Annotated in this window: 55 protein-coding genes, 2 tRNA genes, 1 other RNA gene and 1 pseudogene (1 of these 59 running past the window's edge); 37 read left to right on the top strand and 22 right to left on the bottom strand. The window is 55.1% G+C overall.

The window, feature by feature from the left end; genetic code table 11:
• Positions 1-48: 48 nt before the first annotated feature.
• From rlmE to HB664_RS00575, 6 genes are all read left to right on the top strand, one after another.
• On the top strand, positions 49-675 hold the full coding sequence (rlmE, locus tag HB664_RS00600) for a 23S rRNA (uridine(2552)-2'-O)-methyltransferase RlmE (RefSeq protein WP_003861812.1): 627 nt from the start codon (positions 49-51) through the stop codon (positions 673-675).
• 102 nt (positions 676-777) lie between these two features.
• Complete coding sequence (gene ftsH, locus HB664_RS00595) at positions 778-2,712, top strand: ATP-dependent zinc metalloprotease FtsH (protein ID WP_029739626.1); 1,935 nt, start codon at positions 778-780, stop codon at positions 2,710-2,712.
• 98 nt (positions 2,713-2,810) lie between these two features.
• On the top strand, positions 2,811-3,659 hold the full coding sequence (gene folP, locus HB664_RS00590; RefSeq protein ID WP_048981192.1) for a dihydropteroate synthase: 849 nt from the start codon (positions 2,811-2,813) through the stop codon (positions 3,657-3,659).
• The gene (gene glmM, locus HB664_RS00585) at positions 3,652-4,989 is read left to right on the top strand and encodes a phosphoglucosamine mutase (RefSeq protein ID WP_023309339.1); all 1,338 of its coding nucleotides are present in this window, start codon (positions 3,652-3,654) and stop codon (positions 4,987-4,989) included. The genes folP and glmM overlap by 8 nt, the downstream gene beginning before the upstream one ends.
• A gap of 223 nt (positions 4,990-5,212) precedes the next feature.
• Complete coding sequence (gene secG, locus HB664_RS00580; protein ID WP_023333590.1) at positions 5,213-5,545, top strand: preprotein translocase subunit SecG; 333 nt, start codon at positions 5,213-5,215, stop codon at positions 5,543-5,545.
• A gap of 9 nt (positions 5,546-5,554) precedes the next feature.
• A tRNA-Leu gene (locus tag HB664_RS00575) sits at positions 5,555-5,641 on the top strand.
• Positions 5,642-5,833: 192 nt separating this feature from the next.
• Here HB664_RS00575 and argG read toward each other — a convergent pair.
• Positions 5,834-7,180 carry an argininosuccinate synthase gene (argG, locus tag HB664_RS00570; protein ID WP_024906366.1) on the bottom strand — a complete coding sequence of 449 codons (1,347 nt, stop codon included), beginning with the start codon at positions 7,178-7,180 and terminating at the stop codon, positions 5,834-5,836.
• A 287-nt stretch (positions 7,181-7,467) separates the two neighbouring features.
• Between argG and HB664_RS00565 the strand changes: the two genes are divergently transcribed.
• The 12 genes from HB664_RS00565 to mtr all read left to right on the top strand — a co-directional run bounded on the left by HB664_RS00565 (position 7,468) and on the right by mtr (position 21,161).
• Positions 7,468-7,544: transfer RNA gene (locus HB664_RS00565), tRNA-Met, on the top strand.
• A gap of 207 nt (positions 7,545-7,751) precedes the next feature.
• The gene (gene rimP / locus HB664_RS00560) at positions 7,752-8,204 is read left to right on the top strand and encodes a ribosome maturation factor RimP (protein WP_014833432.1); all 453 of its coding nucleotides are present in this window, start codon (positions 7,752-7,754) and stop codon (positions 8,202-8,204) included.
• Positions 8,205-8,232: 28 nt separating this feature from the next.
• Positions 8,233-9,735: a transcription termination factor NusA gene (gene nusA / locus HB664_RS00555; RefSeq protein ID WP_029739628.1), complete on the top strand. Its 1,503-nt coding sequence runs from the start codon at positions 8,233-8,235 to the stop codon at positions 9,733-9,735.
• Positions 9,736-9,759: 24 nt separating this feature from the next.
• Positions 9,760-12,447: a translation initiation factor IF-2 gene (gene infB / locus HB664_RS00550; RefSeq protein ID WP_029739629.1), complete on the top strand. Its 2,688-nt coding sequence runs from the start codon at positions 9,760-9,762 to the stop codon at positions 12,445-12,447.
• Between the two features lie 89 nt (positions 12,448-12,536).
• Positions 12,537-12,941: a 30S ribosome-binding factor RbfA gene (gene rbfA / locus HB664_RS00545; RefSeq protein WP_003024988.1), complete on the top strand. Its 405-nt coding sequence runs from the start codon at positions 12,537-12,539 to the stop codon at positions 12,939-12,941.
• Positions 12,941-13,891: a tRNA pseudouridine(55) synthase TruB gene (truB, locus tag HB664_RS00540; protein WP_094934463.1), complete on the top strand. Its 951-nt coding sequence runs from the start codon at positions 12,941-12,943 to the stop codon at positions 13,889-13,891. The genes rbfA and truB overlap by 1 nt, the downstream gene beginning before the upstream one ends.
• A 154-nt stretch (positions 13,892-14,045) precedes the next feature.
• Positions 14,046-14,315, top strand: coding sequence for a 30S ribosomal protein S15 (gene rpsO / locus HB664_RS00535; RefSeq protein ID WP_003861789.1), 270 nt, complete (start codon positions 14,046-14,048; stop codon positions 14,313-14,315).
• A 242-nt stretch (positions 14,316-14,557) separates the two neighbouring features.
• Positions 14,558-16,696, top strand: coding sequence for a polyribonucleotide nucleotidyltransferase (pnp, locus tag HB664_RS00530; RefSeq protein WP_182931245.1), 2,139 nt, complete (start codon positions 14,558-14,560; stop codon positions 16,694-16,696).
• 108 nt (positions 16,697-16,804) lie between these two features.
• The gene (nlpI, locus tag HB664_RS00525; RefSeq protein WP_023309331.1) at positions 16,805-17,689 is read left to right on the top strand and encodes a lipoprotein NlpI; all 885 of its coding nucleotides are present in this window, start codon (positions 16,805-16,807) and stop codon (positions 17,687-17,689) included.
• Between the two features lie 107 nt (positions 17,690-17,796).
• Positions 17,797-17,877, top strand: coding sequence for a protein YrbN (yrbN, locus tag HB664_RS00520; protein WP_097397692.1), 81 nt, complete (start codon positions 17,797-17,799; stop codon positions 17,875-17,877).
• Positions 17,870-19,774 (top strand): DEAD/DEAH family ATP-dependent RNA helicase, encoded by a 1,905-nt coding sequence (locus HB664_RS00515; protein ID WP_069303343.1) that lies wholly within the window; start codon positions 17,870-17,872, stop codon positions 19,772-19,774. Before yrbN ends, HB664_RS00515 begins: the two co-directional genes overlap by 8 nt.
• 142 nt (positions 19,775-19,916) lie before the next feature.
• Complete coding sequence (gene mtr, locus HB664_RS00510) at positions 19,917-21,161, top strand: tryptophan permease (protein WP_045355428.1); 1,245 nt, start codon at positions 19,917-19,919, stop codon at positions 21,159-21,161.
• Positions 21,162-21,223: 62 nt separating this feature from the next.
• On the opposite strand, the gene HB664_RS00505 is transcribed toward mtr, so the two are convergent.
• From HB664_RS00505 to HB664_RS00495, 3 genes are all read right to left on the bottom strand, one after another.
• The gene (locus tag HB664_RS00505) at positions 21,224-22,231 is read right to left on the bottom strand and encodes a luciferase-like monooxygenase (protein ID WP_219940267.1); all 1,008 of its coding nucleotides are present in this window, start codon (positions 22,229-22,231) and stop codon (positions 21,224-21,226) included.
• A 78-nt stretch (positions 22,232-22,309) separates the two neighbouring features.
• A complete protein-coding gene (locus tag HB664_RS00500; protein ID WP_182931243.1) occupies positions 22,310-23,188 on the bottom strand; it encodes a U32 family peptidase in 879 nt (292 codons plus the stop codon).
• A 7-nt stretch (positions 23,189-23,195) separates the two neighbouring features.
• The gene (locus HB664_RS00495; protein ID WP_023309326.1) at positions 23,196-24,191 is read right to left on the bottom strand and encodes a peptidase U32 family protein; all 996 of its coding nucleotides are present in this window, start codon (positions 24,189-24,191) and stop codon (positions 23,196-23,198) included.
• A 211-nt stretch (positions 24,192-24,402) separates the two neighbouring features.
• On the opposite strand from HB664_RS00495, the gene HB664_RS00490 reads away from it, so the two are divergent.
• Together HB664_RS00490 and HB664_RS00485 are read left to right on the top strand one after the other, a co-directional pair.
• Positions 24,403-24,927 carry an SCP2 domain-containing protein gene (locus tag HB664_RS00490; RefSeq protein WP_029739636.1) on the top strand — a complete coding sequence of 175 codons (525 nt, stop codon included), beginning with the start codon at positions 24,403-24,405 and terminating at the stop codon, positions 24,925-24,927.
• Positions 24,921-25,424: a GNAT family N-acetyltransferase gene (locus HB664_RS00485; RefSeq protein WP_023309324.1), complete on the top strand. Its 504-nt coding sequence runs from the start codon at positions 24,921-24,923 to the stop codon at positions 25,422-25,424. The genes HB664_RS00490 and HB664_RS00485 overlap by 7 nt, the downstream gene beginning before the upstream one ends.
• Here the strand turns inward: HB664_RS00485 and HB664_RS00480 are convergent.
• The gene (locus tag HB664_RS00480) at positions 25,411-25,740 is read right to left on the bottom strand and encodes a GIY-YIG nuclease family protein (protein ID WP_023309323.1); all 330 of its coding nucleotides are present in this window, start codon (positions 25,738-25,740) and stop codon (positions 25,411-25,413) included. The genes HB664_RS00485 and HB664_RS00480 overlap by 14 nt on opposite strands.
• Before the next feature lie 14 nt (positions 25,741-25,754).
• Here HB664_RS00480 and HB664_RS00475 point away from each other — a divergent pair, with 14 nt between their 5' ends.
• Positions 25,755-26,189, top strand: coding sequence for a YhbP family protein (locus tag HB664_RS00475; RefSeq protein ID WP_064673362.1), 435 nt, complete (start codon positions 25,755-25,757; stop codon positions 26,187-26,189).
• Here HB664_RS00475 and HB664_RS00470 read toward each other — a convergent pair.
• Positions 26,169-26,687: a type 1 glutamine amidotransferase domain-containing protein gene (locus HB664_RS00470; RefSeq protein WP_219940266.1), complete on the bottom strand. Its 519-nt coding sequence runs from the start codon at positions 26,685-26,687 to the stop codon at positions 26,169-26,171. The two genes, HB664_RS00475 and HB664_RS00470, sit on opposite strands and share 21 nt — an antisense overlap.
• Positions 26,688-26,815: 128 nt before the next feature.
• Here HB664_RS00470 and HB664_RS00465 point away from each other — a divergent pair, with 128 nt between their 5' ends.
• Together HB664_RS00465 and HB664_RS00460 are read left to right on the top strand one after the other, a co-directional pair.
• Positions 26,816-27,460 (top strand): NAD(P)H-binding protein, encoded by a 645-nt coding sequence (locus tag HB664_RS00465; protein ID WP_033146736.1) that lies wholly within the window; start codon positions 26,816-26,818, stop codon positions 27,458-27,460.
• A gap of 40 nt (positions 27,461-27,500) precedes the next feature.
• Complete coding sequence (locus HB664_RS00460) at positions 27,501-28,538, top strand: permease (protein ID WP_219940265.1); 1,038 nt, start codon at positions 27,501-27,503, stop codon at positions 28,536-28,538.
• Between the two features lie 67 nt (positions 28,539-28,605).
• Here the strand turns inward: HB664_RS00460 and dolP are convergent, their stop codons facing one another.
• From dolP to HB664_RS00440, 4 genes are read right to left on the bottom strand one after another with little or no spacing between them, the layout of a single operon-like run.
• Positions 28,606-29,181, bottom strand: a complete 576-nt coding sequence (gene dolP, locus HB664_RS00455) for a division/outer membrane stress-associated lipid-binding lipoprotein (protein ID WP_029739641.1) — start codon at positions 29,179-29,181, stop codon at positions 28,606-28,608.
• 9 nt (positions 29,182-29,190) lie between these two features.
• Positions 29,191-29,781, bottom strand: a complete 591-nt coding sequence (diaA, locus tag HB664_RS00450) for a DnaA initiator-associating protein DiaA (RefSeq protein WP_003861754.1) — start codon at positions 29,779-29,781, stop codon at positions 29,191-29,193.
• Between the two features lie 21 nt (positions 29,782-29,802).
• Positions 29,803-30,198, bottom strand: a complete 396-nt coding sequence (locus HB664_RS00445; protein ID WP_025756731.1) for a YraN family protein — start codon at positions 30,196-30,198, stop codon at positions 29,803-29,805.
• Positions 30,156-32,333, bottom strand: a complete 2,178-nt coding sequence (locus HB664_RS00440) for a penicillin-binding protein activator (RefSeq protein WP_219940264.1) — start codon at positions 32,331-32,333, stop codon at positions 30,156-30,158. Before HB664_RS00440 ends, HB664_RS00445 begins: the two co-directional genes overlap by 43 nt.
• Before the next feature lie 62 nt (positions 32,334-32,395).
• On the opposite strand from HB664_RS00440, the gene rsmI reads away from it, so the two are divergent.
• Positions 32,396-33,259 (top strand): 16S rRNA (cytidine(1402)-2'-O)-methyltransferase, encoded by an 864-nt coding sequence (gene rsmI, locus HB664_RS00435; protein ID WP_023309315.1) that lies wholly within the window; start codon positions 32,396-32,398, stop codon positions 33,257-33,259.
• Positions 33,260-33,412: 153 nt separating this feature from the next.
• Here the strand turns inward: rsmI and garD are convergent, their stop codons facing one another.
• Complete coding sequence (garD, locus tag HB664_RS00430) at positions 33,413-34,984, bottom strand: galactarate dehydratase (protein WP_033146732.1); 1,572 nt, start codon at positions 34,982-34,984, stop codon at positions 33,413-33,415.
• 373 nt (positions 34,985-35,357) lie between these two features.
• Between garD and garL the strand changes: the two genes are divergently transcribed.
• From garL to rnpB, 3 genes are all read left to right on the top strand, one after another.
• Entirely contained in the window at positions 35,358-36,128 is a 771-nt protein-coding gene (garL, locus tag HB664_RS00425) for a 2-dehydro-3-deoxyglucarate aldolase (protein WP_219940263.1), read from the top strand.
• 21 nt (positions 36,129-36,149) lie between these two features.
• Complete coding sequence (gene garR, locus HB664_RS00420; RefSeq protein ID WP_033146730.1) at positions 36,150-37,040, top strand: 2-hydroxy-3-oxopropionate reductase; 891 nt, start codon at positions 36,150-36,152, stop codon at positions 37,038-37,040.
• A 59-nt stretch (positions 37,041-37,099) separates the two neighbouring features.
• An RNA gene (rnpB, locus tag HB664_RS00415) (RNase P RNA component class A) lies at positions 37,100-37,476 on the top strand.
• A 226-nt stretch (positions 37,477-37,702) separates the two neighbouring features.
• On the opposite strand, the pseudogene HB664_RS00410 reads toward rnpB, so the two are convergent.
• Positions 37,703-38,765: pseudogene (locus HB664_RS00410) on the bottom strand (IS3 family transposase).
• Positions 38,766-39,003: 238 nt separating this feature from the next.
• On the opposite strand from HB664_RS00410, the gene HB664_RS00405 reads away from it, so the two are divergent.
• The 9 genes from HB664_RS00405 to HB664_RS00365 all read left to right on the top strand — a co-directional run bounded on the left by HB664_RS00405 (position 39,004) and on the right by HB664_RS00365 (position 49,637).
• Complete coding sequence (locus HB664_RS00405) at positions 39,004-39,501, top strand: hypothetical protein (protein WP_069303338.1); 498 nt, start codon at positions 39,004-39,006, stop codon at positions 39,499-39,501.
• Complete coding sequence (locus HB664_RS00400) at positions 39,502-40,971, top strand: PAAR domain-containing protein (protein ID WP_213788064.1); 1,470 nt, start codon at positions 39,502-39,504, stop codon at positions 40,969-40,971.
• Complete coding sequence (locus HB664_RS00395) at positions 40,964-41,368, top strand: hypothetical protein (RefSeq protein WP_058841632.1); 405 nt, start codon at positions 40,964-40,966, stop codon at positions 41,366-41,368. The genes HB664_RS00400 and HB664_RS00395 overlap by 8 nt, the downstream gene beginning before the upstream one ends.
• Before the next feature lie 806 nt (positions 41,369-42,174).
• A complete protein-coding gene (gene tdcA / locus HB664_RS00390) occupies positions 42,175-43,095 on the top strand; it encodes a transcriptional regulator TdcA (protein WP_214538854.1) in 921 nt (306 codons plus the stop codon).
• 100 nt (positions 43,096-43,195) lie between these two features.
• The gene (tdcB, locus tag HB664_RS00385; protein WP_219940262.1) at positions 43,196-44,185 is read left to right on the top strand and encodes a bifunctional threonine ammonia-lyase/L-serine ammonia-lyase TdcB; all 990 of its coding nucleotides are present in this window, start codon (positions 43,196-43,198) and stop codon (positions 44,183-44,185) included.
• 9 nt (positions 44,186-44,194) lie between these two features.
• The gene (gene tdcC / locus HB664_RS00380; RefSeq protein ID WP_023309299.1) at positions 44,195-45,526 is read left to right on the top strand and encodes a threonine/serine transporter TdcC; all 1,332 of its coding nucleotides are present in this window, start codon (positions 44,195-44,197) and stop codon (positions 45,524-45,526) included.
• A gap of 30 nt (positions 45,527-45,556) precedes the next feature.
• Positions 45,557-46,765: a propionate kinase gene (tdcD, locus tag HB664_RS00375; protein ID WP_094934487.1), complete on the top strand. Its 1,209-nt coding sequence runs from the start codon at positions 45,557-45,559 to the stop codon at positions 46,763-46,765.
• A 15-nt stretch (positions 46,766-46,780) separates the two neighbouring features.
• Positions 46,781-49,075: a formate C-acetyltransferase gene (pflB, locus tag HB664_RS00370; RefSeq protein ID WP_219940261.1), complete on the top strand. Its 2,295-nt coding sequence runs from the start codon at positions 46,781-46,783 to the stop codon at positions 49,073-49,075.
• 151 nt (positions 49,076-49,226) lie between these two features.
• Positions 49,227-49,637, top strand: coding sequence for a Spy/CpxP family protein refolding chaperone (locus tag HB664_RS00365; RefSeq protein WP_094934457.1), 411 nt, complete (start codon positions 49,227-49,229; stop codon positions 49,635-49,637).
• Between the two features lie 81 nt (positions 49,638-49,718).
• Here HB664_RS00365 and HB664_RS00360 read toward each other — a convergent pair whose 3' ends face one another.
• Positions 49,719-50,420, bottom strand: coding sequence for a pirin family protein (locus HB664_RS00360; RefSeq protein WP_219940260.1), 702 nt, complete (start codon positions 50,418-50,420; stop codon positions 49,719-49,721).
• A 104-nt stretch (positions 50,421-50,524) separates the two neighbouring features.
• On the opposite strand from HB664_RS00360, the gene HB664_RS00355 reads away from it, so the two are divergent.
• A complete protein-coding gene (locus HB664_RS00355; RefSeq protein ID WP_029739659.1) occupies positions 50,525-51,427 on the top strand; it encodes a LysR family transcriptional regulator in 903 nt (300 codons plus the stop codon).
• Between the two features lie 46 nt (positions 51,428-51,473).
• Here HB664_RS00355 and HB664_RS00350 read toward each other — a convergent pair whose 3' ends face one another.
• The 9 genes from HB664_RS00350 to yqjA all read right to left on the bottom strand — a co-directional run.
• Complete coding sequence (locus HB664_RS00350; protein ID WP_029739660.1) at positions 51,474-51,839, bottom strand: DUF805 domain-containing protein; 366 nt, start codon at positions 51,837-51,839, stop codon at positions 51,474-51,476.
• A gap of 106 nt (positions 51,840-51,945) precedes the next feature.
• Positions 51,946-52,932, bottom strand: a complete 987-nt coding sequence (locus HB664_RS00345) for a glutathione S-transferase family protein (protein WP_033146724.1) — start codon at positions 52,930-52,932, stop codon at positions 51,946-51,948.
• Between the two features lie 71 nt (positions 52,933-53,003).
• Positions 53,004-53,396: a DoxX family protein gene (locus tag HB664_RS00340; RefSeq protein ID WP_023309292.1), complete on the bottom strand. Its 393-nt coding sequence runs from the start codon at positions 53,394-53,396 to the stop codon at positions 53,004-53,006.
• 253 nt (positions 53,397-53,649) lie between these two features.
• Positions 53,650-53,946, bottom strand: coding sequence for a YqjK-like family protein (locus HB664_RS00335; RefSeq protein ID WP_033146723.1), 297 nt, complete (start codon positions 53,944-53,946; stop codon positions 53,650-53,652).
• A 2-nt stretch (positions 53,947-53,948) separates the two neighbouring features.
• Positions 53,949-54,341: a phage holin family protein gene (locus HB664_RS00330; RefSeq protein ID WP_023333540.1), complete on the bottom strand. Its 393-nt coding sequence runs from the start codon at positions 54,339-54,341 to the stop codon at positions 53,949-53,951.
• A gap of 1 nt (position 54,342) precedes the next feature.
• A complete protein-coding gene (locus tag HB664_RS00325; RefSeq protein WP_008503141.1) occupies positions 54,343-54,648 on the bottom strand; it encodes a YqjD family protein in 306 nt (101 codons plus the stop codon).
• A 31-nt stretch (positions 54,649-54,679) separates the two neighbouring features.
• Positions 54,680-55,048, bottom strand: a complete 369-nt coding sequence (locus HB664_RS00320) for a DUF1090 domain-containing protein (RefSeq protein ID WP_023309291.1) — start codon at positions 55,046-55,048, stop codon at positions 54,680-54,682.
• Between the two features lie 142 nt (positions 55,049-55,190).
• Positions 55,191-55,574 (bottom strand): EnvZ/OmpR regulon moderator MzrA, encoded by a 384-nt coding sequence (gene mzrA, locus HB664_RS00315; RefSeq protein ID WP_039260467.1) that lies wholly within the window; start codon positions 55,572-55,574, stop codon positions 55,191-55,193.
• A gap of 2 nt (positions 55,575-55,576) precedes the next feature.
• Positions 55,577-56,188, bottom strand: the 3' portion of a protein-coding gene (gene yqjA / locus HB664_RS00310) for a DedA family general envelope maintenance protein YqjA (RefSeq protein ID WP_024906405.1). Its footprint extends 51 nt past the window's final position; only the last 612 of its 663 coding nucleotides appear in the window; the start codon falls outside the window, past its right edge; the stop codon is at positions 55,577-55,579.

Genomic DNA, 56,188 nt, shown 5'->3' with positions numbered 1-56,188 from the left:
AAATTTACGTCACAGGCAGGTAACGATGAACCAGGACGGAAATGTTAAATGACAGGTAAAAAGCGTTCTGCCAGCTCCAGCCGCTGGCTTCAGGAACACTTTAGCGATAAATATGTTCAACAGGCACAGAAAAAGGGGTTGCGTTCCCGTGCCTGGTTTAAACTTGATGAAATACAGCAAAGTGACAAACTTTTTAAGCCGGGGATGACGGTTGTTGACCTCGGTGCGGCACCTGGCGGATGGTCCCAGTATGCGGTAACGCAGATCGGCGGAACGGGCCGAATCATCGCGTGCGATCTTTTACCAATGGATCCCATCGTCGGTGTCGACTTCCTTCAGGGTGACTTTCGTGATGAATTAGTGCTGAAAGCGTTACTTGATCGTGTAGGTGACAGTAAGGTCCAGGTTGTCATGTCTGATATGGCACCAAATATGTGCGGAACACCGGCGGTGGATATCCCCCGCGCCATGTATCTGGTGGAGCTAGCGTTAGAAATGTGTCGTGATGTACTAGCGCCTGGTGGTAGTTTTGTTGTGAAGGTGTTTCAGGGCGAAGGTTTCGAGGAGTATCTTAAGGAAATTCGCTCCCTGTTTGCGAAGGTTAAAGTTCGTAAGCCGGACTCTTCCCGGGCCCGTTCCCGAGAAGTGTATATTGTAGCGACCGGGCGAAAATGATAACCGGTAGATTTCAGGCGAAAGTTTGAATGAAACTGGATATAGAGTATCCTGACGCTGTTTTTAACACAGTTGTAATATGAGGTTAATCCCTTGAGTGACATGGCGAAAAACCTAATACTCTGGCTGGTCATTGCCGTTGTGCTGATGTCAGTATTCCAGAGCTTTGGGCCCAGCGAGTCGAATGGCCGCAAGGTGGATTATTCTACCTTCCTGCAGGAGGTCAATCAGGACCAGGTTCGCGAAGCGCGTATCAACGGACGTGAGATCAACGTTACCAAGAAAGATAGTAACCGTTACACGACTTACATCCCGGTGAACGATCCTAAGCTGCTTGATAACCTTCTGACCAAAAACGTCAAGGTGGTAGGTGAGCCGCCAGAAGAACCAAGCCTGCTGGCTTCTATCTTCATTTCCTGGTTCCCGATGCTGCTTCTTATCGGCGTCTGGATCTTCTTTATGCGCCAGATGCAGGGCGGCGGTGGCAAAGGTGCCATGTCGTTCGGTAAGAGCAAGGCGCGTATGCTGACGGAAGACCAGATCAAGACCACCTTCGCTGACGTCGCCGGTTGTGACGAAGCGAAAGAAGAGGTGGGTGAACTGGTTGAATACCTGCGTGAACCGAGCCGTTTCCAGAAGCTGGGCGGTAAGATCCCGAAAGGCGTGCTGATGGTTGGCCCTCCGGGTACCGGTAAAACCCTGCTGGCGAAAGCCATCGCGGGTGAAGCGAAGGTGCCGTTCTTTACTATTTCAGGTTCTGACTTCGTTGAAATGTTCGTGGGTGTCGGCGCATCTCGTGTGCGTGACATGTTCGAGCAGGCCAAGAAGGCAGCACCGTGCATTATCTTCATCGATGAAATCGACGCCGTAGGCCGCCAGCGTGGCGCGGGCCTGGGCGGTGGTCATGATGAACGTGAACAGACGCTGAACCAGATGCTGGTTGAGATGGACGGCTTCGAAGGTAACGAAGGTATCATCGTTATCGCGGCGACTAACCGTCCGGACGTACTTGACCCCGCGCTGCTGCGTCCAGGCCGTTTCGACCGTCAGGTTGTTGTGGGTCTGCCGGACGTTCGCGGTCGTGAACAGATTCTGAAAGTTCACATGCGTCGCGTACCGCTTGCGCCAGATATCGACGCGGCAATCATTGCGCGCGGCACCCCGGGCTTCTCCGGTGCTGACCTGGCGAACCTGGTCAACGAAGCTGCTCTGTTTGCCGCTCGCGGTAACAAGCGCGTCGTGTCGATGGTGGAGTTTGAGAAAGCGAAAGACAAAATCATGATGGGTGCGGAACGTCGCTCCATGGTGATGACGGAAGCGCAGAAAGAGTCCACGGCATACCACGAAGCGGGTCACGCGATTATCGGTCGCCTCGTGCCGGAACACGATCCGGTGCATAAAGTGACGATTATTCCGCGCGGTCGTGCGCTGGGTGTGACTTTCTTCCTGCCTGAAGGCGACGCGATCAGCGCCAGCCGTCAGAAGCTGGAAAGCCAGATTTCGACCCTGTACGGCGGTCGACTGGCAGAAGAGATTATCTACGGTGTGGAACATGTTTCTACCGGTGCGTCCAACGACATTAAAGTTGCGACAAACCTGGCGCGTAACATGGTGACGCAGTGGGGCTTCTCCGACAAACTCGGTCCGCTGCTGTATGCAGAGGAAGAGGGTGAAGTATTCCTCGGCCGTTCTGTGGCTAAAGCGAAACATATGTCCGATGAGACGGCTCGTATCATCGACCAGGAAGTAAAATCTCTGGTAGAGCGTAACTACGCACGTGCACGCCAGATCCTGACCGACAATATGGACATCCTGCATTCGATGAAAGATGCGCTCATGAAATATGAGACCATCGATGCACCGCAGATTGACGACCTGATGGCGCGCCGTGAAGTGCGTCCGCCAGCGGGCTGGGAAGACCCAGGCGCTTCCAATAATTCTGACAACAATGGCACCCCGCGTGCGCCGCGTCCGGTTGATGAACCGCGTACGCCAAACCCGGGCAACACCATGTCAGAACAGTTGGGCGATAAGTAAGTCACTGCTGTTGAAGCGTTTGTCTGTACCTCAAACCCTGGAGCTTGCTCCGGGGTTTTTCATTTCTGTTTAACGATATAGATACCAGGGATTTCGCCATGAAATTATTCGCTCAGGACTCGCATCTCGATCTTTCACATCCCCATGTGATGGGGATCCTGAATGTTACCCCTGACTCCTTCTCTGACGGCGGCACGCATAACACGCTTATCGAGGCGGTTAAACACGCGAATCTAATGATTAATGCGGGTGCCACCATTATTGACGTGGGCGGCGAATCGACGCGTCCTGGTGCGGCTGACGTGTCTGTGGAAGAAGAGCTGGCGCGCGTGGTGCCGGTGGTTGAAGCTATCGCGCAGCGGTTTGAAGTATGGATCTCCGTTGATACCTCTAAACCCGAAGTGATTCGTGAAGTGGCTAGAGTGGGCGCTCACATTATCAATGATATTCGCTCGCTCACTGAGCCCGGCGCACTTGAAGCTGCGGCAGAGACCGGGTTACCGGTATGCCTGATGCACATGCAGGGCCAACCGAAAACCATGCAGGAAGCACCGAAGTATGATGATGTCTTTGCCGACGTGAATCGCTTCTTTATTGAACATATTGCGCGCTGCGAACGTGCAGGTATCCCAAAAGAGAAATTGTTGCTCGACCCGGGGTTCGGTTTCGGTAAAAATCTCTCCCACAATTATGCGTTGCTCGCGCGCTTATCGGAATTCCATCACTTTGACCTGCCGCTGCTGGTGGGAATGTCGAGAAAGTCGATGATTGGGCAGTTGCTGAACGTGGGGCCGAGCGAACGCCTGAGCGGCAGCCTGTCCTGCGCGGTGATTGCGGCGATGCAGGGCGCGCACATTATTCGTGTCCATGACGTCAAAGAAACAGTAGAAGCCATGCGTGTGGTGGAAGCCACACTGGCAGCGAAGGAAAACAAACGCTATGAGTAATCGTAAGTATTTTGGCACCGATGGTATCCGTGGGCGTGTAGGCGATGCTCCCATCACCCCTGATTTTGTCCTGAAGCTCGGCTGGGCTGCTGGCAAAGTGCTGGCGCGTCATGGTTCCCGTAAGATCATTATCGGTAAAGACACCCGTATTTCCGGCTATATGCTGGAGTCCGCGCTGGAGGCGGGTCTGGCGGCGGCTGGACTGTCCGCGTCCTTTACGGGCCCAATGCCAACGCCTGCTGTCGCGTATCTGACGCGCACTTTCCGTGCGGAAGCGGGGATTGTCATCTCAGCTTCTCACAACCCGTTCTACGACAACGGCATTAAATTCTTCTCCATTGACGGCACCAAGCTTCCGGATGACGTGGAAGAAGCCATTGAAGCCGAAATGGAAAAAGAGATCACCTGTGTAGATTCCGCAGAGCTGGGTAAAGCGAACCGTATCGTTGATGCGGCGGGCCGTTATATCGAATTCTGTAAAGGTACCTTCCCGAATGAGCTGAGCCTGGCTCACCTCAAAATTGTGGTGGACTGTGCTAATGGCGCGACCTATCACATCGCCCCGAATGTCTTCCGCGAACTGGGTGCGAAAGTCATCACCATTGGCTGCGAGCCGGATGGTCTGAACATTAACGAGCAGGTGGGGGCAACTGATGTTCGTGCCCTGCAGGCGCGTGTTCTGGCAGAGAAAGCCGACCTGGGCATTGCCCTGGACGGCGACGGTGACCGCGTGATCATGGTCGACCACGAAGGTAACAAGGTCGACGGCGATCAGATCCTCTACATCATTGCCCGTGAGGGCCTGCGTCAGGGCCAGCTGCGCGGCGGTGCGGTGGGCACGCTGATGAGTAACATGGGCCTGGAACTGGCGCTGAAACAGCTCGGTATTCCGTTTGTCCGCGCGAAAGTGGGTGACCGCTATGTGCTGGAAAAACTGCAGGAGAAGGGCTGGCGCATCGGCGCAGAAAACTCGGGTCACGTGATCCTGCTCGACAAAACTACTACCGGTGACGGTATCGTGGCCGCGCTGCAGGTGGTTGCCGCGATGGCGCGCAACCATATGAGCCTGCACGATCTGTGCAGCGGGATGAAAATGTTCCCACAGATCCTGGTTAACGTACGCTTTACTGCCGGTAAAGGCGATCCGCTGGAAAATGAGAACGTTAAAGCGGTGATGGCTGACGTTGAAGCGGCCCTGGGCAATCGTGGACGTGTGCTGTTGCGTAAGTCCGGTACTGAACCGCTGATCCGCGTGATGGTGGAAGGTGAAGACGAAGCGCAGGTAACCGAATTTGCACACCGTATTGCGGATGCTGTAAAAGCTGCATAATCGTGCACGCTAAATGTATAAAAAGGCGGCTTTTGTCGCCTTTGTTTTAAGCAATTAATGGCTTTTTGCTGTTTTTTTCCGCAGTTGATACAATGCGTCAAAAATGCCCTTGCGAAGGTCATTCGCTTTGGTTAGTATTCACACCCGCTTCAGTGGGAAACAAAAATCCTGCTAATTGGTCGAAGCATTGGTATGCGGCAAATCCGCAAGGAACAGGTTGATTATGTACGAAGCTCTTTTAGTTATTTTCCTTATTGTAGCCATCGCTCTCGTAGCGCTGATCATGCTGCAGCAAGGTAAAGGCGCTGATATGGGAGCCTCCTTCGGAGCAGGCGCTTCCGGTACGCTGTTCGGTTCAAGTGGTTCTGCGAACTTCATGACCCGCACAACGGCGATTCTGGCTACGCTGTTCTTCATCATCAGCCTTGTGCTTGGCAATATCAACAGCAACAAGACCAGCAAAGGAAGCGAGTGGGAAAATCTGAGCGCGCCAGCGAAAACTGAGCAAACTCAGCCAGCTGCACCGGCTAAGCCAACCAGCGATATCCCGCACTAAGTATTCTGTACCGAGGTGGTGGAATTGGTAGACACGCTACCTTGAGGTGGTAGTGCCCTAACGGGCTTGTGGGTTCGAGTCCCATCCTCGGTACCAATATTCCAGAAGAAAGACGTCGAAAGACGTCTTTTTTTTCGTCTGTAGACTGCGAGATCTCCGATCTTTTGTAGGGCGGGTAAGCGCATGCGCCACTCGCCATGTTGCCCGGTGGCGCTGCGCTTACCGGGCCTACGAAAATCAAAATAAAAAAGGCGCTCTGTGGGCGCCTTTTGCACGTTACGTCAGCGATTACTTCTTATCGCTGTGCTCCAGGTTTTCAACCTGCGGCAGACCGTTACCTGAACTGGCGGAGAGCAGGCCATTCTCAACATAGTTGAACAGCTTCTCGCGGGTATCGGTGATGTCCAGATTACGCATGGTCAGCTGACCAATACGATCGTCCGGTGAGAACACGGATTCACCTTTCTCCATGGTCAGACGCTCTGCTTTATAGGTCAGGTTGTCAGACACGGTGTTCAGGATGGAGTAGTCGTTACCGCGACGCAGCTCCAGCGTCACTTCACCGGTGATCGCGCTTGCCACCCAACGCTGCAGCGCATCACGCAGCATCAGCGCCTGTGGATCGAACCAGCGGCCCTGATACAGCAGTTTACCCAGCTGACGGCCATGAGAGTGATACTGCTCAATGGTGTCTTCGTTGTGAATGCCGGTCAGCAGACGCTCGTAAGCGATGTGCAGCAGCGCCATTCCCGGGGCTTCATAGATGCCACGGCTTTTCGCTTCGATGATGCGGTTTTCAATCTGATCGCTCATGCCCAGACCGTGACGACCACCAATACGGTTAGCTTCCAGCATTAGTTCAACATCATCAGAGAAGGTTTTACCGTTCAGCGCAACCGGATGGCCGCGTTCGAAACGCACGGTCACTTCTTCAGCCTGGATTTTGACGTTTTCGTCCCAGAACTTCACGCCCATGATCGGGTTAACGATCTTCACGCTGGAGTTCAGGAATTCCAGGTCTTTCGCTTCGTGCGTCGCACCCAGCATGTTGGAGTCGGTGGAGTAGGCCTTCTCGACTGACATCTTATAGTCGAAGCCGCAGGCGATCATAAACTCGGACATTTCATGACGGCCACCCAGTTCGTCGATGAAGTCGGTATCCAGCCACGGCTTGTAGATCTGCAGTTCGGCGTTGGTCAGCAGGCCATAACGATAGAAACGTTCAATATCGTTACCTTTATAGGTGCTACCGTCACCCCAGATGTTCACGCCGTCTTCTTTCATCGCTGCAACCAGCATGGTGCCGGTGACCGCACGGCCCAGCGGGGTAGTGTTGAAATAGGTCAGGCCGCCGGTGGTGTTATGGAACGCACCGCACTGAATAGCCGCGATACCTTCAGCGACCAGTTGCTTACGGCAGTCAATCAGGCGCGCGTTCTCTGCACCATACTCTTTAGCGCGACGAGGAATGGCATCGTAGTCGTCCTCATCCGGCTGACCCAGGTTCGCAGTATAGGCGTACGGAACCGCTCCCTTCTGGCGCATCCACAGCAGTGCAGCGCTGGTATCCAGGCCGCCTGAGAAAGCGATGCCAATACGTTGTCCTACCGGAAGATGCTTGAGAATCGTCGTCATAGAATAAAACCCTGCTTGATTGACTGATTAGAGACCGCTTTCGCTCTCTTGTGCATTTTTATGCAAAATAAGTGAGTATTCATTTAATCATCTTTTGGCGAAGACCGGAAGAGAGTCGTGCGTTTTTTGTAAAAATTTTGGTCTAATCGATCTGGCGGAAGTTGGGTTGACAGGTGGGGTCAACTATCAATATACTAAACGCCGATTTTACGTCCCGTCTTCGGTACCAAATCCCAGCATTATTTGCAAATTCTGTCCAAAACGCGTAGAATTTGCCACGTTTCAGGCGCGGGGTGGAGCAGCCTGGTAGCTCGTCGGGCTCATAACCCGAAGGTCGTCGGTTCAAATCCGGCCCCCGCAACCACTTTCCCATAAAGTTCTTTTTCAAATATACTGTGAAGACTTAGAGCCTTCGTAGCTGGATTTGAAAAAATTCTTTCGGAAAGTGCTCCAGGCCACCGTTGTGGCTATAGGGTTCAGTTATCTAAAGCCCCGATTTATCGGGGTTTTTTGTTATCTGACTACAGAATAACTGGGCTTTACGCCCTTTTTTTATGTCTTGGGGGTGGGCTTGTCCACATTAGAGCAAAAATTAACAGAGATGATTACTGCACCGGTCGAAGCACTGGGCTACGAACTGGTCGGCATCGAATTCGTTCGCGGCCGTACATCGACGCTGCGCATCTATATTGATAGTGAAGATGGCATTAATGTTGATGATTGTGCTGATGTCAGCCACCAGGTGAGTGCGGTTCTTGATGTTGAAGACCCGATTACCGTTGCGTACAACCTGGAAGTTTCCTCACCTGGCCTCGATCGCCCGATGTTCACGGCCGAGCACTATGTGCGCTTTACCGGTGAAGAAGTGGCTCTCGTTCTGCGTATGGCCGTACAGAACCGCCGTAAATGGCAGGGAATTATCAAAGCCGTTGATGGTGAAATGATCACGGTGACAGTCGAAGGCAAAGATGAAGTGTTCGCGCTGAGTAATATCCAGAAGGCGAACCTGGTTCCCCACTTTTAACAGTCTGGATTGAGGTGAAAAGCCCGCGATGAACAAAGAAATTTTGGCTGTTGTTGAAGCCGTCTCCAACGAGAAATCACTGCCGCGTGAGAAGATTTTCGAAGCGCTGGAAAGTGCACTGGCTACAGCAACCAAGAAAAAATACGAACAAGAGATCGATGTTCGCGTAGAAATCGATCGTAAAAGCGGTGACTTCGATACATTCCGTCGTTGGGTAATCGTTGAAGAAGTGACCCAGCCGACCAAAGAGATCACGCTGGAAGCCGCCCGTTTTGAAGACGAAAGTCTGAACGTGGGCGAGTACGTTGAAGATCAGATTGAATCTGTCACCTTTGACCGTATCACGACCCAGACCGCTAAACAGGTTATCGTGCAGAAAGTGCGCGAAGCCGAGCGCGCGCTGGTTGTCGATCAGTTCCGCGATCAGGAAGGCGAAATCATCACCGGCGTGGTGAAGAAAGTGAACCGCGACAACATCTCCCTGGAGATCAAATCCGAAGGGTTGCCGGGTAACGCTGAAGCCGTGATCCTGCGTGAAGATATGCTACCGCGTGAAAACTTCCGCCCAGGTGACCGTATTCGCGGTGTTCTGTACGCCGTTCGTCCTGAAGCGCGTGGTGCACAGCTGTTCGTGACCCGTTCTAAACCAGAAATGCTGGTAGAACTGTTCCGTATCGAAGTGCCGGAAATCGGTGAAGAAGTTATCGAGATTAAAGCGGCGGCTCGCGATCCGGGCTCCCGTGCGAAAATTGCGGTGAAAACCAATGACAAGCGTATCGACCCGGTCGGTGCTTGCGTCGGTATGCGCGGTGCGCGCGTTCAGGCAGTTTCGACTGAGCTGGGCGGCGAACGTATTGATATCGTTCTGTGGGATGACAACCCGGCGCAGTTCGTGATCAACGCAATGGCTCCAGCTGATGTGGCGTCTATCGTTGTTGACGAAGACAAACACACCATGGATATCGCTGTTGAAGCGGGCAACCTGGCGCAGGCAATCGGCCGTAACGGTCAGAACGTACGCCTGGCGTCACAGCTGAGCGGCTGGGAACTCAACGTAATGACCGTTGATGACCTGCAGGCTAAGCATCAGGCTGAAGCCCATGCGGCGATCGATACCTTCACTAAATACCTGGATATTGACGAAGACTTCGCCACTGTTCTGGTTGAAGAAGGTTTCTCTACGCTGGAAGAACTGGCCTATGTGCCAATGAAAGAGCTGCTGGAAATTGACGGTCTGGATGAACCAACCGTTGAAGCCCTGCGTGAACGCGCTAAAAACGCACTGACCACCCTGGCACTGGCTCAGGAAGAAAGCCTTGGCGATAAGAAGCCGGCTGATGACCTGCTGAATCTGGAAGGTCTTGATCGTGCGATTGCGTTCAAGCTGGCTGCCCGTGGTGTTTGTACGCTGGAAGATCTCGCTGAGCAAGGCGTTGATGACCTGGCTGATATCGAAGGTTTAACCGACGAGAAAGCCGGCGAGCTCATCATGGCCGCACGTAATATTTGCTGGTTCGGCGACGAAGCGTAATAAACTGTAGCAGGAAGGAACAGCATGACTGATGTAACTGTAAAATCGCTGGCTGCTGAGATTCAGACCTCCGTGGACCGCCTGGTACAGCAATTTGCTGATGCAGGGATCCCGAAGTCCGCTGATGACTCGGTGACCGCGCAAGAAAAACAAACCTTGTTAACGCACCTGAACCGTGAACACGGTTCTACGCCTGACAAGTTAACGCTGCAGCGCAAAACGCGCAGCACGTTAAATATCCCTGGTACCGGTGGCAAAAGCAAATCGGTCCAAATTGAAGTCCGCAAGACGCGCACCTTTGTAAAACGTGATCCGCAAGAGGCAGAACGCCTTGCCGCGGAAGAGCAGGCACAGCGTGAAGCGGAAGAACAAGCTCAGCGTGAGGCGGAAGCAACCGCCAAACGTGAAGCAGAATTAAAAGCTGAACGTGAGGCCGCAGAAAAAGCGAAACGCGACGCAAGTGATAAAGTGAAGCGTGACGCTGCGGAAAAAGACAAAGTGAGCAATCAACAGACAGACGAAATGACCAAAACCGCCCAGGCTGAAAAAGCCCGCCGTGAAAATGAAGCTGCCGAGCTGAAGCGTAAAGCGGAAGAAGAAGCCCGCCGTAAGCTGGAAGAAGAAGCTCGCCGCGTCGCCGAAGAAGCGCGCCGTATGGCAGAAGAAAACGAGAAGAATGGTGTGAATACCGTTGAGCCGACTGAAGACACCAGCGACTATCACGTGACCACTTCTCAGCATGCGCGTCAGGCTGAAGATGATAACGACCGTGAAGTTGAAGGCGGTCGTGGCCGTGGCCGTAATGCAAAAGCAGCGCGTCCGGCGAAAAAAGGCAACAAACACGCTGAATCCAAAGCTGACCGTGAAGAAGCACGCGCTGCTGTTCGCGGCGGTAAAGGCGGTAAGCGTAAAGGTTCCGCTCTGCAGCAGAGCTTCCAGAAGCCTGCTCAGGCCGTTAACCGTGACGTCGTGATTGGCGAAACCATCACCGTTGGCGATCTGGCGAACAAGATGGCGGTTAAAGGCTCTCAGGTCATCAAAGCGATGATGAAACTGGGCGCCATGGCGACCATCAACCAGGTCATCGATCAGGAAACCGCACAGCTGGTTGCTGAAGAGATGGGCCACAAAGTTATCCTGCGTCGTGAAAACGAGCTGGAAGAAGCAGTAATGAGCGACCGTGATACTGGCGCTGCGGCTGAACCGCGTGCACCGGTTGTGACCATCATGGGTCACGTTGACCACGGTAAAACCTCTCTGCTTGACTACATTCGTTCTACTAAGGTTGCCTCTGGTGAAGCGGGTGGTATTACCCAGCACATCGGTGCTTACCACGTAGAAACCGAAAACGGCATGATCACCTTCCTGGATACCCCAGGCCACGCAGCGTTTACCTCAATGCGTGCTCGTGGTGCTCAGGCAACGGATATCGTTGTACTGGTTGTTGCCGCAGACGACGGCGTGATGCCACAGACCATCGAAGCTATCCAGCACGCGAAAGCGGCGCAGGTGCCTCTGGTTGTTGCAGTCAACAAAATCGATAAGCCAGAAGCCGATCTGGACCGCGTGAAGAACGAACTGTCTCAGTACGGCGTTATGCCGGAAGAGTGGGGCGGTGAAGCGCAGTTCATCCCAGTATCTGCGAAAGCGGGTACCGGTATCGACGACCTGCTGAACGCGATCCTGCTGCAGGCTGAAGTACTGGAGCTGAAAGCGATCCGTAATGGTATGGCGAGCGGCGCGGTAATCGAATCCTTCCTGGATAAAGGTCGTGGTCCGGTTGCAACCGTTCTGGTACGCGAAGGTACCCTGAACAAGGGCGACATCGTTCTGTGTGGCTTCGAATACGGCCGCGTTCGTGCGATGCGTAACGAACTGGGTCAGGAAGTTCTGGAAGCGGGTCCGTCCATTCCAGTGGAAATCCTGGGTCTGTCCGGTGTTCCGGCTGCCGGTGACGAAGTGACCGTTGTGCGTGACGAGAAGAAAGCGCGTGAAGTTGCGCTGTATCGTCAGGGCAAATTCCGTGAAGTTAAACTGGCTCGTCAGCAGAAATCTAAACTCGAGAACATGTTTGCCAACATGACCGAAGGCGAAGTTCACGAAGTGAACATCGTTCTGAAAGCTGACGTTCAGGGTTCTGTGGAAGCGATCTCCGACTCCTTGCTGAAACTGTCCACCGACGAAGTGAAAGTGAAGATCATCGGTTCTGGCGTAGGTGGTATCACCGAAACCGACGCGACCCTGGCTGCTGCCTCCAACGCTATCCTGGTTGGCTTCAACGTTCGTGCGGATGCATCTGCGCGTAAAGTAATTGAAGCCGAAAGCCTGGATCTGCGTTACTACTCCGTCATCTATAACCTGATCGACGAAGTGAAAGCAGCGATGAGCGGCATGCTGTCTCCTGAACTGAAACAGCAGATCATCGGTCTGGCTGAAGTACGTGACGTGTTCAAATCACCGAAATTCGGTGCGATCGCGGGCTGTATGGTGACCGAAGGTAACATCAAGCGTCACAACCCAATCCGCGTACTGCGTGACAACGTGGTTATCTACGAAGGCGAGCTGGAATCCCTGCGCCGCTTCAAAGATGACGTTAACGAAGTCCGTAACGGCATGGAATGTGGTATCGGCGTGAAGAACTACAACGACGTTCGCGTTGGCGATATGATCGAAGTGTTCGAGATCATCGAAATTCAGCGTACCATCGCTTAATTACCGATTGTAAGCCGGGATCGCCTCGCGCCACCCGGCAATAATTTTAAAAGGGGCTTTTAGCCCCTTTTTTGTCTGGAGAATTTATTATGGCGAAAGAATTTGGTCGCCCTCAGCGCGTAGCGCAGGAAATGCAGAAAGAGATCGCACTCATTCTGCAACGTGAAATTAAAGACCCGCGCGTCGGCATGATGACCACCGTTTCCGGTGTCGAAATGTCCCGCGATCTGGCGTATGCAAAAGTGTTCGTCACCTTCCTGAACGATCAGGACGAAGCGGCAGTGAAAAACGGCATTAAAGCGCTGCAGGAAGCCTCTGGTTTCATCCGCTCCCTGCTCGGCAAAGCGATGCGCCTGCGTATCGTGCCTGAGCTGACCTTCTTCTACGACAACTCGCTGGTCGAAGGTATGCGTATGTCCAACCTGGTGACCAGCGTGGTTAAACATGATGACGAGCGTCGTGTTAACCCGGCGGACGACAGCAAGGAGGACTAATGAGTCGTCCTCGTCGTCGCGGTCGCGACGTGCATGGTGTGCTGCTGCTGGATAAACCCCAGGGCGCTTCCAGCAACGACGTGCTGCAGAAAGTTAAGCGTATTTATAACGCCAACCGTGCGGGCCACACCGGCGCGCTCGATCCGCTGGCAACGGGCATGCTGCCGGTCTGCCTGGGAGAGGCGACAAAGTTTTCCCAGTACCTGCTCGACTCCGATAAGCGCTACCGCGTTATCGCTAAACTGGGCCAGCGCACGGATACCTCCGACGCGGATGGCCAGGTGGTGGAAGAGCGTCCGGTGACGTTCAGCGCGGAACAGCTTGATGCTGCGCTGGAGAGCTTCCGTGGAGACACGATGCAGGTGCCGTCGATGTATTCGGCGCTGAAATATCAGGGCAAGAAGCTCTACGAATATGCGCGCCAGGGCATTGACGTTCCGCGTGAAGCCCGTCCGATAACCGTGTATGAGCTGCTGTTTATTCGCCACGAAGGTGATGAGCTGGAGCTGGAAGTACACTGTTCGAAAGGGACCTATATTCGCACTATCATCGACGACCTCGGTGAAAAGCTGGGCTGCGGCGCGCATGTGATTTACCTGCGCCGCCTGGCGGTGAGCAAGTACCCGGTGGAGCGGATGGTGACCCTGGAATATCTGCGCGAGCTGGTAGAACAGGCGGAAGCGCAGGGGATTGCGCCGGCAGATTTGCTGGATCCTTTGCTGATGCCGATGGACAGTCCGGCAGCGGACTTCCCGGTTGTTAATCTTCCTTTAACATCGTCCGTTTACTTTAAGAACGGCAACCCGGTTCGTACGGCACAAGCGCCGCTGGAGGGACTGGTACGCGTGACCGAAGGTGACGAAGGGAAATTCATCGGTATGGGCGAAATGGATGGCGAAGGGCGCGTTGCGCCGCGTCGTCTGGTCGTCGAATATCCGGTCGACGCGTGACGGTGGTAACGGCTCACCTTGCGATAAGCAGGGGAGACGAGTAGAATATCGCCGCTTAACGCCTGGTAAATTGTTTAACAATCTGCGGGGCGTACATGGGATTGCTGAATTAGAGATCGGCATCCTTACATTCTTTATACTTTGGAGTTTGAAAATGTCTCTAAGCGTTGAAGCTAAAGCTAAAATCGTTTCTGAGTTTGGTCGTGGTACTAACGACAGCGGTTCTACCGAAGTTCAGGTTGCACTGCTGACTGCACAGATTAACCACCTGCAGGGTCACTTTGCAGAGCACAAAAAAGATCACCACAGCCGTCGTGGTCTGCTGCGTATGGTTTCTCAGCGTCGTAAACTGCTCGACTACCTGAAACGTAAAGATGTTGCACGCTACACCGCGCTGATCGAGCGTCTGGGTCTGCGTCGCTAATTCTTGCGAGTTTCAGAAAAGGGGGCCTGATGGCCCCTTTTTTCAACCAGACGGCAGCAATTCACTGGAAACTATTGTATTGTTGCTATAAATGATCTTCATTGCAGAGGTTCGCGCGGCTAATGAGAGGCTTCACCCATGGGGGTGTTGGTTGTCATTAGTCGCGAGGATGCGAAGAAGGTCGGGTTAAATCGACAGCACACCGGTGGTGTGCTGTCAAACATTTAAGAAAGGACAGAACTTTGCTGAATCCGATCGTTCGTAAATTCCAGTATGGTCAACATACCGTCACGCTGGAAACCGGCATGATGGCACGTCAGGCTACTGCTGCCGTTATGGTAAGCATGGATGACACTGCGGTATTCGTTACCGTTGTTGGCCAGAAAAAAGCTAAACCAGGTCAGGACTTCTTCCCGCTGACCGTTAACTACCAGGAGCGTACCTACGCTGCCGGTAAAATCCCGGGTGGTTTCTTCCGTCGTGAAGGCCGTCCAAGCGAAGGCGAAACCCTGATTGCGCGTCTGATTGACCGCCCGGTTCGTCCGCTGTTCCCGGAAGGCTTCGTTAATGAAGTACAGGTTATCGCGACCGTTGTTTCCGTTAACCCACAGGTTAACCCGGACATCGTTGCCATGATCGGCGCATCCGCTGCCCTGTCACTGTCTGGTATTCCATTTAATGGCCCAATCGGTGCCGCGCGCGTTGGCTACATCAACGACCAGTACGTACTGAACCCAACCCAGGAAGAGCTGAAAGAAAGTAAGCTGGACCTGGTTGTTGCGGGTACTGAAGCTGCTGTGCTGATGGTTGAATCCGAAGCTGAACTGCTGAGCGAAGACCAGATGCTGGGCGCTGTGGTATTTGGCCACGACCAGCAGCAGATCGTTATCCAGAACATCAACGACCTGGTGAAAGAAGCCGGTAAACCACGTTGGGACTGGCAGCCAGAAGCAGCAAACGACGCGCTGAACGCACGCGTTGCAACTCTGGCAGAATCTCGTCTGAGCGATGCATACCGCATCACTGACAAACAGGAGCGTTACGCTCAGGTTGACGTGATCAAGTCTGAAACTATCGCGACGCTGGTTGCTGAAGACGAAACGCTGGACGCTAACGAACTGAGCGACATCCTGCACGCAATCGAGAAAAACGTTGTTCGTAGCCGTGTGCTGGCAGGCGAGCCGCGTATCGATGGCCGCGAAAAAGACATGATCCGTGGTCTGGATGTGCGTACTGGCGTTCTGCCACGTACTCACGGTTCCGCGCTGTTCACCCGTGGCGAAACGCAGGCGCTGGTAACCGCGACCCTGGGTACTGCACGTGACGCACAGATCATCGACGAACTGATGGGCGAGCGCACTGACAGCTTCCTGTTCCACTACAACTTCCCTCCGTACTCCGTAGGCGAAACCGGTATGGTTGGCTCGCCGAAGCGTCGTGAAATTGGTCACGGTCGTCTGGCGAAGCGCGGCGTGCTGGCAGTGATGCCAGAAGCTGACAAGTTCCCGTACACCGTTCGTGTGGTTTCTGAAATCACCGAATCCAACGGTTCTTCTTCCATGGCTTCCGTGTGTGGTGCTTCTCTGGCGCTGATGGATGCAGGCGTGCCGATCAAAGCCGCCGTTGCGGGTATCGCAATGGGCCTGGTGAAAGAAGGCGACAACTTCGTTGTTCTGTCTGACATTCTGGGTGACGAAGACCACCTGGGCGATATGGACTTCAAAGTAGCGGGTTCCCGCGAAGGTATCTCTGCGCTGCAGATGGATATCAAAATTGAAGGTATCACCAAAGAGATCATGCAGGTTGCTCTGAACCAGGCTAAAGGTGCGCGTCTGCACATCCTGGGCGTGATGGAACAGGCGATTAACGCGCCGCGTGGCGACATTTCTCAGTTCGCTCCACGTATCCACACCATCAAGATCAACCCAGACAAGATCAAAGATGTTATCGGTAAGGGCGGCTCCGTAATCCGTGCGCTGACCGAAGAGACTGGCACCACGATCGAAATCGAAGATGACGGTACTGTGAAGATCGCAGCAACCGACGGCGAGAAAGCGAAATTCGCGATCCGTCGCATCGAAGAAATCACGGCAGAGATCGAAGTGGGCCGCGTCTACGCAGGTAAAGTGACCCGTATCGTTGACTTTGGCGCGTTCGTTGCCATCGGTGGCGGTAAAGAAGGTCTGGTTCACATCTCTCAGATCGCTGACAAGCGCGTTGAGAAAGTGACCGATTACCTGCAGATGGGTCAGGAAGTACCGGTGAAAGTTCTGGAAGTTGATCGCCAGGGCCGTATCCGTCTGAGCATTAAAGAAGCAACCGAGCAGTCTCAGCCAGCTGCTGCGCCAGAAGCACAGGCAGCAGAACAGCAAGGCGAGTAAGTTGCCATTTGCCCTCCGCTTTGCGGAGGGCCTATTATCAGGCAGGACGCCTTGTTAAGCCGCCGGGGGACAGGACGTTCATCCAATAGTTGTCTTCGGGAGTGGGAAATGAAGCCTTTTTTGCGCTGGTGTTTCGTTGCGACAGCTTTAACGCTGGCAGGATGCAGCAACTCTGCCTGGCGTAAGAGCGAAGTCCTCGCAGTGCCATTGCAACCGACTTTGCAGCAGGAAGTGATTCTGGCACGCATGGAACAAATACTTGCCAGTCGGGCTTTAACCGATGAAGAACGCGCACAGCTTTTATATGAGCGCGGAGTGTTGTATGATAGTCTCGGTCTGAGGGCATTGGCGCGAAATGATTTTTCACAAGCGCTGGCTATCCGACCTGATATGCCTGAAGTATTCAATTACTTAGGCATTTATTTAACGCAGGCAGGCAATTTTGATGCTGCCTATGAAGCGTTTGATTCTGTACTTGAGCTTGATCCAACTTACAACTACGCGCACTTGAATCGCGGTATCGCATTGTATTACGGCGGTCGTGATAAGTTAGCGCAAGATGATCTGCTGGCGTTTTATCAAGACGATCCTAATGATCCTTTCCGTAGCCTGTGGCTTTACATCGTTGAGCGGAAGCTCGATGAGAAGCAGGCAAAAGAGGCACTGAAACAGCGCTTCGATAAATCGGACAAGGAACAGTGGGGATGGAACATTGTCGAGTTCTACCTGGGCAACATTAGCGAAGCAACGCTGATGGAACGCCTCAAGGCGGACGCAACGGATAACACCTCGCTCGCTGAGCATCTCAGTGAAACCAACTTCTATTTAGGTAAGTACTACCTAAGTCTGGGGGATATGGACAGCGCTACGGCACTGTTCAAATTAGCGGTTGCTAACAACGTACACAACTTCGTTGAGCACCGTTATGCATTGTTGGAATTATCGCTCTTGGGCCAGGAGCATGACGACCTGGCAGAATCGGACCAGCAATAGCTGACGACATAAACATCAGCCCGTAATCTTTTGATTGCCATCACCTTAACTGGTGAGGGCGTTGTTGTTCGTCAATACACCTACTTTGAGCCGGTTCACACTTTTCAATGAAAATTGCTAATCATTTTCACGATGAGCTAAGTAGACTGGCCGCCATTAATATCGAGGCACTTGTACTACATGGCTGAATTCGAAACCACTTTTGCAGATCTGGGCCTGAAGGCTCCTATCCTTGAAGCCCTTAACGATCTGGGTTACGAAAAACCATCTCCGATCCAGGCTGAGTGTATCCCACACCTGCTTTCTGGTCGTGACGTGCTGGGCATGGCCCAGACTGGTAGCGGTAAAACTGCAGCATTCTCGCTGCCGCTGCTGAACAACATTGATCCGGACCTGCGTGCACCGCAGATCCTCGTCCTGGCTCCAACCCGTGAACTGGCTGTTCAGGTTGCAGAAGCCATGACGGAATTCTCTAAACATATGCGCGGCGTAAACGTGGTAGCCCTGTACGGCGGCCAGCGTTATGACGTGCAGTTACGCGCCCTGCGCCAGGGCCCACAGATTGTTGTCGGTACGCCGGGCCGTCTGCTGGATCACCTGAAGCGCGGTACTCTGGACCTCTCTAAACTGAGCGGCCTGGTACTGGATGAAGCAGATGAAATGCTGCGTATGGGCTTCATCGAAGACGTCGAAACCATCATGGCGCAGATCCCGGACGGTCATCAGACCGCGCTGTTCTCTGCCACCATGCCAGAAGCGATTCGTCGTATCACCAAGCGCTTCATGAAAGATCCTCAGGAAGTGCGTATTCAGTCCAGCGTTACCACTCGCCCGGACATCAGCCAGAGCTACTGGTCTGTGTACGGCATGCGCAAAAACGAAGCGCTGGTACGTTTCCTGGAAGCGGAAGATTTTGATGCGGCGATTATCTTCGTGCGTACCAAAAACGCGACCCTGGAAGTGGCTGAAGCCCTGGAGCGTAGCGGCTACAACAGCGCAGCGCTGAACGGCGACATGAACCAGGCCCTGCGTGAGCAGACTCTGGAGCGTCTGAAAGACGGTCGTCTGGATATCCTGATTGCAACCGACGTGGCAGCACGTGGTCTGGACGTTGAGCGTATCAGCCTGGTTGTTAACTACGACATCCCGATGGATTCCGAGTCTTACGTTCACCGTATCGGCCGTACCGGTCGTGCGGGTCGTGCGGGTCGTGCGCTGCTGTTCGTTGAGAACCGCGAGCGTCGTCTGCTGCGTAACATTGAACGCACCATGAAGCTGACCATTCCAGAAGCTGACCTGCCAAATGCAGATCTGCTGGGCAAACGCCGCCTGGAAAAATTCGCCGCGAAAGTACAGCAGCAGCTGGAAAGCAGCGATCTGGACCAGTACCGTGCGCTGCTGTCGCAGATTCAGCCTGTTGCTGAAGGCGAAGAGCTGGACATGGAAACCCTGGCTGCAGCACTGCTGAAAATGGCTCAGGGCGAACGTAGCCTGATCGTGCCACCAGATGCGCCGATGCGTCCTAAGCGTGAATTCCGTGACCGTGACGATCGCTTCGAACGTCGTGGTGACCGTAATGACCGCAATGACCGTGGCCCACGTGGTGACCGTCCAGAGCGTGGTGGTGAAGATCGTCCACGTCGTGAACGTCGTGACGCGGGTGATATGGAACTGTACCGCATTGAAGTGGGCCGTGATGATGGCGTTGAAGTTCGTCACATCGTTGGCGCGATCGCTAACGAAGGCGACATCAGCAGCCGTTACATTGGTAACATCAAGCTGTTCGCATCCCACTCAACCATCGAGCTGCCAAAAGGCATGCCGGGCGAAGTGCTGCAGCACTTTACGCGTACCCGCATCCTGAACAAACCGATGAACATGCAGCTGATGGGCGATGCACAGCCACGTCCAGACCGCGGTGGTGAACGTCGTGGCGGTGGTCGCAGCTTCGGTGGCGAGCGTCGTGAAGGCGGCCGCAGCGAAGGTCGCGGTGGTGAAGGTCGTCGTTTCTCCGGCGAGCGTCGCGAAAACCGCGGCCCACGTCGTGAAGAAGGCACCAGCCGTCGCCGTTTCGGTGACGCGTAAGCCTCACTCTTCTGACGTAAAGTAAAATATACAGCCCCGATACACGCTATCGGGGCTTTTTTTATTCCTTTTGTACTCTTGTACTGGTACAGTGCGTCACATTAAAATGCAGAACCGCATGATTGACTGGAGAAAAGGCTGTATGGCGACACTAACCACCACCCAAACGTCACCTTCGCTGCTTGGCGGCGTGGTGATCATCGGCGGAACCATCATTGGTGCCGGGATGTTTTCCCTGCCAGTGGTCATGTCCGGTGCGTGGTTCTTCTGGTCGCTGGCGGCGCTGGTCTTTACCTGGTTCTGCATGCTCCATTCCGGGCTGATGATCCTTGAAGCAAACCTGAACTACCGCATTGGCTCCAGCTTCGACACCATCACCAAAGATCTGCTGGGCAAAGGCTGGAACCTGGTGAACGGCCTGTCCATCGCGTTTGTGCTCTATATCCTGACCTACGCGTATATTTCGGCTAGCGGCTCGATTCTGCATCACACCTTCTCGGAGATGTCGCTGAACGTTCCGGCGCGTCTGGCGGGGCTATGTTTTGCGCTGGCTGTGGCGTTTATCGTCTGGATGAGTACCAAAGCGGTGAGCCGCATGACGGCGATCGTATTAGGCGCGAAGGTCATCACTTTCTTCCTGACCTTCGGCAGCCTGCTGGGGCACGTGACGCCCGCCACGCTGTTTAACGTCGCCGAAGTGAATACCTCCTACACGCCGTACCTGCTGATGACGCTGCCGTTCTGTCTGGCGTCGTTTGGCTACCACGGTAACGTGCCGAGCCTGATGAAGTACTACGGCAAAGATCCGCGCACCATTGTGAAGTGTCTGGTCTACGGCACGCTGCTGGCGCTGGGTCTGTATGTGATTTGGCTGCTGGGGACGATGGGCAACATCCCACGTCCGGAATTTATCGGCATTGCCCAGAAGGGCGGAAACATCGACGTGCTGGTGCAGGCGCTGAGCGGCGTGCTGAACAGCCGCAGTCTGGACCTACTGCTGGTTATCTTCTCTAACTTTGCGGTGGCAAGCTCTTTCCTGGGCGTGACGCTGGGCCTGTTTGACTATCTGGCGGATCTGTTCGGCTTTGATGATTCTGCGATGGGGCGTTTAAAAACCGCGCTGCTGACCTTCCTGCCGCCGATTGTGGGTGGCCTGCTGTGGCCGAACGGCTTCCTGTACGCCATCGGCTATGCAGGGCTGGCGGCAACTATCTGGGCGGCGATTGTGCCGGCGCTGCTGGCGCGCAAATCACGTAAACGCTTCGGCAGCCCGAAATTCCGCGTCTGGGGCGGTAAGCCGATGATTGCGCTGATTCTGGTATTCGGCGTTGGTAACGCACTGGTACACGTGCTGTCGAGTTTTAACCTGTTGCCCGTTTATCAGTAAAACGAGGGGTTGAACCCCTCACGCCGGTCCTCTCCCATAGGGAGAGGGAGAAAAGCAAAAAACTACCCCACCAGTTCCTCTTTCACCTGCATCGCCAGTTCAAACGAATGCAAACGCGCCTGGTGATCGAAAATCTGGCCGTTAACCATAATCTCATCCGCCTGCGTTTCGCGCAGCACCGCGTCCAGCCCGTGGCGCACTTTCGATTTATCGCCTACCAGCGACATGCTCAGCGCCTGCTGCACGCCATACTGCTCGGAGGCGGACCACAGCTGATGCATATTCTCCACCGGCGGCGGAAGCTGGCCCGTCTCACCGCGGCGCAGCTTCACAAACGCCTGCTGCATTGAGGTGAACAGGAATTCCGCGTCGCGATTGCTGTCGGCGGCAATGATGTTGATACACACCATCGCGTACGGATTCTCCAGACGCTCGGACGGTTTAAAGTTCGTGCGGTAGAGATGCAGCGCCTGATGCAGCATATCCGGCGCGAAGTGCGAGGCGAAGGCAAACGGCAGCCCCAGCTGTGCGGCGAGCTGTGCGCTGTAGAGGCTTGAGCCTAACAGCCACACCGGGATCTTCTCACCGTAGCCCGGTACCGGGCGTACGTGCGGGTTCGGATCGCGCGCGTCGAACCAGTCCACCAGCTCGGCCACGTCGCGCGGGAAGTTGTCGATATCGCCGCTCATATGGCGGCGCAGGGCGCGCATGGTCGGCTGGTCGCTGCCGGGCGCACGACCAAGACCCAAATCAATACGCCCAGGATAGAGGGTATTCAGGGTGCCAAACTGCTCGGCAATCACCAGCGGGGCGTGGTTCGGCAGCATTACGCCACCGGAGCCCAGGTGCAGGGTGGTGGTATTTGCTGCCAGATAGCCAATCAGTACCGAGGTCGCGGCGCTGGCGATGCCCACCATGTTGTGGTGTTCGGCCAGCCAGTAGCGGTGATAGCCACGCTTCTCGGCCAGCTGAGCCAGATCCAGAGAGTGCGAAAAGGCTTCTCTTGCCGAGGAGCCTTGTGGGATCGGCGCCAGATCCAGCACCGAAAACGGAATGGTTTTGTCAGTCATAACAGCTCACTTTGTCGACGGTGAATCTTTAATACTGCATTAAATAATGATAACCGTTGTTAACAAAGTGAGCCTTTTTTACGCCAGCAGCTCCAGCCCGGCGAGCCGTCTCCAGTAGCCGTTGCAGTCGCTGTTTGCCGTCAGCGGCAGCGGCGCGGCGCCGTTTTCATTGGCGCGGAAGGCGTCCAGCATCGCGAACACGCCGGTATCCAGCGGCGACAGCCGAACCATATCCACCAGCCCGTCCATCGACGCCAGCTCGTTGCCGAGGTTATAGACATAGCCGCTCATGGTTTGAATACCGTTGAGGACAAACACCTGCTGATTCTCCTGCGACAGCATGCTGCGTCCGTTCGGGTACTTGATGCAGCAGGTTTCGCATTCGTCTTTCGGGCGGTCTTCCGAGCGCGCGGTGAAGCAGCGGGCGGAGTAGGCCAGCGGCAGATGGCCGTAGCTCAGCACTTCCACTTCAAACTGATTGCGAATGCCCAGCTCGTCGCACTGGTTAAGCAGGTTTGCCAGCCAGTCGCGGGAGAGTTCCACCGGCATGCACCAGCGCGTCATTCCCTGTTTGAGCAGCAGGCGCAGGGTGACGGCGTTGTAGCAGTTGAGGGCATGACCCGCGACGAACGGCAGCCTGCGTTCAGCGCACATGTTCACCACGCCCAGATCGCTCGCTTCCAGCAGGAACTCGCCGTTTTCGACGTAGCGCTTCAGCTCGCCCAGTTCGGAAGACGCCTGCACCAGCGCGAGCGTGGAGAGCACCACCTGCTTGCCGCTGCCGGCAAGGCTCTTTGCCATATCCAGCCAGTCGCCCACTTTGGTGGCGCGGCGCTTGCTGCACACCGCTTCGCCGAGGTAAATCACGTCGGCGCTGCTGGTCGCGGCCTGTTGGTAAAAATCTTCCAGCGTCTCTTTTGGCCAGTAGTAGAGCACCGGTCCTAATGAATATTTCATGATTTTCTCACTGCCATTTACGGTGATACGCGCCAAGCGTGGTTTGCGTGCCTTCGGACATCGAACCAAGCGTTTCCATCCAGGCCTGCTGTGGTGCGTAGTTCTGCGGGTCCGCCATGCAGCGGTCGATGGCCTGACGCCACACTTTCGCCACCTGGCTCACGTAGGCCGGGCTGCGCTGACGACCTTCGATTTTCACCGAGGCAATATTGGCCGCCAGCAGTTCCGGCAGCAGCTCCAGCGTGTTGAGGCTTGTCGGCTCCTCCAGCGCGTGGTAGCGCTCGCCGTCGACCAGATAGCGGCCTTTACACAGGGTGGGATAACCGGCGTTTTCCCCGTCCTGGTAGCGGTCAATCAGCACCTCATTCAGGCGAGACTCCAGCCCCTGCGGGGTCTGCTGCCAGCGAACAAAGCGGGCAGGGGAACAGGCTCCGACGGTATTTGGCGATTCTCCGGTTAAATAAGAGGAAAGATAGCAGCGGCCTTCGGCCATGATGCACAGGCTGCCAAAGGCAAAAACTTCCAGCGGTACTGGCGTGACGCGCGCGAGTTGCTTAACCTGATGAATAGAGAGCACGCGCGGCAGCACCACGCGGGCCACGTCAAAGTGTTGATGGTAAAAACGCACCGCCTCTTCGTTGGTGGCAGATGCCTGAACAGAGACGTGGCGCTCAATATGGGGATAGCGTTCTGCTGCATACTCAAGCATGGCGAGGTCGGCCAGGATCAGCGCATCGGCACCCAGCTGTGCCGCCATATCCACCGCGCGCTGCCAGCGGGCGTAGCCGTCAGGATGAGCAAAGGTATTGATGGCGATATGCAGCTTGCGGCGGTGCTGGTGAACGAAGTTAACGGCTTCCTGAAGCTTTTTCTCCGTAAAGTTGAGGCCAGCAAAATGGCGGGCGTTGGTGTCATCTTTCAGCCCGATATAGACCGCATCGGCCCCATTTTCGATGGCCGCCTTAAGCGCCGGAAGGTTTCCGGCAGGGCAGAGCAGCTCCATAATTTATCCTGATGTAGTCGATCGCAAAATTGTTAACGAGCTGGGATTTTAATTAACCCATACGCGACAATTTTTGATTTAAGGCAGCTAATGGCGTATTGATGACACCAATAATGAGGTACGGCTGACGACGGTTTGTTGATTTACGCCGCTATGTTGCGCTTCGGATATGGCAAAATAGCAGGACTATAGATATCAGGGAGTAAAGCTCGTGCTGGATAAACTGCGTTCACGTCTCGTACAATTTGGTCCATCAATGCTGAGCGTGCCGGTCAAGCTGGCACCGTTCGCGCTTAAACGCCAGGTGCTGGAGCAGGTCCTGAGCTGGCAGTTCCGCCAGGCGCTGCAGGACGGTGAGCTGGAGTTCCTGGAAGGCCGCTGGTTAAGCATTGAGGTGCGTGACATCGGGCTGCGCTGGTTTACCTCCGTTGAGAATGACCAGCTGATCGTACGCGAATCCGCCGACGCGGATGTGAGCTTTAGCGCCAACGCCAGCGATCTGCTGATGATCGCCGCGCGCAAGCAGGATCCGGATACGCTCTTCTTCCAGCGCCGTCTGGTAATTGAAGGCGACACGGAGCTGGGCCTGTACGTGAAGAATTTAATGGATGCCATTGAGCTGGAGCAGATGCCGAAAGCGCTGCGCGTGATGTTAATGCAAATGGCAGATTTCGTTGAGGCCGGGCTGAAAACCCCGCCGGACGGTAAACACACTTCAGTAGGTGAGCCATGCTGATTCGAGTCGAAATTGGGATTGATGCGCCGGGGATCGATGCGTTGTTACGCCGCGCCTTTGCGAGCGATGCCGAAGCCCAACTGGTCCACGACCTCCGCGAAGACGGCCTGATTACGCTGGGGCTGGTTGCCACCGATGACGAAGGTCAGGTGGTGGGCTATGTTGCCTTCAGTCCGGTCATCGTCCAGGGCGAAGAGCTGCAGTGGGTAGGCATGGCGCCGCTGGCGGTAGATGAAAGCTATCGCGGGCAAGGTCTGGCGCGCCAGCTGGTCTATGAAGGGCTGGACTCGCTCAACGAGTTTGGCTATGCCGCCGTGGTCACGCTGGGCGATCCGGCGTTCTATGGCCGTTTAGGCTTTGAGCAGGCCGCGCATTACGATCTGCGCTGTCGCTGGCCGGGTACGGAATCTGCTTTCCAGGTCCATCGACTGGCGGACGACGCGCTCAACGGCGTCAATGGCCTGGTCGAGTATCACGACCATTTCAATCGCTTTTAATCAGGCTCTCGCGCAGCGCCTCAAAGGAGCCGTCTCCGGTCACGAGGCGCTCTTTCTGGCGCTTCGTCAGCTGCTTGATGCGGTATTCCAGCCTGAGCGCCAGCGATCGGTCGCCGACGGCCGCTGAGAAGGCGAGCTGTAATTCCCCTTTCCCCCGCAGCGCTTTTGCCCCTTTCCCCGTTTGATGCTGTAAAAAACGCCGCGCCACATCGGTGGTGATCCCGGTGTAGAGGGCGTTATCAGCGGTTCGGACAAGATAGAGAAACCAGCACACGGTAAACGGATTCAGTATGTTAAGGTGAACGCACCATAGCATGAGAGAGAACGAAAATGGAAACACTGGCCGCCATTAACCGCTGGCTGGCGAAGCAGCATGTTGTCACCTGGTGCGTCTGTGACGAGGGTGAAATGTGGTGCGCAAATGCGTTTTACTACTATGACCCTGAGCGCGTGGCTTTTTATGTCATGAGTGAAGACAAAACGCGTCATGCGCAGATGAGCGGCCAGCAGGCAAAGGTGGCAGGCACGGTAAACGGCCAGCCGAAAACGGTCGCGCTGATCCGCGGCGTGCAGTTTAAAGGGGAGATCCGTCGTCTGGATGGTGAAGAGAGCGACGCGCGCCGTAAGCTCTACACGCGCCGCTTTCCCGTTGCCGCTGCGCTAAAAGCCCCGGTGTGGGAAATCCGCCTCGATGAGCTGAAATTTACCGACAACACCCTGGGCTTTGGCAAGAAGCTGCACTGGTTACGCGCCGAGCAGGCGTAGCGCTTCGCGGTTAAACGCCGGGAGATCGTCCGGGGTTCGGCTGGTGATCAGCTGGTCTTTGTCGTTGACCACCTCCTGATCGTAAAACTCGGCCCCCGCGTTTTTCAGATCGATAACGATCGGTTTCACGGCGGTAAGCTTTCGCCCGCGGACCACTTCTGCGCTGATGAGCAGCTGCGGGCCGTGACAGATGGCAAAGACCGGTTTGCCGGTCGAGACAAAGTCCCCGGTGAAGGTCACGAAGCGCTCGTCCCCGCGCAGGGAATCCGGGGAATGGCCGCCGGGTAACAGCAGAGCGTCGAAATCTGAGGGGCTAACGTTATCGATGGTTTCATCGATGGTCACGGTCGCTTCGCCCTTATGGCCTGTCACCGTTTTGCCTGCCTCTTTCTCAATGGTGATGACCTCATGTCCCGCCTTGCGGAACGCCTCTGCTGGAGAGGTGAATTCTGAATCTTCAAACTCGTCGGTAATCAAGACTGCGATTTTCTTGCCCATGCTTCCTCCGTTGTTTTGGCTTCAGACTGATTTTTCTCCGTTTGTGGTAAATACTTACCTGTAACAGACTTCTAAGTGTGGTCGACGACGCTGAGTTCGCAAACGGACAATTCTGTAAAGGGGAAAAGATGAGTCAGGTATTGATTACGGGTGCTACCGGGTTAGTGGGCGATCATCTGCTGCGGCTGCTGATTCAGGATCGCCGCGTGAACTATATCGCCGCCCCGACGCGTCGACCGCTGGCGGACTTATCCGGCGTCTTTAATCCGCACGATCCTCAGCTGACCGACGCGCTGGCGCAGGTGCAGGATCCCATTGATATCGCCTTTTGCTGTCTGGGCACCACGCGGCGGGAGGCGGGCAGCAAAGAGGCCTTTATCCACGCCGACTATACGCTGGTGGTGGATACCGCACTCACGGCGAAAAAGCTGGGCGCCAAACATTTTCTGGTGGTCAGCGCGCTGGGCGCCAGTGCCGGATCGCCTTTCTTCTACAACAAGGTGAAGGGCAAGATGGAGGATGCGCTGATAGCGCAGAAATGGGAACAGCTGACGATTGTGCGCCCTTCGATGCTGATCGGCCACCGGGACGAACGCCGGTTTAACGAGTCGATATTTGCCCCGCTGTTTCGCATTCTTCCCGGCAACTGGAAATCCATCGAGGCGCGGGACGTCGCGCGCGCGATGCTAAAAGAGGGGCTGGCCCCGTCGAAAGCGGGTGTTAACATTATCCCTTCGGCAAAACTGCGTGAAATCGCGCAGGGCGAGGCGTAAACTCCCCCGGCTAATAACCTAATACTCTCCGGGGAATGCTATGACTGGTCAGTCTTCATCTCAGGCGACAACACCTGTCCAATGGTGGAAGCCCGCACTCTTCTTTCTCGTGGTCATTGTTGGCCTCTGGTACGTGAAATGGCAGCCGTACTACGGCAAAGCCTTCACTGCCGCCGAAACGCACAGCATCGGTAAATCTATTCTCGCTCAGGCTGATTCCAGCCCGCTGCAGGCGGCGTGGGACTATGCCATGGTCTACTTCCTTGCCGTCTGGAAGGCCGCCGTCTTAGGCGTCATTCTGGGCTCGCTGATTCAGGTGCTTATCCCTCGTAACTGGCTGGTGAAAACCCTTGGGCAGCCGCGCTTTCAGGGCACGCTGCTGGGGACGATCTTCTCCCTGCCGGGCATGATGTGTTCCTGCTGCGCCGCGCCCGTGGCCGCAGGGATGCGGCGTCAGCGCGTGTCGATGGGCGGCGCGCTGGCGTTCTGGATGGGGAACCCGCTGCTCAACCCGGCGACGCTGGTGTTTATGGGCTTTGTGCTGGGCTGGCATTTCGCGTTCATCCGCCTGGTTGCCGGGCTGCTGACCGTGCTGGTGGTGGCGACGCTGGTGCAAAAACTGGTGAAGGATACTGCCGCAGAACCCGCAGCCGTTGAGCTGGACGTCAGCGAGCCGCAGGGGGGCTTCTTTGCGCGCTGGGGCAGGGCGCTATGGCAGCTTTTCTGGAGCACCATCCCGGTCTATATCCTGGCGGTACTGGTGCTGGGAGCGGCGCGCGTCTGGCTCTTTCCGCATGCGGATGGCGCTATCGACAACACGCTGATGTGGGTCATTGCGATGGCCGTTGCAGGCTGCCTGTTTGTGATCCCAACGGCGGCGGAAATCCCGATTGTTCAGACCATGATGCTGGCCGGTATGGGCACCGCGCCGGCGCTGGCGCTGCTGATTACGCTGCCGGCGATCAGCCTGCCGTCGCTTATCATGCTGCGTAAGTCGTTCCCGGCGAAAGCGCTGTGGCTGACCGCAGGGCTGGTGGCGTTGAGCGGGGTGATTGTGGGCAGTATTGCGTTGATGTAAAAAAAGCCCGGTGGCGCTAGCGCTTACCGGGCCTACAAAAAAATCCCCTCAAGCGAGGGGATTTTTTTTATTTGATGTAAGTAAACGCGGTGGTGACGTGCTTCACGCCGCTCACCCGGCTGGCGATATCCGCCGCCGCTTTCCCTTCACGGTCGGTCACCAGACCCAGCAGGAACACTTCGCCGTTTTCAGTCGTCACTTTCACGTTGGAGGATTTCACCTGGTCCGAGCCCAGCAGCTGGGAACGCACTTTGGTGGTGATCCAGGTATCGGAAGAGGCGTCACCCAGGCCAATTGGCTTGCCCTGGCGCACTTCGTTAAACACCTCTGTGGTCCCTTCGACGCCCATCGCAATCTGTTTCGCGCGAGAGGCGAGCTCCAGATTCGGCGCCTGGCCTGCCAGCAGCACTTTGCCCTGATAAGCCGTCACGTTGATACGCGCTTCTTTCTTGATTTGTTCGTCTTTCGACAGCGCACTGTTGACGCGCAGCTCCAGCGTACCGTCATCCACCTGTGTCCCCACGGTGCGTGGATCGGTTGCCGCTTTGGTGCCTACCGCGGCGGTACCCACAACGGCCGCAGCGATACATCCCTGAAGCAGTAATGCAGACATAAGGACTGCGAGGGTCGATAAAGCCTTCATAAGAACTCCTTAATCATCCTGGTGAGGGAAAAGCGTGTTATCGATCAAATCACATAAGCAGTTCACCGTGAGCATATGCATCTCCTGAATACGCGCGCTTCGGTGAGAAGGAATGCGGATTTCCACATCCTGCGGCCCAAGCAGACCCGCCAGCTCACCCCCGTCATAGCCGGTTAAGGCCACGATGGTCATGTCGCGGGTGACGGCGGCTTCAACGGCTTTGACAATGTCCCGGCTATTGCCGCGCGTGGAGATGGCCAGCAGCACATCTCCCGCATGACCCAGGGCTCGCACCTGCTTTGCGTAAATTTCGTCATGCAGACGATCGTTAGCAATCGCCGTTAAGACCACATTATCGGTATTAAGTGCAATGGCGGGTAAACTCGGGCGTTCTGTTTCAAAGCGATTGATCATGCTGGCAGCAAAATGCTGTGCGTTGGCGGCTGACGTGCCGTTGCCACAACAGAGGATTTTGTTGCCATTAAGCAGGGATTGCACCAGCGTCATTGCGGCACGCGAGATAGCATCCGGAAGGGCTTCCGCCGCGGCAATCTGAGTCTGGATGCTTTCTGTGAAGCACACTTTAATTCTTTCGAGCACGTTATCCCTTTTAAATCTTAATTATGCGTCTTCGCCAAAAGCGTTTTTAAGCCATTCGATCTCATTTCCGGTGAAGGCTATCACATCGAACCGGCAATCCACAGTATCAAAGCTCCCATTATGGCGGGCAAGCCACAAGTGGGCAGTCTGTAATAATTTATGTTGTTTGGCGAGCGTCACGCTGGCGGCAGCACCGCCAAAACGGGAGGACTGTCGAAAACGGACTTCTACAAACACGATGACCTGACCCTCTTTCATGATCAGATCAATTTCGCCGCCGCGCCCGCGGACGTTAGCGGCGATAAAGCGCAGTCCTTTGCCTTCGAGCCAGCGACGCGCCTTTAACTCCCACGCATCGCCGGTCTCTTTACGGCTTAACTGGCCGGGACGATTTGCCCCTGCTGGTATTTGAGCCATGATAACTTCCTGTTGATCACGCAGTCCTGAGTCGCGGTCAGATCGCCGGTGTTGCCGTTAAGCTCAAAGCCCGGCACCTGACGCATCTGGGTAAAGTGGTTCGCCAGCGCCCATGCATCGACACCCATCGCATACAGACGCGCCAGCGAATAATCGTTACGTACGGTACTCAGCGCCTGCTGCATCAGCGCCGGGTTGCTGCCTGCCAGCATCGGAATTTCGCTGTACTGCAGACCGTCCATTTCCAGACGGAAATCCGGGCCTGCGGTGCCCTGCGCGCTGCGTGAGCTGGCGTAAAGCGTTGCGCCGCTCTGGCTGCCGTTACGCATCGCGATCATCGGTTTGATAAAGGCGATCTCCTGCGGCGTGGCAACGATATAGGCCGCATCCACTTTGCCGCCACCGCTAATCTGCGCGTCGGTAGGCGGGGCAGGGATCGTCAGGCCGCCAATCGTCACGCCCTGCTGCTGCGGCAGGCTCGCGGTGACAGGGCTGCCGTTGAGCGCGATACCCGCTCCACCGTTTACGCCCGCGCGCAGTTCAGAGGCGGAACCAAATTTCTGCTGCAACACCACGCCGCCGCCGAGCTTCTGCCACTCATCGGCAAAGGCATTGGCCACGCGATCGCCCAGCGCGCTGCGTGGGATGAGCAGCAGCGGAGCCTGCTTACCCTGCTCGTGAATATGGCGCGCCGCATCGCGGGCTTCATCTTCAGGGGAAAGCGCGAAGTAGCAAATATTGGCCCGGTTCTGAACCTGCTCAGGCTGGTTGAGCGCCAGCACGTTCAGCGTGGTATTGCTCTTCATCAGCTCTTCCACGTTGTTTTTCAGCAGCGGACCGACAACGATGCTCGCCCCGTCCTGCTGAACCTGCGCCAGAACCTGGTCAAGCGGCTGCGAGCTGGTGTCGTAAATTTTCACCTCAGCGCCCGGGTTGGCGCTGGTGGTTGCCACGGTCTGCGGCTGCGCAGCAGGCTGGGCCGCGGGTTGTGCAGGCTGCGGTTGAGGCTGTTCTGCTGTCGCTTCAGGTGCTGGTGCCGCTTGCGTCTCGGCCGGAGCCTGAGTAGCAGGTGCTGTAGTAGCCGGGGCTGCCGCAGCAGGTGCTGCTGTAGCCGGAGGCGTCGTCGGGGCCGTCACCGGGTTTTGCATCGTACCCTGCGCCGGCGCTTGCGCCGTGGTCAGGTCGCTGGTCTCCGCTGCGGACGGGCTGACCACATCATTCACGTTAGCCGCCTGGGCCGCCTGCGCGGGAACCGCGCTGCCGGTTACCGAAGTGGTACCGTTTTTCGCGGCTTCAAAGCCCTGCTGAATGGTACGGCCAAACACCGCCGCCTGGCCGTTGAGCGGCAGAAGCAGGGCGATTTTGCTGGTGGACGCTGGCTTAAAGTTCTGCACGTTTACCAGCTGGGTTGGCAGCATTTTCGCCCCCCGGTTTTGCGGGTAGCGCGTCTGCCAGTCCGTAATACCGGCTTTCAGCATCTTTGGATCGCTGCGGTTGTTAAACCACATCTGCTGCAGATCCAACCAGCCCTGAAGGACGTTTTCATCGGCGTTGATGACCAGCGCCTGCGCCTGTTCCTGGGTCATCGAGGCAAGCGCTTGCCAGGTGGCATCAATATTTTTTTGCTTATCGGCACCGCCGAGCAGCGGCTCTTGCGCGACGAGGGCGCGGAGCAGCGTGAGAGAAGGACGTCCCTGCTCAGCGGTAATGCCCGCCTGCCAGAAGCGAGCCTGCTGATTTTTATCCAGCGCGCTCACGTCAATGTCACCGAGGGTCTTCTTCGCGGCGGCGTAATCTTTCAGCGCGACCTTCTGCTCGGCAGAGAGCAGGCTCTGCTCACGACGCTGGGCGTCGTTAAGATCTTTTGGCAACTGGTTAAACAGTTCGGCTGCCTGCTGGGTTTTACCCTCTTTCAGCAGTGCACGAATGGCGAGTAATTGCCAGTTGGTCTTGGTATCATTTGAACTCTGCGACATTTGTTGCAGATAAAAGCCAGAATCAGCCTGAGCAGATCCCTGAAGATGGGCGGTGCTCTGGTCAGGTGCCTGGGTGCCACAGCCTGCAAAGATCAGGGCTGCCAGCAGAAGCGGCACGCTGCGCGTGGCTTTTTTTCGAAGAAACGTTAACGGTACCATACTGTATCCAGTGATTTTTTTTACGCAATGCTCAATATTAAATCGGCAATACGGACGAAACAATGAAACAACACGAAACGGCAGATAATTCTCAAGGCCAGCTTTATATTGTACCTACTCCTATCGGGAATTTGTCTGATATTACCCAACGTGCGCTCACCGTACTGCAAGCTGTTGATTTAATTGCTGCTGAAGATACCCGCCACACCGGCCTGCTGCTGCAACATTTCGCGATTAACGCCCGTCTGTTTGCTCTGCACGATCACAATGAGCAACAAAAAGCCGAAACGCTGGTGGCGAAGCTGAAAGAGGGGCAGAACATTGCCCTGGTCTCCGACGCCGGTACGCCGCTGATCAACGATCCCGGCTATCACCTGGTGCGTACCTGTCGTGAAGCCGGTATTCGCGTTGTGCCGCTGCCGGGGCCGTGTGCCGCCATTGCTGCGCTGAGTGCCGCGGGTCTGCCGTCTGACCGTTTCTGCTATGAAGGCTTCCTGCCTGCCAAATCCAAAGGCCGTCGCGACGTTTTAAAAGATCTGGAAGCGGAACCGCGCACCCTGATTTTCTACGAATCCACGCACCGCCTGCTGGAGAGCCTGGAAGATATGGTGACCGTCTGGGGAGAAGCCCGCTACGTGGTGCTGGCGCGCGAGCTGACCAAAACCTGGGAAACGATCCACGGCGCGCCGGTGGGTGAACTGCTGGCGTGGGTGAAGGAAGACGAAAACCGCCGCAAGGGTGAAATGGTGCTGATTGTCGAAGGGCATAAGGCGCAGGAAGACGCTCTCCCTGCCGATGCGCTGCGCACGCTGGCGCTGCTGCAGGCGGAACTACCGCTGAAGAAGGCCGCTGCGCTGGCGGCGGAGATTCACGGCGTGAAGAAAAATGCGCTGTACAAGCATGCGCTGGAGCAGCAGGGGGAGTAAGCCCCTGCCGCCTGTTTTGCCGGGTGGCGGCTGAGCCTAACCCGGCCTGCAGATCGTTATGCGTCATTTAGCCAACAGGTATCGCCTCAACCTGGAAGGTTTGCGGCGTGTCCGGCGGGTTACCTAAATGCGGGATAGATGTGGTGCGAAAAATCACGTCACCGGTGCCGGGTTAAACACCGCCAGCTGATTATGCAGCCCCCACTGGTCGGAGAAAGTTTTCTTCCGCCCGCTTGCGACATCCAGAATGAAGTGGAACAGTTTCCAGCCCACGTCCTCAATGCTCTCTTCTCCGGTGGCGATGGTGCCCGCGTTGATGTCCATTAAGTCATACCAGCGGTTTGCCAGCTCGGTACGGGTCGCCATCTTGATCACCGGCACCGCCATCAGGCCGTACGGCGTGCCGCGCCCGGTGGTAAAGACCTGTACCGTAATGCCGGACGCCACCTGCTGCGTGCCGCAGACGAAATCGCTGGCCGGCGTTGCCGCGTAGATCAGGCCGCGTTTGGTCGGGCGCTGGCCCGGAGAGAGCACTTCCACAATCGCGCTCTGGCCGGATTTGGCAATCGAACCAAGGGCTTTTTCCACCACGTTCGCGAGGCCGCCTTTTTTGTTCCCCGGAGACGGGTTGGCGCTGCGGTCGGTTTTGCCCATATCGAGATAGCTATCGTACCAGGCCATTTCCTCAAGCAGGCGCTTGCCGACCTCTTCATTAACGGTGCGTGGCGTGAGCAGATGGATGGCGTCACGCACTTCGGTCACCTCGGAGAACATCACCGTGGCGCCGCAGCGAACAAGCAGATCGGACGCATAGCCCACCGCCGGGTTGGCCGTCACGCCGGAGAAGGCATCGCTGCCGCCGCACTGTGTTCCCACTACCAAATCAGACGCCGGGCAGGTTTCGCGCTGGCGCTTGTTGAGCTTGTCCAGATGGCGTTCAGCCACCTGCAGGATATCGTCGACCATTGAGCGGAAACCCACGTGGCGTTCGTCCTGCAGGCGCACGATGCTGGCCTCGTCTGCCGGAATGGCTTTCACATCTTCGGTGCCCTGCAGCAGGCGCTCTGGCTGCAATTTTTCACACCCCAGACCAATTACCATCACCTCGCCGCCAAAGTTCGGGTTGAGGGCAATATTGTGAATGGTGCGGATCGGCACTACCGCAGCGGGTGCGTTAATCGCCACGCCGCAGCCGTAGAGGTGGTTCAGGCCCACCACGCCGTCGACGTTCGGGTATTTCGGCAGCAGATCGCGTTCGATGATTTTCACCACGTAATCCACTACGCCCGCCACGCAGTGCACGCTGGTGGTAATGCCGAGCAGATTCTTGGTGCCGACGCTGCCGTCCGCGTTGCGGTAGCCTTCGAAGGTATAGCCCTCCAGCGGAGGAAGCGGTTCCGGCACGCGGGTCGCCAGCGGAAGCGTGTTCAGCGGCGGCGCTTCCGGCAGCGCCACCAGCGACTCCTCAACCCAGCTGCCCTGCGGTATAGAGCGAACGGCATAGCCGATGACTTCACCGTAACGTACGATTTCGCTGTTAGCAGGGATATCCACCAGGGCGACTTTATGTCCCTGTGGAATATGCTCAATCAGTTCCAGCCCGTCCGGAAAGCGGGTGCCCGCTTTTAAGCCATTGTCGTTGACAATTATCGCCACATTATCGGTGTCGTGGACTTTTATATAAAACGCCGTCGGCGATGCCTGTCGAATTTCAATGTCGGCCATTGTTCAGTATTCTCCAGCAAAGTGTCTGATAATAAATTCAGCCAATTTTCTAATGGTAGAAATAAATACGCGGCTTTCAGAATTAAAGCATGTCAGCATAGGGGATATGAAAATGTGATCGCGATCGCTCCAGAACCGGTAATGCCTGATTCTGTGCATTAGCGCCCAGCGCCTTGTGCATATGCAAAAAAATTCTTTGAAATGTTACGCAATGCTTGAGCATTAAAACAATGTGCGGTCGTGGGTTGCGTTTTATACTGAATGACGATTTTATAACGCCAAAATACGTCAGAATAATAAATATAATGCTGGTGCGGTGTCTGGATAAATAAAATGATGCTGATATAGGCTGCGAATTAAAAAGGTAAATACGATGAGTAACGATATCTTCCCGAATAAGTTTAAAGCGGCCCTCGCGGCACACCAGATTCAGATTGGCTGCTGGTCCGCGCTGGCAAACCCTATCAGCACCGAAGTGCTGGGCCTGGCCGGTTTTGACTGGCTGGTGCTGGACGGCGAACATGCGCCGAACGATATCAGCACCTTTATTCCGCAGCTGATGGCGCTGAAAGGCAGCCCCAGCGCCCCGATAGTGCGCGTGCCAACTAACGAGCCGGTAATTATCAAGCGCCTGCTGGATATCGGTTTCTACAACTTCCTGATCCCGTTTGTGGAGACGAAAGAACAAGCGGCCCTGGCCGTAGCCTCAACGCGCTATCCGCCAGAAGGGATCCGCGGCGTTTCCGTTTCGCATCGCGCCAATATGTTTGGCACCGTGCCGGACTACTTCACGCAGTCGAATAACAACATCACTATTCTGGTTCAGATCGAGAGCCAGCAGGGCGTTGATAACGTTGACGCGATTGCAGCCACAAACGGCGTGGACGGTATCTTCGTCGGCCCGAGCGATCTGGCGGCCGCCTTTGGCCATCTGGGTAATGCCAGCCACCCTGACGTGCAGCGCGCGATCCAGCACATCTTTGCCCGCGCTAAAGCTCACGGCAAACCGTGCGGCATTCTGGCGCCGGTTGAGGCTGACGCCCGTCGCTATCTGGAGTGGGGAGCCACGTTTGTTGCCGTCGGCAGCGACCTCGGGGTCTTCCGCTCGGCCACGCAGAAATTAGCCGACGCTTTTAAAAAATAACCATCATTGAGGAAACAGATTATGACGCTGAAAGTGGGTTTTATTGGCCTGGGGATCATGGGTAAACCAATGAGTAAGAACCTCATCAAAGCGGGTTACTCACTGGTGGTATCCGATCACAATCCGCAGGCCGTGGCAGAGGTGATAGCGGCGGGCGCTGAAACGGCCACCACCGCGAAGGCCATTGCCGAGCAGTGCGATGTCATCATCACCATGCTGCCCAACTCCCCGCATGTTAAAGAGGTTGCGCTGGGTGAGAACGGCATTATCGACGGTGCGAAGCCGGGTCTGGTGTTGATTGATATGAGCTCTATTGCACCGCTCGCAAGCCGTGAAATCAGCGAGGCGTTAAAAGCGAAGAGCGTCGATATGCTGGATGCGCCGGTCAGCGGCGGTGAGCCGAAAGCGATCGACGGCACGCTGTCGGTGATGGTCGGCGGAGATAAAGCCGTTTTCGATAGATACTACGACCTGATGAAAGCCATGGCGGGCTCGGTGGTGCATACCGGGGACATCGGGGCGGGTAACGTGACCAAGCTGGCAAACCAGGTGATTGTGGCGCTGAACATTGCCGCCATGTCCGAAGCGCTGACGCTGGCAACCAAAGCGGGCGTCAACCCGGATCTGGTCTATCAGGCCATTCGCGGTGGTCTGGCGGGCAGTACCGTGCTGGATGCCAAAGCGCCGATGGTGATGGATCGTAATTTCAAACCCGGTTTCCGCATCGACCTGCACATTAAAGATCTGGCGAACGCGCTGGATACGTCACACGGCGTGGGCGCACAGCTGCCGCTGACCGCGGCGGTCATGGAGATGATGCAGGCGCTGCGTGCCGATGGCCTGGGCACGGCCGACCACAGCGCGATTGCGTGCTACTACGAAAAACTGGCGAAGGTGGAAGTGGCGCGTTAATCACGCCTTGCCCACACCTGAGGGTGACAGCGGCGCGCAAACCCTCTATACTGCGCGCCGAAGCTGACCAGACAGTCGCCGCTTCGTCGTCGTCCCTTTCGGGGGAGACGGGCGGAGGGGAGGAAAGTCCGGGCTCCATAGGGCAGGGTGCCAGGTAACGCCTGGGGGGGAAACCCACGACCAGTGCAACAGAGAGCAAACCGCCGATGGCCCGCGCAAGCGGGATCAGGTAAGGGTGAAAGGGTGCGGTAAGAGCGCACCGCGCGGCTGGTAACAGTCCGTGGCACGGTAAACTCCACCCGGAGCAAGGCCAAATAGGGGTTCACATGGTACGGCCCGTACTGAACCCGGGTAGGCTGCTTGAGCCAGTGAGCGATTGCTGGCCTAGATGAATGACTGTCCACGACAGAACCCGGCTTATCGGTCAGCTTCAACTTCTTCTAAAACAATACGTTGGTGTGTCTCAGCCCTTTTTAGGTGAAAATGTGACACAGACTGTGATACAAACGAGGCACACCAACGGCTGTTCCATCCCGAATATCCTAAAGCGTGGCAACCGTTACTTCCTTCATTTCCGACTACCTTCAGGCGGTTTTTATCGCATGTCTCTGGGTTGCGATTCAGCCAGTAGGGCAAGGTTTATATGAATCGCCACGGATAATCTAGACACTTCCGAGTCGTTGATAATATTGATTTTCATATTCCGTCGGTGGCATTTGATCGCTCGAACCATGCCGACGCTTACTGTTATAAAACATTTCGATGTAATCAAAAATATCGCTGCGTGCTTCTTCCCGTGTTCCGTAGACCTTTTTCTTTATCCGTTCACGCTTCAGTAGCTGGAAAAAGCTTTCTGCAACTGCGTTGTCGTGACAGTTACCACGACGGCTCATACTGCCCTCCAGACCGTGTGATTTCAGGAACGACTGCCACTCATGGCTTGTGTACTGACTACCCTGGTCAGAATGAACCAGCACCTGTTTTTGGGGATTACGTCGCCACACGGCCATCAAAAGCGCATTCAGAACACTATCTTTTGTCATCCGGGGTTGCATTGACCAGCCGATAACTTTGCGCGAGAACAGGTCAACAACTACGGCCAGATACAGCCAGCCTTCGTGGGTTCGGATGTAAGTTATGTCCGTTACCCAGCGTTCATCCGGTGCTTTCGGGTTGAACTGGCACGCTTCATCAGCCGCCAGACCCGGTTAATCCCACATTGTTGCCCGCTATCTCGCAGGTCGAGATGGATCTTGCGATAGCCATAAACGCAACCGGACTCCAGCCAGAACTGTTTGATTTGTCCTGTCAGTCTGAGATCCGCCTGATGCCGTGGTGAATGCGGCTGCTGAAGCCAGGTGTAAAACCCACTCGGATGAACATTCAGCACCCGACAGAGCAGGCGAACAGGCCAACAACAGGAGTTGTCACGGATAAAGGCGTACCTCAGTCGGACAGCTTTGCGAAGTACGCCGCGGCTTTTTTTAATATGTCCCGTTCGTCAGTAACCCGCTTCAGCTCTTTCTGGAGTCGGCGGATCTCGGCCTGAGCATCTGACTGCTCTTTGTTGGTGGAAGAGTCCGGCCCGTATTTCTGTATCCAGGCATAAAGACTGTGGGTAGTGATATCGAGACGTGTTGCGACACTGGAAACAGAATAGCCACGATCAACAACCTGTTTGACTGCTTCAATTCTAAACTCTTCAGGATAACGCTTACTGCTCATGTGCACCTCTCTTTAAGCCATTTTAAATGACTCTGAGGTGTCTGTTAAACCCATAGCGATTCAGTCCGTACAGCAAAAGTTTCAATGCTTCACAAGCCGAATGAAATCACAGGAAATATTCACCTAAAGAATATTTTAAAACATAGTTTCACTTTTATGGAAAACAACTTCCGGAGCATGAGTGTTATTTGTACAATGTGTCCGAGCACAGAAAAATTCACAGCAAGCAGAGGGACTTATGCAACAGTACACCAACGAACTCACTTCATCGGTCATAGCGTCTTTCGATGCTCCCCGTTATACCGACCAGCAACTGTCGGAAATGAATGTGGAAGCCCGCAATCTCATTATCGAACAGCAAGAATATGCCCGACACCATCCCATCACAGCCATCTATCGTGCAGCGGTTGCCGGAAGTCTTACTCTTCGGGGTGGCGTTGTCGATGAATCTAATCCGGATCCGAGTCAGGGCATGAAAGTCCAACTCGATAATGGTCAATGGGTCAGCATGGTTACAGAAGGTGCAACAGTGACCTATCCAGACGGGACTAAGGCTACCATTATCACCAGCGCCGGACAGTTAAGCGAATGGGAAGGTAAAGGGATCGCGCTGGTTGGTAGTTTACTTGATAACGGAGATCAAATTATCAGCACCCCTGATTATGGATTGATGTTCTCTTTCCGCGAGGGTGAATTAATGCCAGATGATTTCCTGACTGTTGCAAAGGTGGCGTAAATGGGGGGAATGCGTCCAAACGTTTTAGGTCGTGGAATGGCGTTATTTGGTGATCAGACTACAACTGGCGCAAAACTAATCCCCTCACTTTCTTGCGGTAACATTCTTGGTCGTCGCCCGATTGTTCTGGGTGATAAGACCACAGCTTGCCCGAAATGCGGCAAAGAAGGAAAAGTTGTTGAAGGTGAGTCACACCGCACAATTCACCAGATCCCTGTAGCCGTGGACAGGGGCGTCGTTTTATGTGGCTGCCCCTCTGGATCTAACCGTATCATAGCCCCTTTGGGATGGATCGGCCCAGGTGAATCCCCCTCTCAGGCAACAGCAAGGTATCTGGCAGAAGCGGCAACCGCAGCAGCCGCTCTTGCTGCATCTCAACAGCCGCAAGCAGAACCAGAACAACACGCCCAGACAGCGAAAAAGAAAACAGGCATAGACGCAGGTTTTGCCGTTCTCCCCTACGGAGGCACTACAGAAGCCTGGCAACGTCTGCTATTCACTGAGAATCCGCCAGCAGGAGCCAAGGAGCTATTCGCTACGCTGAACGGTGCAGACGAACGGTACAAAGCAGGGGCCATCATGCTTGTGGTTGACCCGAATAAGCAGGATGAAAAGCAAATCGCTCATATGCAGGCCGCAAAACAGCGGATTGATGCAGCATTAGCGCCGCTCTCAATCCAGCAGGCCAACTTTCTTTTCAAACACAAAGACACCATTGAGATGTTTGCAGCCGCTGCGACTACTGCAAACGATGCTGCCGGAAATGCAGGAAGAGCGACGGAAGCAGCGAAGGGATATTTCGAGAGGATAGAAAAAATCCTTGTCGAGATTGAGACAACATATAAGAACCAATACATCACCAGCGGCACGCTGATCGGTGAACAATTTTACGTTGAGCGCAGTCGGTTGTTTGGTCAACTCGATAGCGTGCTGAAGATGTTCATGAAACATCGCTTCATGTTCAGCGAATACACCGACCTTAAAAGCGCTCTCGGCCTTTCCAGCCGTTCAATCACTCAACGGTGGAACGAAACAGGCGTAAGCGATATTGAAGGTTACGCCACCCACATTGAGAAGCTGGCGAAGTACGTTAAGTGGATGGAAACAGCCGGGAAGATCGGCATTGGTCTGTCTGCCTTTGATACTGCCGCAAAGATCACCGAAGCCTGCACTGTGGGTCGAGATTGTGCGAAAACGTCGTTTACTTCCATTGGGGAGTTTGCAGGTAGCTTAGCTGGGGGGGCTTTGGCAAGTAGAATTCTCCAGGGAAGCGCAGCAAGTTCAATCTGTGCAGTAGTGCTGGGGGCTGCAACCATTGAAGCTGCTGGTGCTGGAGCACTACTTTGTACGATTGGGGTTAGTGGGGGGATAGCATACGGAACTGATAAAGCTCTAAGCGAATTGTCCGGGACTACTGGCGAGTTGATTGGGGAAAAACTAGGCCTTTATGAGGTAACCAGCAATGATTGATATAAAAATGATTTTTATAATAATTATGCTTATAGGCTTATTATTCTTGGCAGCCAGCGTCATAGCCTCACTTCTGAACAGGAAGAGATTTAAGGAGATCTGCCTGCTATACAAAGAGAAATTCGGCAGCCTTCCCGATGCGGTACTACTGTTCGAGAACGTTAACTCACTTTACTTCAAGGGCGCATACGGCATAAAAACGCAGTTTATAATCATGCCGCTATTGTGGAATAAAAGCTCAATACTGACCAAAAATGATGATAAAGACTTCATCCGGGGATTACCAAAAAGGATTATCAGGCCTTTCTATGTAGAAGCATTTCTTGGTCTGATTAGTATAGTATTTTTTGTCATTGCTGGGGTTTTGATGCTGGCAATAAAACACGGTTGGGTGTGAAAGGCGCGTCCATTGTAGAGCTTTAATCTGTCACACGAAGTGAGATACAGTCTGCGACACAAGGCAACTCCAGCGCCGTAGATGCCTGACGTACAGATGAACGAAGCCGCCTTATCGGTCAGCTTCAACTTCTTAAAAAACCCCGCTTCGGCGGGGTTTTTGCTTTCCGGGTGTTGCTGGCCGGGTAAGCGCAGCGCCGGACAAACGACATCAATTCTCATATTTGCGACATTAAGCACATTTCACTGTTTTTATCCCTTCCGTATCGCTCCTACATCTGTAGACGATCGCCATCACAAAATTTCACGCTAAAAAACACGCGATTTTTAGTATTGATAATTTGTTATGTTTGTTACCTTTATGATCCCGAAACTTTTCGCGTTTGATATGCATATATTGAAATCAAATACATTTCTCCCGTGAATATGTGACGCATTCCACTCTTTTCCGCAAACCTGAAAATTTGCATCGGAAAAATTTAATAAATTGAAAGAATGTTTCAAACAAATAGCGGTTATTTATTGGTCTTTAATTGCCTGAAAGATCGTCTTTATTGATTTTTTTAACGCAGGAAAATTTATCAAGGTTATCGCCATAAAATAAATTTATTACTACTGCTTTTATTGATCGACATCAGCGTAATGGCGTGGCCTAATTTATTCATGTTATTGATAATAAATGTGTTTTTTGGTTGTCATTGTTCCAGTGAAGCGTGGGGAAAAGCAAATTGTGAGTGACAGCACATACCCCCTTAAACACTATTAGGTAGAATTCGCTCCGTCATAGGGAAATAAGCGCAGAATATTATGAACACTATTATTCTACCGAAAACACAGCACCTCGTGGTATTTCAGGAAGTCATTAAAAGTGGCTCCATAGGTTCTGCAGCAAGACAGCTTGGCCTGACGCAACCCGCCGTCAGCAAAATCATCAGCGATATTGAGTCCTACTTCGGCGTGGAAGTGATGGTGCGTAAAAACACCGGCGTAAAACTCACCGCCGCGGGCCAGGTTCTGCTCTCGTACTCTGAGTCGATCACCCGCGAAATGAAAAACATGGTGAGTGAGATTAACAGCCTGAGCTTCAGTACCGTTATGGACGTCTCCTTTGGCTACCCGTCGCTGATCGGCTTTACCTTCCTGTCCGAGATGATCAAAAAATTCAAGGAAGTGTTCCCGAAAGCACGCGTCTCGATGTATGAAGCCCAGCTCTCCTCTTTCCTTCCGGCCATTCGCGACGGTCGTCTGGATTTCGCTATCGGCACGCTAAGCGATGAAATGCTGCTGCAGGATCTGCACGTCGAAACGCTGTTTGAGTCCGAGTTTGTGCTGGTCGCCAGCAAAACGCGAACGTGCACCGGCCCGACGACACTGGCATCGCTCACGCACGAGCAGTGGGTGATGCCGCAAACCGATATGGGCTACTACAAAGAACTTCTGACTACCCTGCAAGACAACCACATCAGCATCGAAAACATCGTCCAGACCGATTCCGTCGTCACCATTTATAACCTCGTGCTGAATGCCGATTATCTGACGGTCATTCCCCGCGACATGATTGCGCCGTTCGGTTCTGACCAGTTTATTGTTCTACCCGTGGAAGATGAATTACCCGTGGCGCGTTATGCCGCCGTGTGGTCAAAAAATTACAGGATTAAAAAATCGGCGTCAGTATTAGTTGAGCTGGCAAAACAGTATTCGTCGATGAATATCGAAAGACGACGATGAATAATAAGTAAACATTTTAAAAACACCCAGAGCTTATCTCTGTAACGCTCTGATACCCTGACTTTGCCTGAAAAGAATGAATTATTATAACGAGGATATTATGCATATTACCTACGATCTCCCGGTAACGATTGAAGATATTCAGGACGCCAGAAAACGACTGGCAGTAAAAATATATAAAACAGGTATGCCGCGCTCGAATTATCTTAGCGAACGCTGCAAGGGCGAAATATTCCTGAAGTTTGAGAACATGCAGCGTACCGGCTCGTTTAAGATCCGCGGCGCGTTTAACAAATTAAGCTCGCTGACCGACGCTGAAAAACGCAAAGGCGTTGTCGCCTGCTCCGCGGGAAACCACGCGCAGGGTGTGTCCCTCTCCTGCGCGATGCTTGGCATCGACGGCAAAGTGGTGATGCCGATGGGCGCGCCGAAGTCTAAAGTGGCCGCGACGCGGGACTACTCGGCGGAAGTTGTGCTGCACGGCGAGAACTTCAACGACACCATCGCTAAAGTCAGCGAAATCGTCGAGATGGAAGGGCGTATTTTTATTCCGCCGTACGATGACGCCAAAGTGATTGCCGGGCAGGGCACCATCGGTCTGGAAATTCTCGAAGATTTATACGACGTGGATAACGTTATTGTGCCTATCGGCGGCGGCGGTTTAATTGCCGGGATTGCGACGGCAATTAAATCCATCAACCCCACCATTAATATCATCGGCGTGCAGTCAGAAAATGTTCACGGCATGGCGGCATCGTACCAGGCCGGGGAAATAATGAGCCATCGCGTTACCGGCACGCTGGCCGACGGCTGTGATGTTTCTCGTCCCGGTAATTTACCGTTCGAAATTGTTCGCGAACTGGTTGATGACATTGTGCTGGTCAGCGAAGACAACATTCGCGACAGCATGATTGCGCTTATTCAGCGAAATAAAGTGGTGACGGAAGGCGCCGGCGCGCTGGCCTGTGCCGCGTTATTAAGCGGCAAGCTTGACCACTATATTCAGGGTCGTAAAACCGTCTGCATTATTTCCGGCGGCAATATCGATCTCTCCCGTGTTTCCCAAATTACCGGCTTCGTTGACGCATAAAGGTGACCTATGAGCAACACAGAAAGCATTATCGTTGGCCAGACAAAAACGTCCTCCTGGCGCAAGTCTGATACCACATGGACGCTCGGCCTGTTTGGTACCGCCATTGGCGCAGGCGTGCTGTTCTTCCCCATTCGCGCAGGCTTTGGTGGATTGATCCCTATCCTGCTGATGCTGGTTCTCGCGTTCCCGATTGCGTTTTACTGCCACCGCGCGCTGGCGCGTTTGTGCCTCTCCGGGAGCAACGTTTCCGGCAACATCACCGAAACGGTGGAAGAGCACTTTGGTAAAACCGGTGGGGTGGTGATCACTTTCCTCTACTTCTTCGCCATTTGCCCGCTGCTGTGGATTTACGGCGTCACCATTACCAACACCTTTATGACCTTCTGGGAAAACCAGCTCCAGCTGCCTGCGCTGAACCGCGGCGTGGTGGCGCTGTTCCTGCTGCTGCTGATGGCCTTTGTTATCTGGTTTGGTAAAGACCTGATGGTGAAAGTCATGAGCTTCCTGGTGTTCCCGTTTATCGCCAGCCTGGTGCTGATTTCCCTGTCGCTGATCCCTTACTGGAACTCGGCGGTGATTGACCAGGTCAACCTGAGCGATATCGCCTTCACCGGTCATGACGGCATTCTGGTTACGGTGTGGCTGGGTATCTCCATCATGGTCTTCTCCTTCAACTTCTCGCCTATCGTCTCCTCGTTTGTGGTCTCCAAGCGCGAAGAGTACGAACCGGAGTTCGGTAAAGAATTCACCGAGCAGAAATGTTCCAAAATCATCGGTCGCGCCAGCATGCTGATGGTGGCCGTGGTGATGTTCTTCGCCTTTAGCTGCCTGTTTACGCTCTCTCCGCAGAACATGGCGGACGCCAAGGCGCAGAACATTCCGGTGCTCTCCTACCTGGCGAACCACTTTGCGTCAATGTCAGGAACCAAATCGACGTTCGCAACGGTACTGGAATACGGTGCCTCCATCATCGCGCTGGTGGCTATCTTCAAATCCTTCTTCGGTCATTACCTGGGCACGCTGGAAGGGCTGAACGGCCTGATCCTCAAGTTTGGCTACAAGGGCGATAAGAAGAAAGTCTCCGTTGGCAAGCTGAACACCATCAGCATGGTGTTCATCATGGGCTCCACCTGGGTTGTGGCCTACGCCAACCCGAACATTCTGGACCTTATTGAAGCCATGGGGGCGCCAATCATTGCCTCTCTGCTGTGCCTGCTGCCGATGTATGCCATCCGCAAAGCACCGGCGCTGGCGAAGTACAAAGGGCGTACCGAGAACATCTTCGTTACCGCGGTCGGCCTGCTGACCATTCTGAATATCGTTTACAAACTGTTCTAACCCATTGCTCAGGAAGAGCGGAGTCACATGATGATTGAGTTTCCGGTTGTACTGGTTATTAACTGCGGATCGTCCTCTGTTAAGTTTTCGGTGCTCGACGCCAGCAGCTGCGATGCCCTGATGACGGGCATTGCAGACGGGATCAACACCGAGAAGGCCTTTATTTCCGTGAACGGGGGTGAGCCAGCCAGACTGGCTCACCAGGACTACGAAGGGGCGCTGGCTGCCATCGCCCTGGAGCTGGAGAAGCGTAACCTGATGAGCAGCGTGGCCTTAATTGGCCACCGCATTGCGCACGGGGGAAACCTCTTCAGCGAGTCGACCCTGATCACGGAAGAGGCGATCGCGCAGATTCGCCAGGTCTCCCCGCTGGCGCCGCTGCATAACTACGCCAACCTGAGCGGCGTGGAAGCGGCAGAGCGCCTGTTCCCGGGCGTGCAGCAGGTCGCGGTATTTGATACCAGCTTCCACCAGACGCTGCCGCCGCAGGCATATCTGTACGGATTGCCGTACCGCTATTTTGAAGAGCTGGGCGTGCGCCGCTACGGCTTCCACGGCACCTCTCACCGCTACGTGGCCGCACAGGCGCATACGCTTCTCGGGCTGTCCGCCGACGACAGCGGCCTGGTGATTGCCCATCTCGGCAACGGGGCGTCTATCTGCGCGGTGCGCAACGGCGAAAGCGTCGACACCTCGATGGGGATGACGCCGCTGGAAGGGCTGGTGATGGGTACGCGTTGCGGCGATGTGGACTTCGGCGCGATGGCGTGGATTGCCCAGCAGACCGGCCAGTCGTTCGAGGATCTGGAGCGCGTGGTCAATAAAGAGTCCGGGCTGCTGGGGATCTCCGGCATCTCCTCCGATTTACGTGCGCTGGAGAAAGCCTGGCACGAAGGCAACGAGCGGGCGCAGCTGGCTATCCATACCTTCGTGCACCGCATTGCGCGACATATTGCCGGCCACGCGGCGTCGCTGCACCGCCTGGATGGGGTGGTCTTTACCGGCGGAATTGGCGAAAACTCGAAGCTTGTCCGCACGCTGGTGGCGGAACATCTGAAAGTCTTCGGCATCATCCTCGACGACGCCAAAAATGCCCTGCCGGGGAGCGCGGGTGAGCGCGTGATCTCCACCGAATCGTCCCGCGTGGCCTGCGCGGTTATCCCTACCAACGAAGAAAAAATGATCGCGCTGGACGCCCTCCGTCTTGGAAAGGTTACCCCGGCCGCGGCTTACGCCTGATAAAGCGAGAATCACATGAAAGTAACAATCGATACGGGCGTCGCGCCCTACAGCGACGCATGGGCCGGGTTTCGCGGTGAAGAATGGAAAAACGCCGTCAACGTCCGCGATTTTATTCAGCATAACTACACCCCTTATGAAGGCGATGAAGCTTTCCTCGCGCAGGCGACGCCAGCAACGACGGCGCTGTGGCAGAAGGTAATGGTCGGCATTCGCCAGGAGAACGCCACCCACGCCCCGGTGGATTTTGATACCAACATCGCCACCACCATTACGGCCCACGGGCCGGGCTATATCGACCAGGATCTGGAGACGATCGTCGGCCTGCAAACCGATAAGCCGCTCAAGCGCGCGCTGCACCCGTATGGCGGGATCAACATGATCCGCAGCTCGTTCGAAGCCTATGGTCGGGAGATGGATCCGCAGTTCGAATACCTGTTTACCGACCTGCGCAAAACCCACAACCAGGGCGTGTTTGACGTCTATTCGCCGGAGATGATGCGCTGCCGTAAATCCGGCGTGCTGACCGGTTTGCCGGACGGCTACGGGCGCGGACGCATCATCGGTGACTATCGCCGCGTGGCGCTATACGGGATCGCTTATCTGGTGCGCGAGCGCGAACTGCAGTTTGCCGATCTGCAGGGCAGGCTGGAGCGCGGTGAAGATCTGGAGGCGACGATCCGCCTGCGTGAAGAGCTGGCGGAGCACAGGCGCGCGCTGCTGCAGATCCAGCAGATGGCGGCGAACTATGGCTTTGATATTTCACGTCCGGCGATGAACGCCCGGGAAGCGGTGCAGTGGGTCTATTTTGCCTATCTTGCCGCGGTGAAATCCCAGAACGGTGGGGCGATGTCGCTGGGGCGCACGGCCTCGTTCCTCGATATCTACATTGAACGCGACATGCAGGCGGGGCGCCTGAATGAAGTCCAGGCGCAGGAGCTGATCGATCACTTCATCATGAAGATCCGCATGGTGCGCTTCCTGCGCACGCCGGAGTTCGACACGCTCTTCTCCGGCGATCCGATCTGGGCGACGGAAGTGATCGGCGGCATGGGGCTGGACGGGCGCACGCTGGTGACCAAAAACAGCTTCCGCTATCTGCATACCCTGCACACCATGGGGCCTGCGCCGGAGCCGAACCTGACGATCCTCTGGTCTGAACAACTGCCGATCGCGTTCAAGAAATACGCCGCGCAGGTGTCGATCGTCACCTCTTCGCTGCAGTATGAGAACGACGATCTGATGCGTGCGGACTTCAACAGCGACGACTACGCCATTGCCTGCTGCGTCAGCCCGATGGTGATCGGCAAGCAGATGCAGTTCTTTGGCGCGCGCGCCAACCTCGCCAAAACGCTGCTGTACGCGATCAACGGCGGGGTGGACGAGAAGCTGAAGATCCAGGTCGGCCCGAAAACCGAGCCGCTGCTGGACGACGTGCTGGATTACGATACCGTGATGGCGAGTCTCGACCACTTTATGGACTGGCTGGCGGTGCAGTACATCAGCGCCCTGAACCTCATTCACTACATGCATGATAAGTACAGCTACGAAGCCTCGCTGATGGCGCTCCACGACCGCGACGTCTATCGCACCATGGCCTGCGGCATTGCCGGGCTGTCGGTGGCGGCGGACTCCCTGTCGGCCATTAAATACGCCACGGTGAAGCCGGTGCGCGACCACACCGGTCTGGCGGTCGATTTCGTGATTGAAGGAGACTATCCGCAGTATGGCAATAACGACGACCGCGTGGACAGCATCGCCTGCGACCTGGTGGAGCGCTTTATGAAGAAAATTCAGGCGCTGCCAACCTACCGCAACGCGGTGCCGACCCAGTCGATCCTGACCATCACCTCCAACGTGGTGTACGGCCAGAAGACCGGGAACACGCCGGACGGACGCCGCGGCGGCACGCCGTTTGCGCCTGGCGCGAACCCGATGCACGGCCGCGACAGAAAAGGGGCCGTGGCCTCGCTAACGTCGGTGGCCAAGCTGCCGTTCACCTACGCGAAAGACGGGATCTCCTACACCTTCTCCATCGTGCCGCAGGCGCTGGGCAAGGACGAGCTGGTGCGCAAAACCAACCTGGTGGGGCTGCTGGACGGGTACTTCCATCACGAAGCGTCCATTGAGGGCGGGCAGCATCTGAACGTCAACGTCATGAACCGGGAAATGCTCCTCGATGCCATCGCGCATCCCGAGAATTACCCGAACCTGACGATCCGCGTTTCAGGCTATGCGGTGCGTTTTAACGCCCTGACGCGCGAGCAGCAGCAGGATGTGATTTCGAGGACGTTTACGCAATCTATCTGACGACATTCAGGTCTCATGCCCCCTCACCCTGGGGGCATTTTTTTGCCCGCTAAACATACAAAATTGTTTATATAATTACTCACACATATTCATCCGCTCTTGAAAAACAATACGCCTGCTTTTCCCTATCACAGCATGTAAGGACAGTAAGATGATGAAAATGACCCGTATTGCGCTGGTCGCCGCCTCGCTGGCAGCGTGCAGTTTTACGGCACATGCCGCGAACGTTGAGGCTGCCCCGTCTCCCTCGCAGGATCCGCTGGTACAGCACCTGAAGCTCAGCAATGAGCAGGTTAAAAAGATTGAAGATCTGCATAAGCAGCTGGAACAAAATGTCAGCAAGATCCCGATAACGGGGGTGAAGGACGGCGCGCTGATCGACATGTTCCAGGCGGGTAAATGGGACGAAAGCACGGTGAAAAGCCAGCTTGCTGCCTTTAGCAAAATTGAAGAGCAGACCCGCTATTACCGCGTGAAATATTACTTCGACGTCAGCCAGGTGTTGACGCCGGAACAGCGTAAGCAGATTAGAACCGATATGGCTAACGCGCTGGCAGAGTGATTTCTTACGGCGCCGGATGATTCTGCCGTGGCTCGATCGGTTCCCTCTCCCATTGGGAGAGGGTTAGGGTGAGAGCATTCTCTAAACCGGCAAATCAATCAGCAGCGCGCGCAGCGGCGTATCCGCCACCAGGGTGATATTCGCTTCATCACGAATAAACGCCCCGTCGCCGCAGGTGAGCGCTTCTTTCTCTTCCGTGTGCGTCACCGCATGTACCGTACCGTGAATAGACTGCAAATAGGCGCGCGGACCATGAAGCTGGAAGCTCGCCTGTTCACCTTTCTTCAGTTCGATATGGTGCAGCCACACCTGCTGGCGCAGCTGCAGACTACCTGTACTGCCGTCCGGCGATGCAATCAGCAGCTGCTTATCGCCCGTTAAATCTAACTTCTGTACCAGCGGATTTTCCCGCTCGGGGCAGGCGTCCAGCCACAGCTGCATACGGGTCAGCGTTTTGTCTTTGCTGAGGTTATGCTCGCTGTAGCTGATGCCCGGCTGCGTGGAAATTAACAACGCTTCGCCAGCCTTTGCCTGGACATGATTGCCCTCGCTATCGCGGTATTCTGCCTCGCCTTCCAGGATCAGGTTCAGGATATCGACTTTCGGGTACGTACGCGGCTGGAAGGAGGCGCCCGGGGCGAGCACTTCCTGGTTTAACACGCGCAGTGAAGCGTAACCGAGGAGTTTAGGGTCAAAGTAGTGTCCAAAGGAAAAGGTGTAGCGGGCCTGCAGCCAACCGAAATCGGCTTGTCCGCACTGTTTAGCTGTTCTTGTCGTAATCATAAACTTGACCTCTCTTTACACTAAAACAATGGTAAAGGTATGGACGCTGCATTGTTAGCCAGATATTCTGCCCGGTATGTTCAAATTTCCTGAATGAGAACGAGATGGCTAAAGAGAGAGCATTGACGCTTGAGGCGCTTCGCGTCATGGACGCGATTGACCGGCGCGGCAGTTTTGCGGCGGCGGCAGATGAGCTGGGGCGCGTTCCGTCTGCGCTAAGCTACACCATGCAGAAGCTGGAAGAAGAGCTGGACGTGGTGCTGTTTGACCGCTCCGGTCATCGAACAAAATTCACCAACGTGGGGCGAATGCTGCTGGAGCGCGGCCGCGTGCTGCTGGAAGCGGCGGACAAGCTCACGACGGACGCCGAAGCGCTGGCGCGCGGCTGGGAAACCCATCTGACGTTAGTTACCGAAGCGCTGGTGCCGACAGAAGCGCTGTTCCCGCTGGTGGACCGCCTGGCGGCGAAGGCCAATACGCAGCTGTCAATCATCACCGAGGTGCTGGCAGGTGCGTGGGAACGTCTTGAAACGGGCAGGGCGGATATTGTGATTGCGCCGGACATGCACTTCCGTTCCTCATCGGAAATCAACTCGCGCAAGCTCTACAGCGTGATGAACGTCTATGTTGCCGCACCTAATCACCCGATTCACCAGGAGCCGGAGCCGCTCTCTGAAGTGACGCGCGTGAAGTATCGCGGCGTGGCGGTAGCGGATACCGCGCGCGAGCGTCCGGTGCTGACGGTGCAGCTGCTGGATAAACAGCCTCGTCTGACGGTGACCTCGCTGGAAGACAAACGTCAGGCGCTGCTGGCCGGTCTGGGCGTGGCGACCATGCCGTACCCGTTTGTCGAAAAGGACATTGCTGAAGGGCGGCTGCGCGTAGTCAGCCCGGAATATAGCCACGAGGTTGATATCATTATGGCGTGGCGCCGTGACAGCATGGGCGAAGCCAAATCATGGTGTTTACGCGAAATTCCGAAGCTTTTCACGCAATACAATAAATAAAATCGTAATTTGTAGGCCCGGTAAGCGAAGCGCCACCGGGCTTTTTTTATGCGCCGATCTTAGGATCCGGACCAAAGCGGTTTTCGCCCGGCGTCCCGCTCTGGCAGTTGAAGATCAAAATCACGATCCAGCCAATAATCGGGATCAGCAGCAGCAATAACCACCACGCTGAACGATCGGTGTCGTGTAGTCGACGGAACAGCACCGCCCACGATGGCAGCAGGACCAACAGGCCATAAATGGTGGTCAGCACGCCTTCACCGCCAGCCCGCTCCCAGCCAAGAATTTTATCCACAATACCCAGCACCATAATGAGAATGAAGTTCACCAGAACGAACATCCAGTACTCTTTGCGGCGGGCACGGCCACCAAATCCAATGTAGTTACGCAGTACTTTTAAATACCAGTCCATTTTCCTTGCCTCATTAGTCAGTCAATCACTTGTTTTCTAAGCGATCGAGGTAAGGATAGATGGAGATTGTGAATTAAAAAAGGGCATCTGGTGATGCCCTTCGTATTTATCCAAATCGGACGTCGCGCCCGTGAGGTTCATCCAGATCCTGCCACGGCCCAATGGAGATAATGCCCGTCGGGTTGATGGTTTTGTGGCTGCGGAAATAGTGGGTGCGGATATGGTCGAAGTCGACCGTGTCGGCAATACCCGGCATCTGGTAGATGTCACGCAGGAAACCATGCAGGTTCAGGTAATCGCTGATGCGGTGCTTGTCGCACTTAAAGTGGGTGACATAGACCGGATCGAAGCGAACCAGCGTGGTCCACAGGCGGATGTCCGCTTCCGTCAGGCGATCGCCCGTCAGGTAGCGATGCTGGCCCAGGATCTGCTCCAGACGTTCCAGCGATTCAAACACCTTTCCAACCGCTTCGTCATACGCTTCCTGGCTGGTGGCGAAACCGGCCTTGTAGACGCCGTTGTTGACGTTGTCGTAAATCCAGCTGTTCAGCTCGTCAATTTTCTCTCGCAGCTCAGCCGGATAATAATCTCCGGCGCGGGCACCGTGCGCGTCAAACGCGGTATTGAACATGCGGATAATTTCCGCAGACTCATTGCTGACAATCGTCTGGTTTTTCTTGTCCCACAGCACCGGCACGGTAACGCGCCCGGTGTAGTGCGGATCGGCGCGCAGATAGAGCTGGTAAAGGAAATCGTGGTGGTAGAGATCGTCGCCGGTCGCCGCGGGGAAATCACTGTCAAACGTCCAGCCGTTTTCCAGCATCAGCGGGTTCACGACCGAAACCGGAATTAAGGATTCGAGACCTTTAAGCTTGCGCACAATCAGCGTACGGTGTGCCCACGGGCAGGCAAGCGAAACATAAAGATGATAACGGTCTTTCTCAGCCGCGAAGCCGCCTTCGCCGCTTGGGCCAGGCGCACCGTCGGCGGTCAGCCAGTTACGGAAGGCCGAAACTGAGCGCTTGAAGCGACCTCCGGTGGATTTGGTGTCATACCAGACATCCTGCCATACGCCGTCTACGAGTTGTCCCATTTTTTCTCCTCCGTCAGATAGCAAAAGCGAGGAGATGTCTCCTCGCTTTGTGTTCATTCAGTATAGCGTGCTTACCACTTCTTATTCAGAACGCGGTCAATGCTGTATGCGCCCGGGCCAGTGACGGCCAGCAGCAGGAAGCCACCCGCGATGGTCAGGTTTTTCATGAACATCAGAGAGTTCACGCCTTCCGCAAAGTTGCTGTGGAAGATGAACGCCGTCAGCACGGTGAAGCCTGCGGTAAACAGCGCGGTAGTACGGGTCAGGAAGCCGAACAGTACCGCCAGGCCGCCGCCGAACTCAAGAAGAATGGTCAGCGGCAGCAGGAATCCCGGAACGCCCATGGCTTCCATATACTGCTGGGTACCCGCATAACCGGTGATTTTTCCCCAACCTGCCACGATGAACAGAATTGGCATCAGAATACGCGCGACCAGTACACCAACATCTTCTAATTTTTTCATTTTACTCTCCAGGAAACCACATGAGCGGCTGAACATTATTTGTCTGCAATTCCGGGTAGATACCGCGGCGTTGCTGTCGATGGAGAGGATAATAAACGGGGCGGGTGGTAATTGTTAGCAAGGAAAACTGTCAATCTTCTTCAAAGATATTGAGTAAGGGAACGTGCGCGCTGGTGCCATCACCCCAACCCTTTCCCACGGGGAGAGGGCGCAAAAACAAAAAACGGTAACCTGAGTTACCGTTTTGCTTTTATCACCGCAGCTGCTGCTGCCGCAACGTGGCTTTCACCAGACGCCAGGCGCTCCAGGCGCCGAATCCACGACGAGCCCAGCGGATCAGCATGTTCGGATGACGAACCGTCCAGATCGCCATCACGCTGCTGCCGACCAGCGCCCACGAACGCAGGCTCAGAACGGTATTCCAGCCCCGGTCAAACCGTCGCGTCGCGTCGATCCAGTCGCGACGACTGGCAGACAGATCCAGCCGTTGCTGCTGGATCTGGCTTAACAGGTACGCTTTTCGCTTTTGACGTTCGGCTTTATCGCTCACGGCTAGTCATCCTCCAGCAGAGCGCGATCGTTCGCCAGCTCCTGACGCGTATGGCGCAGGAAAGTGGATTTGCGCGCTTTACGCAGCGTCCAGATACCGCCTATCAACGCAGCGACCAGCAGAACGACGGTGGTGGCAATCATCGCGTTAAGACGATACTGCGGATCGATGGCCCAGATGATTAACACCATCAGGCTCATCAGACCAAACGCGGCAAAGAGCATGGTCAGCCCGAGCATTAGCAGCATCTGGAAGAGGTTCGCTTTCTCCTCTTCCAGCTCGACCACTGCGAGCCGGACGCGCGTTTCGGCAATCCCGACCAGCGTCGTTAAAATACGCTGGCCGATGCCGAGGACGTTGTTAGCAGGCCCTTGTGCGTGACGAGGATCTTCCATATCAACGACGCGTCAGAAGGACACCCAGTACCACACCCACTGCGGCACCAATCCCTACACCCGTCCATGGATTATCACGCACATATTCGTCCGCGCGCGCAGCCGCTTCGCGGGTCTGTTTCGCCAGCGCATCACCGGTTTCACCCAGGCGATAGCGGCTCTCTTTCAGCGCCTGCTCCGCCTTGCTGCGCAGCTTGCTGACCTCTTCTTTTGACTTGTCAGCAGAGGAGTTCAGCACCTCTTCAAGGGTATCGGCCAGGGATTTCAGTTCAGCGCGCAGATGTTCAGACGTCGTATCTTTTGACATGATTCTCTCTCCTGTTGAGATTTCCGTTAACTCAATAATCGCGAGCTTCCAGCGCTTTCAGGTCGTCCTGCGCTTCTTTCAACTTCTTCTCGCGCTTAGCAATTTTTTCCGCATCTCCTTTCTCTTTCGCTTCCTGCAGGTCGCGACGGCGCTCGGCTATCTCGTCCTTCTGTTCAGCGATTTTCTTCTTGTGGTCGGCACGAAGCTTGCTGTCTGAACAGTTCGCTTTCACTTCGCTCAGCGCTTTTTTAAGACCATCAACACGGTGCTGATTGTTATGCTTTTCGGCATAACCGATCTCACGCTGAATATCCTGTTCTTTCTCCTGACAGAGAGAGTTTGCGAAGGATGCTGTGCTTAAAGAAAAAAGGGCCAGAGCCAGAGTCATGCGGAATTTCATTATCGAAACCTTCCATTGTGTTGCGGCGTTAGCCGCTATCCAAAGTTATGCGGAGTACATCGAGGGGTGCTCCGCGTACTTAAGCATAGTAAGTAAACGGGGGATTCACCAAAGTGAGTGAAAAGATTCGGAATCCTGGAAGTTATCCAAACCGATGCGACGTATCGCGAATCAATGAGAGCCAGGCTGCAGGCTGGCTGTCATCTTCCTGCTGGGCAATGATATACCCGTGCGGCAGGGTACGGTCGAGAACCACTTTCGCGGCGGCACTTTGCGCACGGGAATCAAACTTGATCAGTAAAACATCGTCCTGCGGGGTAATGCTCTTAAAGCGGATCCCATTCGCGTCCAGATGATGCCAGACAGAAAAACCGTCAGGCACGCTGGCGCCCTGGTTTACCGGGCGAATAGCCAGCGTCGATTCCTGATGCGAAAGCGCGCTCCATGCCAGCAGCATGGCGCTGAGGACGATCAGCGTAATTACGGCAACGGCAAAACGGCGCAGGGCGAGCGGTGAGATAGCCATCGTTAGCCTCTGGCTCCGTATTTCTTCTTCCACAGGACAACCAGTGAGCCAATCAGGCCGAAGACCAGCAGAACCACAGGCAGCAGCATCAGGCAGGACATCAGCTGATCTTCATATTTCATAAAGACCGGCGTTTTACCCAGCGCATAGCCGAGCGTCGTCAGAATAAGCACCCATAGCAGGCCGCTCATCCAGTTAAAGAACTGGAAGCGCGTGCTGCTCAACCCCGACAGACCGGCAATGGTCGGCAGCAGGGTGCGAACAAAGGCGATAAAGCGGCCAATCAGCAGCGCGGAAAGCCCGTGCTTGTGGAAAAGGTGGTGCGCCCGCTGGTGATAATGCGCGGGAAGATGAGAGAGCCAGTTCTGGACGATCCGGGTATTGCCCAGCCATCGTCCCTGGATATAGCTCACCCAGCAGCCGAGGCTGGCCGCCACGGTCAGTAATAAAATGGTGTGTGGAAACGCCATCGCCCCTTTGGCACACAGCACGCCGACAAGCACCAGCAAACTGTCACCGGGCAGGAAGGCAGCAGGCAGCAAACCGTTCTCAAGGAACAGGATCATAAACAAGACGAAATAGAGCATGCCAATCATGGAAGGGTTGGCCAGCGT

It is taken from the genome of Enterobacter sp. DNB-S2 (genome assembly GCF_019443845.1).
Taxonomy (GTDB): Bacteria; Pseudomonadota; Gammaproteobacteria; order Enterobacterales; family Enterobacteriaceae; genus Enterobacter; species Enterobacter asburiae_B.
This window is presented reverse-complemented; position numbering and strand designations above follow the sequence as displayed.

Excerpts from the sequence above, each read along its gene's own strand:
- HB664_RS00340 (WP_023309292.1), bottom strand. The coding sequence starts at position 53,396 with ATGAAAAAATTAGAAGATGTTGGTGTACTGGTCGCGCGTATTCTGATG.
- HB664_RS00460 (WP_219940265.1), top strand. The coding sequence starts at position 27,501 with ATGACTGGTCAGTCTTCATCTCAGGCGACAACACCTGTCCAATGGTGG.
- HB664_RS00405 (WP_069303338.1), top strand. The coding sequence starts at position 39,004 with ATGCAACAGTACACCAACGAACTCACTTCATCGGTCATAGCGTCTTTC.
- HB664_RS00325 (WP_008503141.1), bottom strand. The coding sequence starts at position 54,648 with ATGTCAAAAGATACGACGTCTGAACATCTGCGCGCTGAACTGAAATCC.
- infB (WP_029739629.1), top strand. The coding sequence starts at position 9,760 with ATGACTGATGTAACTGTAAAATCGCTGGCTGCTGAGATTCAGACCTCC.
- HB664_RS00495 (WP_023309326.1), bottom strand. The coding sequence starts at position 24,191 with ATGGAGCTGCTCTGCCCTGCCGGAAACCTTCCGGCGCTTAAGGCGGCC.
- HB664_RS00475 (WP_064673362.1), top strand. The coding sequence starts at position 25,755 with ATGGAAACACTGGCCGCCATTAACCGCTGGCTGGCGAAGCAGCATGTT.
- HB664_RS00395 (WP_058841632.1), top strand. The coding sequence starts at position 40,964 with ATGATTGATATAAAAATGATTTTTATAATAATTATGCTTATAGGCTTA.
- garL (WP_219940263.1), top strand. The coding sequence starts at position 35,358 with ATGAGTAACGATATCTTCCCGAATAAGTTTAAAGCGGCCCTCGCGGCA.
- garD (WP_033146732.1), bottom strand. The coding sequence starts at position 34,984 with ATGGCCGACATTGAAATTCGACAGGCATCGCCGACGGCGTTTTATATA.
- HB664_RS00445 (WP_025756731.1), bottom strand. The coding sequence starts at position 30,198 with ATGGCTCAAATACCAGCAGGGGCAAATCGTCCCGGCCAGTTAAGCCGT.
- HB664_RS00515 (WP_069303343.1), top strand. The coding sequence starts at position 17,870 with ATGGCTGAATTCGAAACCACTTTTGCAGATCTGGGCCTGAAGGCTCCT.
- HB664_RS00355 (WP_029739659.1), top strand. The coding sequence starts at position 50,525 with ATGGCTAAAGAGAGAGCATTGACGCTTGAGGCGCTTCGCGTCATGGAC.
- HB664_RS00485 (WP_023309324.1), top strand. The coding sequence starts at position 24,921 with ATGCTGATTCGAGTCGAAATTGGGATTGATGCGCCGGGGATCGATGCG.
- HB664_RS00505 (WP_219940267.1), bottom strand. The coding sequence starts at position 22,231 with ATGACTGACAAAACCATTCCGTTTTCGGTGCTGGATCTGGCGCCGATC.
- HB664_RS00440 (WP_219940264.1), bottom strand. The coding sequence starts at position 32,333 with ATGGTACCGTTAACGTTTCTTCGAAAAAAAGCCACGCGCAGCGTGCCG.
- ftsH (WP_029739626.1), top strand. The coding sequence starts at position 778 with ATGGCGAAAAACCTAATACTCTGGCTGGTCATTGCCGTTGTGCTGATG.
- HB664_RS00400 (WP_213788064.1), top strand. The coding sequence starts at position 39,502 with ATGGGGGGAATGCGTCCAAACGTTTTAGGTCGTGGAATGGCGTTATTT.
- nusA (WP_029739628.1), top strand. The coding sequence starts at position 8,233 with ATGAACAAAGAAATTTTGGCTGTTGTTGAAGCCGTCTCCAACGAGAAA.
- HB664_RS00350 (WP_029739660.1), bottom strand. The coding sequence starts at position 51,839 with ATGGACTGGTATTTAAAAGTACTGCGTAACTACATTGGATTTGGTGGC.
- truB (WP_094934463.1), top strand. The coding sequence starts at position 12,941 with ATGAGTCGTCCTCGTCGTCGCGGTCGCGACGTGCATGGTGTGCTGCTG.
- HB664_RS00365 (WP_094934457.1), top strand. The coding sequence starts at position 49,227 with ATGATGAAAATGACCCGTATTGCGCTGGTCGCCGCCTCGCTGGCAGCG.
- HB664_RS00500 (WP_182931243.1), bottom strand. The coding sequence starts at position 23,188 with ATGAAATATTCATTAGGACCGGTGCTCTACTACTGGCCAAAAGAGACG.
- HB664_RS00480 (WP_023309323.1), bottom strand. The coding sequence starts at position 25,740 with ATGCTATGGTGCGTTCACCTTAACATACTGAATCCGTTTACCGTGTGC.
- HB664_RS00330 (WP_023333540.1), bottom strand. The coding sequence starts at position 54,341 with ATGGAAGATCCTCGTCACGCACAAGGGCCTGCTAACAACGTCCTCGGC.
- rbfA (WP_003024988.1), top strand. The coding sequence starts at position 12,537 with ATGGCGAAAGAATTTGGTCGCCCTCAGCGCGTAGCGCAGGAAATGCAG.
- rsmI (WP_023309315.1), top strand. The coding sequence starts at position 32,396 with ATGAAACAACACGAAACGGCAGATAATTCTCAAGGCCAGCTTTATATT.
- pflB (WP_219940261.1), top strand. The coding sequence starts at position 46,781 with ATGAAAGTAACAATCGATACGGGCGTCGCGCCCTACAGCGACGCATGG.
- folP (WP_048981192.1), top strand. The coding sequence starts at position 2,811 with ATGAAATTATTCGCTCAGGACTCGCATCTCGATCTTTCACATCCCCAT.
- HB664_RS00465 (WP_033146736.1), top strand. The coding sequence starts at position 26,816 with ATGAGTCAGGTATTGATTACGGGTGCTACCGGGTTAGTGGGCGATCAT.
- HB664_RS00320 (WP_023309291.1), bottom strand. The coding sequence starts at position 55,048 with ATGAAATTCCGCATGACTCTGGCTCTGGCCCTTTTTTCTTTAAGCACA.
- secG (WP_023333590.1), top strand. The coding sequence starts at position 5,213 with ATGTACGAAGCTCTTTTAGTTATTTTCCTTATTGTAGCCATCGCTCTC.
- garR (WP_033146730.1), top strand. The coding sequence starts at position 36,150 with ATGACGCTGAAAGTGGGTTTTATTGGCCTGGGGATCATGGGTAAACCA.
- mzrA (WP_039260467.1), bottom strand. The coding sequence starts at position 55,574 with ATGGCTATCTCACCGCTCGCCCTGCGCCGTTTTGCCGTTGCCGTAATT.
- mtr (WP_045355428.1), top strand. The coding sequence starts at position 19,917 with ATGGCGACACTAACCACCACCCAAACGTCACCTTCGCTGCTTGGCGGC.
- dolP (WP_029739641.1), bottom strand. The coding sequence starts at position 29,181 with ATGAAGGCTTTATCGACCCTCGCAGTCCTTATGTCTGCATTACTGCTT.
- tdcD (WP_094934487.1), top strand. The coding sequence starts at position 45,557 with ATGATTGAGTTTCCGGTTGTACTGGTTATTAACTGCGGATCGTCCTCT.
- tdcC (WP_023309299.1), top strand. The coding sequence starts at position 44,195 with ATGAGCAACACAGAAAGCATTATCGTTGGCCAGACAAAAACGTCCTCC.
- glmM (WP_023309339.1), top strand. The coding sequence starts at position 3,652 with ATGAGTAATCGTAAGTATTTTGGCACCGATGGTATCCGTGGGCGTGTA.
- rlmE (WP_003861812.1), top strand. The coding sequence starts at position 49 with ATGACAGGTAAAAAGCGTTCTGCCAGCTCCAGCCGCTGGCTTCAGGAA.
- rpsO (WP_003861789.1), top strand. The coding sequence starts at position 14,046 with ATGTCTCTAAGCGTTGAAGCTAAAGCTAAAATCGTTTCTGAGTTTGGT.
- argG (WP_024906366.1), bottom strand. The coding sequence starts at position 7,180 with ATGACGACGATTCTCAAGCATCTTCCGGTAGGACAACGTATTGGCATC.
- tdcA (WP_214538854.1), top strand. The coding sequence starts at position 42,175 with ATGAACACTATTATTCTACCGAAAACACAGCACCTCGTGGTATTTCAG.
- HB664_RS00360 (WP_219940260.1), bottom strand. The coding sequence starts at position 50,420 with ATGATTACGACAAGAACAGCTAAACAGTGCGGACAAGCCGATTTCGGT.
- tdcB (WP_219940262.1), top strand. The coding sequence starts at position 43,196 with ATGCATATTACCTACGATCTCCCGGTAACGATTGAAGATATTCAGGAC.
- HB664_RS00345 (WP_033146724.1), bottom strand. The coding sequence starts at position 52,932 with ATGGGACAACTCGTAGACGGCGTATGGCAGGATGTCTGGTATGACACC.
- HB664_RS00470 (WP_219940266.1), bottom strand. The coding sequence starts at position 26,687 with ATGGGCAAGAAAATCGCAGTCTTGATTACCGACGAGTTTGAAGATTCA.
- nlpI (WP_023309331.1), top strand. The coding sequence starts at position 16,805 with ATGAAGCCTTTTTTGCGCTGGTGTTTCGTTGCGACAGCTTTAACGCTG.
- yrbN (WP_097397692.1), top strand. The coding sequence starts at position 17,797 with ATGAAAATTGCTAATCATTTTCACGATGAGCTAAGTAGACTGGCCGCC.